Genomic DNA, 57,671 nt, shown 5'->3' on the forward strand with positions numbered 1-57,671 from the left:
CTTCGAGCCGGTCATGGCCGGGATCCGGATCCGTCGCCGCGGGCGTGGTCGGCCCCGCACCCGACCCGGAAGGGTCCTGTGCGACAAGGCCTACTCCAACCGGGCCATCCGGGCTCACCTGCGACGACGCCGCATCACCGCGACCATCCCGGAACCCTCCGATCAAGTGAAGAACCGGCTCCGCCGTGGCCGCAGCGGAGGCCGGCCGCCAGCTTTCGACGCCGAGAGCTACAAGCAGCGCAACGTCGTCGAGCGTGCGATCAACAAGCTCAAAGGCCACCGCGCCGTGGCCACTCGCTACGACAAGCGCGACTACATGTTCCGCGGAACCATCGACGTTGCATCGATCCGGATCTGGCTACGCGACCCTGTTCCATGATCCACGGGACAGGCTCTAATCGATTTGCTTAGTGAGCGCCAACTCATTATCTTCGGCGACCATGGCCACGAGGACGCGTCGAGCAGGCAGGATGGCGCCGGAGCAGCGTCGTGCGGCCATCATCGCGGCCAGCCTGCCACTGGTGCTCGAGCACGGCCTGGACGTCTCCACGCGCCAGCTCGCCGACGCCGCAGGCGTCGCCGAGGGCACCTTGTTCCGGGTCTTCCCTGACAAGGAGGCCCTGCTGTGGGCGGTGGTCGGCGCTGCCATGGATCCCGACGACACCCTGCGTGAACTCAAGTCCGTCGATCGCGGGCTGGTACTGCGGCAGCGGCTCGTGGCGTGCGTCGAGGTCATGCAGGGCCGGCTGTCCGGTGTGTTCAACCTGCTCGATGCCCTCCGGCTCAAGGGCCCGCCGCCCGAGCACGTCCGGTCGGCCCAGCACCGCAACAACGACGAGATCAACAGCGAGTTCCATGCCGCGATCGTCGACCTGATCGGACCCGACACCGACCAGCTGCGGGTGCCTGCCGCCCAGCTGGCCCACATCATGCGGCTCCTGGTCTTCTCCGCCACCCACCCGCACATCTCCGACGGGCACCCGCTCACGGCCACGGAGATCGTGTCGGTCCTGCTCGACGGACTGGCGAGCCACCCCGAACTGCCACCACCCGGCACGCGGCCCAACGGTCGGGCGCCCCACCCACCCACCGAGGACTGACCCATGCTCGTCCGCCTGCTGCGCACCTACCTGCAGCCGTTCACCCGCCCGTTGCTGATCGTCGTGGTGCTGCAGCTGATCGGCACCATGGCGTCGCTGTACCTGCCCAGCCTCAACGCCGACATCATCGACCAGGGCATCGCCAAGGGCGACACGGGCTACATCCTGGGTGCCGGCGGCTGGATGCTGCTGGTGACGCTGCTGCAGATCGCCTGCTCGATCGTCGCCGTCTACTTCGGCGCCCGCTCGTCGATGGGGTTCGGCCGCGACCTGCGCTCGGCGATCTTCCACCGCGTCGGCGAGTTCTCCGCGCGCGAGGTCAACAAGTTCGGCGCCCCGTCGCTGATCACCCGCACCACCAACGACGTGCAGCAGGTGCAGATCCTCGTGCTGACCTCGGCCACGATGCTCGTGGCCGCGCCGATCATGTGCGTCGGCGGCGTGATCATGGCGCTGCGCGAGGACGTGGGGCTGTCCTGGCTGATGGTCGTCGCGGTGCCGGTGTTGATCATCGCCATCGGCCTGGTGATCGTGCGCATGGTCCCGCAGTTCCGCAAGCTGCAGGTCCGCATCGACACGATCAACCGCGTGCTGCGCGAGCAGATCACGGGCATCCGGGTGGTGCGGGCGTTCGTCCGCGAACCGCAGGAGACGGCGCGGTTCGACGAGGCCAACGTCGCCGTCACCGCGGTCGCCACCAACGCGGGCCGGCTGCAGGCGCTGATCTTCCCGATCGTCATGCTCGTGCTCAACGTCTCCAGCGTCGCGGTCCTGTGGTTCGGCGCGCACCGCATCGACGCCGGCGAGATGCAGATCGGCGCGCTCACCGCGTTCCTGGCCTACCTGCTGCAGATCCTCATGGCGGTCATGATGGCCACCTTCATGGCGATCATGATCCCGCGCGCCGCGGTCTGCGCCGACCGGATCGCCGAGGTGCTCGACACCGAGTCGTCGGTGGACGTGCCGGCCGCCCCGGTCACGCCACTGCACCGCCAGGGCCTGCTCCAGTTCGACGACGTGACGTTCCAGTACCCCGGGGCGGCGGCACCGGTGCTGTGCAACATCGCCTTCACCGCGCGGCCCGGGCAGACCACGGCCATCATCGGCAGCACCGGGGCCGGGAAGACGACGCTGATGTCGATGGTGCCGCGCCTGTTCGACGCCACCAGCGGCACCGTCTCCGTCGACGGCGTCGACGTGCGTCGGCTCGACCCCGAGGACCTGTGGAGCCGCATCGGGCTGGTGCCGCAGAAGCCCTTCCTGTTCTCCGGCACCGTGGCCAGCAACCTGCGCTACGGCAACCCGGACGCCACCGACGAGCAGCTCTGGCACGCGCTGGAGATCGCGCAGGGCAAGGACTTCGTCCAGGCCATGGCCGAGGGGCTGGAGTCGCCGATCTCCCAGGGCGGCACCAACGTCTCCGGCGGGCAGCGCCAGCGGCTCGCCATCGCCAGGGCGCTGGTGCGCCAACCCGAGATATACCTGTTCGACGACTCGTTCTCCGCGCTCGACCTGGCCACCGACGCCCGGCTGCGCGCCGCGCTCAAGCCGGTCACCGCGAACGCGACCGTGGTGATCGTCGCCCAGCGCGTGTCCACCATCGCCGACGCCGACCAGATCATCGTGCTCGACGGCGGGCTCGTCGTCGGCATCGGCCGCCACGACGAGCTGCTGGCCGCGTGCCCGACCTACGTCGAGATCGTCGAGTCCCAGCTCAGTGCAGAGGAAGCAGCAGCATGACCGAGTCCGGACCCACGAGCGGATCCACCGCCGTCGTCCCCGGCGACAACGGCGGTGCCCCGAAGCAGGACAGCGAGACCGTCAAGGCGGCACGGGGGATGGCCGTCGCGCGCCGCAGCAGCGGGCAGGGCGGCCCCTGGGCCGGGATGGGACAGCCCGCGGAGAAGGCGTCCAACTTCGGCCCGTCGGCCAGGCGGCTGGTGCAGCGGCTGGCGCCCGAGCGGCTCGGCGTGATCGTCGTGGTCGTGCTGGGCGTCATCAGCGTGGCGCTGAACGTGCTGGGCCCGAAGATCCTCGGCGGGGCCACCGACCTGATCTTCTCGGGCGTCATCGGGCGGCAGCTCCCGCCCGGGGTCACGGCCGAGCAGGCGGCGGCGGGTGCCCGCGCCGCGGGCAACGACGCGATCGCCAACATCATCCTGGCCCAGCACGTGATCCCCGGGATGGGCATCGACTTCGCGGCCGTCGCCGGGGTGTTGCTGCTGGTCATCGGCGTCTACGTGGCGTCATCGGTGTTCGCTTGGCTGCAGAGCTACCTGCTCAACGGCATCGTCCAGCGCACGGTCTACCACCTGCGCCGCGACGTCGAGGACAAGATGAACCGGCTGCCGCTGCGCTACTTCGACGGCCAGCAGCGCGGTGAGGTGCTCTCCCGCGTCACCAACGACATCGACAACGTCTCGCAGAGCCTGCAGCAGACGATGAGCCAGCTGCTCACCTCGGTGCTGTCGGTGATCGGCGTGCTGCTGATGATGCTGCTGGTCTCGCCGCTGCTGTCGATCATCGCGATCGTGACGATCCCGGTGTCGCTGTGGATGACCAAGGCGATCGCGAAACGGTCGCAGAAGCAGTTCGTGGCCCAGTGGCGTCACACCGGCGCACTGAACGGCCAGATCGAGGAGGCGTTCACCGGGCACGAGCTGGTGCGCGTGTTCGGTCGCCGCGGCGAGGTCGAGAAGAGCTTCGAGGACAAGAACGAGGAGCTCTACCAGGCGAGCTTCCGGGCGCAGTTCGTGTCCGGCATCATCATGCCGTCGATGATGTTCATCGGGAACCTCAACTACGTGGCCGTGGCCGTGTTCGGCGGGCTGCGGGTGGCCTCGGGTGCGCTCAGCCTCGGTGACGTCCAGGCGTTCATCCAGTACTCGCGCCAGTTCACCCAGCCGCTGACGCAGGCGGCGTCGCTGGCCAACCTGCTGCAGTCGGGCATCGCCTCGGCGGAGCGGGTGTTCGAGCTGCTCGACGCGCCGGAGCAGAGCCCCGACCCGGAGGTCCCGGCGGTGCGCACCGACCGCCGCGGCCGCGTCCGCTTCGAGCACGTGGCGTTCCGGTACCTGCCCGAGACGCCGTTGATCAACGACCTGTCGCTGACCGCGGAGCCCGGGCAGACCGTCGCCATCGTCGGCCCGACCGGTGCCGGCAAGACCACGCTCGTGAACCTGATCCTGCGGTTCTACGAGCTCGACGGCGGCCGGATCACCCTCGACGGGGTCGACATCGCGAAGATGGACCGCGCCGACCTGCGCTCCGGGATCGGCATGGTGCTGCAGGACACGTGGCTGTTCGGCGGCACGATCCGCGACAACATCGCCTACGGCAACCCCGAAGCCACCTCGGAGCAGGTGCTCGCGGCGGCCAGGGCCACCTACGTCGACCGATTCGTGCGCAGCCTGCCCGACGGCTACGACACGGTGATCGACGAGGAGGGCAGCAACGTCAGCGCGGGGGAGAAGCAGCTCATCACGATCGCGCGCGCATTCCTCGCCGACCCGTCGCTGCTGATCCTCGACGAGGCCACCAGCTCGGTGGACACCCGCACCGAGGTGCTGGTGCAGCGGGCCATGGCGGCGCTGCGTTCGGATCGCACCAGCTTCGTGATCGCGCACCGGCTCTCCACGATCCGGGACGCCAACCTGATCCTCGTCATGGAGTCCGGCGACATCGTGGAACAGGGCACCCACGAGGAGCTCCTCGCCGCCCAGGGCGCCTACTACCGGCTCTACAACTCCCAGTTCGCCGCGGCCGGAGCGGGATCGGAGTAGCCGCCCATCCCGCTGTGAGCGCTTGCTGACAACGGCGCCCGTTCTGCTCCCCCGAGCACTACCGTCACCCGGAAGGGTGAAGGTGGGCTCGGGGGAGCGTGCACGTGACCGTTCTGGACGACCCGTCGTCGGCACCGCTGGTCGGCTTCGGCCTCGCCGACCCGCTGCTGCGGGAGCTGGACCTGGAGATCGAGCAGATCGACGGTGCACTGCCGCGGGAGCTCAGCGGCACGCTCTACCGGATCGGGCCGGGGAAGCTGCAGGTCGGCGCCACGATGCTGGACAACATCCTCGACGGCGACGGCATGGTCTCGCGGTTCACGCTCGACGGCGGCCGGGCGCACTTCCGCAACCGCTACGTGCGCACGCCGCAGTTCCGCCACGGGCAGCGCTCCAGCCGGATCGTCCACCGCGGGCTCGGCACGATGCGTCCCGGGGGCCGGCTGGCGAACCTGCTGCGGATGCCCACCAACGTCGCCAACACCGGTGTCGTGCGCCACGGTGGGGAGCTGCTGGCGCTGTGGGAGCTGGGCCGACCGCACCGCCTCGACCTCGACACCCTCGAGACGCTGGGAACGGAGGACTTCGGCGGCACGCTGAAGTGGATCGGCGCGTTCTCGGCGCACCCGAAGACCGACCCGCGCACCGGCGAGATGTTCAACTTCGGGCTGGACCTGCTCCCGCGCCCGCAGATCCGCTGCTACCGCACCGACCGGGCCGGACGGACGCGCCAGGTCGCGAGGGTGCCCCTGCTGGACCTGCCGTGGAACCACGACATGGCACTCACCGACACCCACCTGGTCTTCGTCCTCGACCCGATCCTGCCCGACATCCGCAAGCTGGTGCTGTCGAGCTGCTCCTACCTCGAGGCGCTGAGCTACCGGCCCCGCCGGGGCACCCGGTTCCTGCTGGTGCCCCGCGCCGGTGGCAGGCCCCGGATCGTGGAGCACGAGGCGCTGCTGCACTTCCACCTCGGCAACGCGTTCGACGACGGTGGCGACGTGGTCGTGGACCTGGTGCACTTCGGGCCCGACTGGCACCGGGTCACCCGGGCCCTCGGCCACATCCGCGAGCACGAGACGTTGCCCGACAGCAGGCTGATGCGCTACCGGATCACGCCCGGCGGCCGGGTCGTCGAGCAGGAGCTGCTGGCCGTCCCGTCGGAGTTCCCCCAGCTCGACCCGCGGCGCACCGGCCGCAGCAACCGCTTCGGCTACCTCGCCGGCCGGGTCGAGGGGCCGCACTACGACGCCATCATGAAGATCGACAACGGGTCCGGGCGCAGCACCGCGCACCGGATGCCGGGCCACAGCTTCGGCGAGGCGCTGTTCGTGCCGCGCTCGGGCGATACGGCCGAGGACGACGGCTGGCTGCTGGCGATGGCGATCGATCAGCGGGAACGGCGCACGAAGCTCGTGGTGCTCGACGCGCGCGACCTGGAGCGTGAGCCGATGGCGGTGCTGCACCTGCCCTTCACGGTGCCGCTGGGGTTCCACGGCCTGTTCACCCGCCGGGTGGCCGCGACTGCCGGGCGCGGTGCTGCAGCGAGCGTCAGCGAGGCCGGCGGGGGGTGAGCAGCACGGGGCAGGGCGCGTGCTGCATGGCGCTGAGCGCCACCAGCCCGAGCCGGCCTGCCGGTTCGGTGCGGGCGCCACCGACGACGAGCAGGTCGGCGTCGAGCAGCTCGTTGACCAGCTCGTGCGGGCGCACGCGCAGCAGCCGGGTGGAGATGCCGGTGGCCGTGGCTCCCGCAAGGCCTGCCAGGTACTCGCGTCCCGACTGCAGCAGCGCGAGCCCGCGGCCCACGGCGTCGTCGAGGCCGACGCTGCGCTCCCCGAACGAGAGCGGCACGCCGTGCACCAGCTCCAGTGACGCGCCCAGCGCGGTGGCGCACGCGACGGCCTCGGTCAGCACCGTCTCGTCGTCGGTGAGGTCGTTGATGGCGGCCACGACGCGCATACCGTGTCGCTCGTGCAGCGCCGTGCGGCGCAGCAGCACCGAGCTGCCGGCCGCGCTCAGCGCGCCAAGCTGCATCGCGACCTCGGGCCAGGCATCGCCGTGCGGGCCGCCGTCGAGCAGCGCGTCGGGGACCGCTGGCGTGCGCACGAGCTCGTAGCCGACGTCGCCGCACCACGCCGCGACCCAGCCCGGGTTCGGGGCCTCGGGGCGATCGACCAGCACGACGCGGCCGAGCCGTTCGAGGTGCTGCGGGTCGTCGCTGGTCGGACGAGCGAGCGCGGAGCTGCCGAAGCCCATGACTGTTTCCCTTTCGCGGGGATCCCCGGCCCGACAGCGTGCCCCGTCCGAAAGGCGAGGGCAAGGCTGTCGGAGGCTGTTCACCCGGACCCGGGGGATCGGACGCGTGACTGTTACACGCCGTCATCTCGCCGCTACACCGGGGGTGGGTTTCCCAGCTCAGGGTGGTGGGCTGGGGGCGAGCCCATCAGATGACGTGCAGTTCCGGACGCGTCGCCGCCGCGGCGAACCGCCCGGCATCGAGCGGGGTGATGTCGACGAACGGCTCGGCGCCCAGCACGAGGTCGCGCAGGACCTCGCCCACAGCGGGCCCCATCAGGAACCCGTGCCCGGAGAAGCCGGTGGCGTAGAGGAACCGGCTCACCGACGGTGCCTCACCGATCAGGGCGTTGTGATCGGGGGTCATCTCGTAGAGCCCGGCCCAGCGGCTCGCGACCCCGACGTCGAGCAGCCGCGGCGCCCGGCGCTCGATCATCGCGCCGAGCCGGGGGAACCAGGCGTCATCGAGCGCCACGTCGAACCCGGGTTGCTCATCGGGATCGGACAACCCGACGAGCAACCCGGCGCCCTCGCGGTGGAAGTAGAAGGTGCTGCTGAGGTCCAGCGTCATCGGCAGGTCGGCGGGCAGGTCCGGCACGGGCTCGGTGACGACGATCTGGCGGCGCAGCGGTGTGACGGGCAGCTCGACGCCGACCCAGCCGCCCACCTCACGGGCCCAGGCACCGCTGGTGCAGATCACGGTGTCGGTCGCGATCGGCCCGGCGTCGGTCTCGACGGCCACGATCTCGCCGCCCGTCACCCGGATGCCGGTGGCCGCGCGGCCGGTGTGCAGGTGGGCCCCGCGGCGCCGGGCGGCGCTCGCGTAGCCCAGCACCACGGCCTCCGGCGTGCAGTGCCCGTCGGTGGGCGAGTACGCGGCAGCCAGCAGCCCGGTGGGGTCGATCAGCGGCGAGAGCCGCTGCGCCTCGTCGGGCGCGAGCATGCGGCTGGGTACGCCCAGCCTGTTCTGCAGGACCACGGCATGCTCGAACGCCGCGACGCTCCCGGGGGTGTCGAGCAGGAACAGGTAGCCGACCCGGTGCAGGTCGATCTCCCCGCCGGGCCGGTGGCCGAACCGCCCGAACGCCTCCAGGCTGCGCTTGCCGAGCGCGATGTTGACGCTGTCGGAGAACTGGGCCCGCACCCCGCCTGCGGCCTTGCACGTGGAGCCCGAGCCCAGCGCGTCGCGCTCCAGCAGCACGACGTCGGGCACGCCGGCCTCGGCGAGGTGGAAGGCGGCGCTCACGCCCATGACACCGCCGCCGATGATGACCACGCCGGCCCGCTCGTCCCGCACTCCGATGCCCCCTCGGCGTCGCCTCCGGCCAGCGTGGCAGACGGCGGGTCATGATGGCGGCATGGTTTCGCGCAGGGTCTCCGATGTCACCACCCCCGATCTCGTCGAGCTCGACGCCACCGAGCTGTCCGGGCTGATCGAGCGACGCGAGGTGTCGTGCGTGGAGGTCAACACGGCGTTCCTCGACCGCATCGACGCGGTGAACCCGCAGGTGAACGCCATCGTCGGGCTGCGCGAACGCGACGATGTGCTCGCCGAGGCCCACACCAGCGACGCGCGGCTGGCGCGGGGCGAGCGGGCCGGCTGGCTGCACGGGCTGCCGGTCGCGGTGAAGGACCTCTCCGAGGCGGCCGGGCTGGTCTGGACGGCGGGCTCGCCGCTGCACCGCGACCGCATCGGTGTCACCGACGAGCTGCACGTGCGGCGGATGCGCGCGGCGGGCGCGATCATCATCGGCAAGACCACCACGCCCGAGTTCGGGTTCGGCTCCCAGACCTACAACCCGGTGTGGGGCACCACGGTCAACCCGTACGACCGCACGCGCACGGTCGGCGGGAGCAGCGGCGGGGCGGCTGCGGCGCTGGCGACCCGGATGCTGCCGGTGGCCGACGGCAGCGACTACATGGGGTCGCTGCGCAACCCCTCGGCGTTCTGCAACGTGCTGGGACTGCGGCCCTCGGTCGGCCGGGTGCCCGGCCCCGGCTTCGTCGCGCAGCTGGGTGAGGTCGGGCCGATGGGGCGCAGCGTCGACGACGTGGCGGCGCTGCTTGCCGTCCTGGCCGGACCCGATCCCGGCTCGCCGCTGGGGCGCACCGACGATCCGGCGCGGTTCGCCGGGCCCCTCGACGCCGACGTGCGCGGGCTGCGCGTCGCGTGGGTCGGTGACCTCGACGGCCATCTCGCCACCGAGCCGGGGGTGCTCGAGCTCGGGCGGGCGGCCGCGGGGGTGTTCGAGAGCCTCGGGGCCGTGGTCGAGGAGGCGGTGCCGGCCGTCGACTTCGCGCAGCTGTGGCAGACGATGCTGGTGTGGCGGTGGTGGAACGCGCTGGCGCTGGAACCGCTGCTCGCCGACCGGGCCGCGCTCAAGCCCGAGATCGTCTGGGAGATCGAGAACGGGCTGCGGCTGACCGGGCTCGACATCCACCGGGCGATGACCGCGCGCGAGGAGTGGTTCGTGCAGGTCCGGGCCTTCTTCGACCGGTTCGACGCCGTGCTCGCGCCGAGCACACAGGTGTTCCCGTTCACCGCCACGACGCCGTGGCCCGCCGAGGTGGGCGGGCGACCGATGGACAGCTACCACCGCTGGATGGAGACGGTGTCGCCGTGGTCGCTCGCCGGCACGCCCGCGCTCGGGATGCCGGCCGGGTTCGACCCGCGCGGGCTGCCCACCGGGGTGCAGCTGATCGGACGGCCGGGGGCCGATCTCGACGTCCTGCGGTGGGGCAAGGCGTACGAGACCGCGACGCGGTGGGTGCACCGGGTGCCGCCACCCCGTCCCGTCGATCCGCGATCCGACTCCGGTGAGTGATCATCCGGGAGCACCGGGTCGACACGTGACGGCACTCACGTGTGGCCCACGTCGGAGCCCCGATCGCGTGGTCTCGGGGCCGGGGACGATGGCGGCGTGAGCCGAGAACGGACGAGGGGCCAGAATCGGGGCGTGACAGGCGGTAAGCAACTCGGAAACGACAACGTGCAGAGCGCTGGACGTGGGGGTCGCGTGACGTTGGGAACCAGTTCGCTGACGCGGCCGTGGCGGGCCGTCCGGTCGAGGATCATCGCTCTGATCGCGCGCCGGGCGTTCAGTGGCGGGGGTGGCGGGGGGCTGTCGTCGGCGAAGCTGTCGCTGCTGCCCGACTCGGCGCTCATGCCGCTCAAGCGCGACGGGCTGGTGCCGGTGGCGGAGCTGGCCGAGCACCGCGAACGCGGCGGTGTGGAGCGGATCAAGCTGCCGCTTGGCGTCCGGGCCTGGCTGATCACCGGGTACGAGGAGGCCAAGGCCGTGCTGGGGGGCACCGCTGCCTTCAGCAACGACTTCCGTCAGCTCGCGGGCGTCGCCGGGTTCGACGCGGACCAGGACCCGGGTGGACTGGGGTTCAGCGACCCGCCGCAGCACACGCGGCTGCGTCGCGTGCTCACCCCGGAGTTCACCGGCAGGCGGCTCTCGCGGCTGGCGCCGCGGATCGAGGGGATCGTCACCGAGACGATCGACGCGCTCGTCACCGCCACCGAGCCGGTGGATCTGGTGGCCGCGTTCGCGCTACCGATCCCGTCACTGTCGATCTGCGAGCTGCTCGGCGTGCCCTACGCCGACCGTGAGGACTTCCAGCGGCTCTCGACCGCCCGTTTCGACATGCTGGAGGGTGCCGAGGCGTCACTGGCCGCGGTGAACGACTCGCTGCCCTACCTGCGCGGGATCGTCGAGGCGCAGCGCAGGGAACCGGGGGAGGGCCTGCTGGGCAGGCTCGTGCGCGACCACGGCGACGAGTTCACCGACCAGGAGCTCGCCGGCCTGGCCGACGGCCTGCTCACCGGCGGGCTGGAGACCACCACGAGCATGCTGGCACTGGGCACCGTGCTGCTCCTGCAGGACCCCGCGGCGATGGCACTGCTGCGCGACGAGGAGAGCGCCACCAACGGTGCCGTCGACAAGTTCGTGGAGGAGCTGCTGCGCTACCTGACCGTGGTGCAGGTGGCGTTCCCGCGCTTCGCGCGCGAGGACATCGAGATCGGCGGCACGCTCATCGAGCGGGGCGACGTCGTCGTCTGCTCGCTGACCGGCGCCAATCGCGACGCCCGGCTGGGCGCGGACATGGAGACCTTCGACCCGCACCGCGGCTCGGTGCACCACGTCGCCTTCGGCTTCGGGATCCACCGCTGCGTCGGCGCCGAGCTGGCGAAGATCGAGCTGCGCGCTGCCTTCCCGGCACTGGTGCGCCGCTTCCCGGACATGAAGCTCGCGGTCGCCCCCGAGGAGTTGAGCTACCGCAAGCGCTCCATCGTCCATGGGATCGACAGGCTCCCCATCGACCTGGGCGCACCCGCCGACCTGGGCTGAACAGCCCAGCGCTGTGACTCCGTTCGGTAGTCATGACCATGCCCCTATTGGCCCATTAGGGGACTCCATAGGGGGAATGAGGGCGGTTCCCGGCCCCGGCTTGATCGAATACGGCGACTTCCCCCTACGCCGAATGGCGGCACCGCTCTAGCTTTCGCTCACGGCCCCGGGCTCCCCAACCGGGTCGCTCCCCATGAGAGAAACCGGAGTTCCCCCTTGTCCGAGGATCTGCTCGCCTTCGTCCGCGAGCTGCAGAACAACAGCGAGCTGCACAACGTCTTCCTGCAGCAGCCGACCGCGATCCTGAACGAGTACGACCTGAGCCACGTCGACGCGCAGTACGTGCTGAACCTCGTCGGCGGCGGCGCGCCGATCAGCGTCGACGCCGGCCATCTCCAGCTGGCCGACGGCGACGGTGGCGTGCTGTCGGGGCTGGGCGCGGTCGCCCACGCCGGCCCGGTGTCGGCCGCGGCCGTGCTTCCCGACCACCTGGCGGGCGCACCGGACCTCACCGCCTTCGGCCTGGGCGACACGCTGTCGGGCCTCACCGGCTCGACCAGCTCGTTCGGCTCGGCCGACGGGCTGCTGCACGCCTCGCAGATCAGCACCGTCGAGCACAGCGTCAGCAGCCTGACCAGTGTCGGGCACGGGTTCGGTGACTCGTCGGCCACCGGGTGGCTCGACAGCTTCACCTCCCACGAGGAGACCACCACCCACCACCACCAGCAGTCCGGCGCGCACCACGCGGACGACACCGCCGCGGCTCCCGCACACGGCCTGCTCGACGGTGCACTGCTGCACCTCGCTCTCTGAGCGAACCCCGCACGAACGCTCCCCAGTGACGCGGCCCCGCACCGGACTCCGGTGCGGGGCCGCCGCGCATTCCGCGCCGCCTCGCTCACCCTGCTGACGTCCGGCGCGCGGTGCTCGACGGGGTCGCCGGTGACCACCAACGGTGATCGCCCGACCGCGTCATGTTACCAGTCGGTGGGCGCTGCGCCGCAGGTCACAGGGGGTGTCGAGGGAAGGCGACGCGCCGTGGAGGTGGCCCGGATCGCCGGATCGCCGGTGCTGGTCGCCGACCGCGGCGTCGAACGGACGCCTCGCTGCGACGGCCCGTTGCACCGTCCGGCGCAGGACACGCACCGCCCACCGTCCGTCGCATCCAGCCGCGTCCTGAGCGCAGCCCGGCCCACCCGCCGAAGAAGTTCGCCGCCGGCGGGTAGCGTGCCACGCCAGGACATGCGACCGCCGCCGCTCCCCAGCAGGCCAGTTCCCCCGCGCGGCATCCTGCCCGGGGGCAAGGGCGTGGTCGCATCGACTCGCTCGAGAGGACCTACTGGTGGCCGACAGGATGTTCGCGTCCGAGGATGATTCGGCGATCGCCGGCCGCCTCGAACCGAACGGTCGCAGGGACCCGGCTGCCCGGCAGTCGTCGGATGCCCTCGACGACGTGCAGGGCGGTGTCGCCCGCAGGCTGCAGGGCCGGCTCGACCGGCACCTCTGGCTGCTCGACCGCATGCAGTCCGATCCGCTGATCTCGGAGCCGCCCGGTCTGGCCGAGCTCCTCGAGATCGGGCGGCGGATGCGCCGCGACACCGAGAGCCTGCTGCTGCTCAGCGGCCAGGAACCGGGCGTCCGCAGCGGCCGATCGCGACGGTTGGCCGATGTGCTCGGTGATGCGGCTGCTGCCGCGGAGGAATCGCGCCGCGTCGACGTCCGCACCCCGGCCGGCGGTGGCATCTCCCCGGCGGCGGCCACCGAGCTCCTGCACGTCGTGGCCGAGCTCATCGACCACGTCACGGCCGTGTACCCCGGCGCCCGCGTCGATGTCTCCACCCGTGCCGAGGCGCCGTCGGGGATCGCGGTGGAGATCCGCGCCGAGGGTGCGGGCCGGTACGACCCCGAGGGCCTCGGCGGCAGGCGGGCACTCGAGGCCGCCCAACGGCTCGCCGGGCGGTCCCGCAGCGGGCTCGGCCTGCAGCTGCCCGACGTCACCACCGGGCTCGTCGCCAGCATCCACGTTCCCGGTGCGGTCGTCGTGCCGGACGAGCCGGAACGCAGCCTGCCATGGGCCGGCGGCGCGTCGGCCCAGGAGTCCGCTCGCGCGCTCGCCGGCAGCAACGGCGCCGGTACCAACGGTGCGCTGCACAGCAACGGCAGCAACGGCACCCCGGCCGCCGACAGCCCGGCCAGCAGCCAGGCCGGCAGCAGCCCGGCCACCGCCACCGCCAACGGCAGCTCGGCCAACGGTTTCCCGTTCAACGGCCAGAACAACGTCGGCGGGTTCGGCAGCGGCGGCCCCCAGCCCGGCGCGAACGGTGGTCGCTCACCGGCGCTGCCGTCGCGGCCGGCCGCGTACCAGCCCAGCACCCCACCTCCGCTGCAGCATTCGCAGCCGGTGCCGTTGCAGCACTCGCAGCCCACCCCGCTCCAGCATTCCCAGCCCACCCCGCTGCAGCACTCGCAGCCGGTGCCCCTGCAACATTCCCGGCCGGTGCCCCTGCAGCACTCCCAGCCGGTGCCGCTGCAGCACTCCCAGCCGCTGCCCCTGCCGTCGTTGCCCCAGTCGGTGCCACCACCGCTGCCCGCGCTGCGCCCGCGCCCGTCGACCCCGTCACCACGCACGGAGTCATCGGTGTCCGCGTCGCCGCTGGGTGACGCGCTGCTCGCCGAGAACCGTGGTACCGAGAACCGTCGCGCCGGGAGCCGTCGGTCCGCGGTGGACGCCCGCGGCGCCGGCCCGGCGTGGGCGGGCTCGTCGCGTGGCGAGCAGTCCCCGGTCGACGAGCTGTTCGGGCCGTTGCTGGACCTGGCCCACGACCCGTCCGAGGAGGTCGTGGCCACCCCGATCTTCGAGGCCATCGCGTCGGCGTGGTTCCGGGAGGACGCGGCACTGCCGCCGGCGCGGTCCGGGGGCGGCCGCGCGTCCGATCCGCTGGGGTCCGATCCGCTGGGGTCCGATCCGCTGGGGTCCGGCGCGATGGGTCCGCTGGACTGGGAGACCCCGAGCGACGTCGAGTGGCGGGAGGCGGCCGCGCGCGCCGCCCGTCCCGAGCCGACTCCGCAGACCGCGGGTGGTGGTCTCCCGCGTCGCCGACCGGGCACGCAGCTGGTGCCGCCGCCGCGAGCTCGCAGCTCGCAGCCCGAGGCCGGCCCGGCGGAGCGCGTTCCCGATCGCATCCGGGATCGGCTCAGCACCTACCAGCGCGGGTTGCGTGAGGGCCGCCACCGCGCGGAGCCGCCCAAGGAGCAGCCGCGACCGGAGCGCGACGCGTTCGACCCCGAAGCCTGGTGATTCCGGTCCCGGGGCGTGACAGGGTGGGAGCACCCACCACGTCACCGACCCGGGGAGATCAGTGATCTTCGACGTCGCATCCGTCCGCAAGCACTTTCCGGCGTTGCAGGCGGGTTTCGCCCACTTCGACGGCCCCGGCGGCTCACAGGTTCCCGACACGGTGGCCGAGGCCGTCGCCGCCACGCTGACGTCGCCGCTGGCCAACCGGGGCCGGGTCACCCGGTCCGAGCGCACCGCCGATGACATCGTGCTGGGTGCGCGGGCCGCGATGGCCGACCTGCTGAACGCCGATCCGCGCGGCATCGTCTTCGGCCGCAGCATGACGCAGTTGACGTTCGACATGGCCCGCACGCTGGCCGCGGGCTGGGGTCCCGGCGACGAGGTCGTCGTCACCCGGCTGGATCACGACGGCAACATCCGGCCGTGGGTGATCGCGGCGCAGAACGCGGGCGCCACGGTGCGGTGGGCCGACTTCGACCCAGCCACGGGTGAGCTCACCGAGGACCACATCGTGGCCGTGCTGTCGCCGCGTACCCGGCTGGTGGCGGTCACGGCCGCGTCCAACCTCATCGGTACCCGCCCGCCGGTGCGGGCGATCACCGATCTCGCCCATGCCGCGGGGGCCCTGACCTACGTCGACGGCGTGCACTACACCGCACACACCGCCGTCGACGTCGCCGCGCTGGGCGCCGACTTCTACGCCTGCTCGCCGTACAAGTTCCTGGGCCCGCACTGCGGTGTCGTCGCGGCGGCGCCGGAGCTGCTGGAGTCGCTGCACCCGCAGAAGCTGCTGCCCTCGTCCGACGTCGTGCCGGAGCGCTTCGAGCTGGGCACCCTGCCCTACGAGCTGCTGGCGGGCACCCGGGCGGCCGTCGACTTCCTGGCGGAGATGGTGCCCGGCACGCGCGACGGCGCGGCGAGCAGGCGGGAGCGGCTGCTCGCGTCGATGGCGGCGGTGGAGCAGCACGAGGATCGGTTGCGCGCCCGGATCGAGGCCGGGCTGGCCGAGCTGGCGGGGGTCACGGTGTACTCGCGGGCGGCGGTGCGCACGCCGACGCTGCTGGTCGGGCTGGGTGGGCGGGAGGCGGCGGCGTACGAGTTCCTCGCCGAGCGCGGCATCAACGCCCCCGCGGCGTCGTTCTACGCGCTCGAGGCATCGCGGCACCTTGGTCTCGGCGACGCCGGGGCGTTGCGGATCGGGCTCGCGCCCTACGTCGACGGCGCCGACGTCGACAGGTTGCTGGCCGCCCTGACCGACTTCGTGACGGGGGAGTCCACCGCGGGCTGACCCTCGCCCTGGCGGTCGTAGAACAAGGGCGGCAGGAAGTGCAGCATCAGTGCCGACCAGGTCAGGTGCGTGAGCAACGGCGCCTGGATGCCACCGCTGCGGCGGCGCTGCCATCCCCAGAGCGTGCCCATCCCGGCGGCCGCCGCCACGAGCGCCGGGTTGCCGGTGGCCGCGGTGACCAGCACGTAGGCGGCGGTCGACTGCTGCAGCTTCGTGCCGTCGGGCAGCGCGTCGTAGAGGGCCCCGCGGAAGAAGACCTCCTCGGCGGCGCCGCTGCCCAGCGTCACGGCCAGCACCAGCGGGCCGGAGCCGCCCGCGTAGCCGAGCACCGCCTTCAGCGCCCGGCGCAGGGGCGGGATCCGGCGGGCGACGAGCGCGCCGACGTAGAAAACGCCGAACGCGCCGGCACCGGTGAGGACGGGAGCGAGCAACTGCGTGCTGCCGCGCGGCACCGGGCCGGCCGCCCGTGCGCTCACCACCCAGGTGGCCGCGGTGGCGGTGGTGAGGCCGTAGAAGGCCCGCGAGTCGCGGGGCGCGGCCAGCGACGCCCCGAGCAGTGCGGTACCGGTCGTGGCGGCCGCGGCGAGGAGGTACCGGCGGCGCGTCATGCACGGCGTCCGGCGGACCGGGTGTGTTCGAAGATCAGGTTGGTTTCGGTGCCGGCGATCGCGGGCAGCCGGTTGAGGTGCTCACCGACGAAGTGCCGCAGCTCGTCGGTGCTGGCCGTGGCCACGTGCACGAGGAAGTCGTTGGCTCCCGCCACGAAGTACACCTCCAACACCTCCGGTCGCCTGCTCAACGCACTGACGAAATCGCCCATGGCGCCCCGCGCGTGCGGTTGCAGCCTGATGGCGATCATCGCCTGCAGGTCGTGGCCGAGCGCGCGCGGGTCGATGTCGGCGTGGTAACCGCGGATCACGCCACTCTCGCGCAGTGCCCTCACCCGGGCCAGGCAGGTGGACTGCGCGATGCCCACCTGCTCGGCCAGCTCCTTGTTGGAGATACGCGCGTCGGCGACCAGCCTGCGCAGGATCGCGTGGTCGATCTGATCAAGGTGAACTTCCTGCGGCAGGAGCGGCCGGGCAGGGCGGGTTCCCGAAGGTGGTAGCGGCATCTTGCCCCTCTGGCGAATCTTCTGCGGAGGAGTTGCATACTACCAGTAGGTTCTTCATTCTCAGGGCATGAGAATCGGTGTGCCCCGCGAGGTCAAGAACCACGAGTACCGCGTTGCGTTGACCCCCGCCGGGGCGCACGAGCTGACTCGGGCCGGACACCACGTCCTGGTCGAGAAGGGCGCGGGCCTGGGCAGCTCCATCACCGACGCCGACTACGAGGCCGCCGGTGCCCGCATCGTCAACACCGCCGACGAGGTGTGGTCGAGTGCTGATCTGCTGCTCAAGGTCAAGGAGCCGATCGAGCAGGAGTACCACCGCCTTCGCCGGGACCAGGTGCTGTTCACCTACCTGCACCTCGCCGCGTCGCTGCCCTGCACCCAGGCACTGCTCGACTCCGGCACCACCGCCATCGCGTACGAGACCGTCCGCCTCCCCGACGGCTCGCTCCCGCTGCTCGCCCCGATGAGTGAGGTCGCGGGCCGCCTCGCCCCGCAGGCCGGTGCCGGCGCGCTGATGCGCGCCGCCGGTGGCCGTGGCGTGCTGCTCGGCGGCGTCCCCGGCGTCCGCCCCGGGAAGGTCGTCGTCATCGGCGCCGGCGTGTCGGGCCAGAATGCCGTCGCGATGGCCGTGGGCCTCGGCGCCGACGTCACCGTGCTCGACCTCGACATCAACAAGCTGCGCGAGCTCGACGACCGCTACGCCGGTCGCGTCCGCACCGTGGTGTCCAACGCCCACGAGCTCGAGTCCGCCTGCCTGGAGGCCGACCTCGTCATCGGCGCCGTGCTGGTGCCCGGCGCCCGTGCCCCGCGCCTGGTCAGCAACGAGCTGGTCAGCCGCATGAAGCCGGGCTCGGTGCTCGTCGACATCGCGATCGACCAGGGCGGCTGCTTCGAGGACTCGCGCCCGACGACGCACGCCGACCCCACCTACACCGTGCACAACTCGGTGTTCTACTGCGTCGCCAACATGCCCGGCGCGGTGCCGCACACGTCCACCTACGCGCTCACCAACGCGACGCTGCCCTACGTCCTGAAGCTCGCCAACCTCGGCTGGGAGGCCGCGCTCGCCGCCGACCCGGCGCTGGCCGGCGGACTCTCCACCCACCACGGAGCGCTCACGAGCCTCGAGGTCGCCCACGACCTGGGCCTGCCGTACTCCGAGCCGGGCACCCTGACCACGGTCTGATCACTTTCGATTCCGACCGAGCCCACGGCGGTGCGGTCCGCGTTCTGCGGGCCGCGCCGCCGTCGTCGTTGATCACGCGCCGGGCGCGGTGGGCTCTCGTTGCAGGCCACCGTCGCGCGGCGATGGCAGGAAAGCCACTTTCCCGCAACGACGTTGCGGGAAGGTGGCTTTCCTGCAACGTCGGCGGCGCGTCCTACCTGCCGCCGACCGCCCATGTGGCTGTCGGGCAGGTGGCGCGAGCAGCCACGAGGTCCCCTGAGACCCCGTCGCCACCATCCGCTCCCTGAGGGCAGCCGCGCGACGGCAGCCACGCACGGCTGAGCCGCCTGGGCCCCTGCCGGTGCCCGCACATAGGGTTTCCGGGTGTCCGGCGAATGGTGGTGGGTGCTGCTGCTGGTCGCCGTGCTGCTGATCGCCGGGATCACCGTGTTGCTGCTGCGTGGCCGCAAGCCCGTCAGCCACCCCGGCGCGTTCGCGGCCGACCCCGAGGACCGGCCCATCCCGGCCGTCGTCGCCAACCCCGTCAAGGTGGAGTCCGACACCCGCGAGCGGATCACGGGCGTCTGCGCCGAGATGGGGTGGGCGCCGCCGCTGTGGCTGGAGACCACCCAGGAGGATCCCGGCACCGGGCAGGCCAGGGAGGCCGTCGAGAAGGGTGCCGACGTCGTGATCGTCTGCGGCGGCGACGGCACCGTGCGGGCGGCGGCGCAGTCGTTGGTCGGCACCCGGGTGGCCATGGGCCTGGTGCCGGTGGGCACCGGAAACCTCCTGGTCAAGACGCTCGGCACTCCCTTGGATGTCGTGGCGGCCACCCGGGTCGCACTGACCGGCGACGATCGGGCCATCGACGTGGGGATGGTGCGCGTCGACGGTGCGGAGGAGGAGCACGTGTTCCTCGTGATGGCCGGCACCGGCTTCGACGCCGCGATCATGGAGAACACGCCGGAGCGGCTCAAGGTCCGGGTCGGGCCGCTGGCGTACGTGATCTCGGGGCTGCGGGCGATGCGCGGCCGCCGCACCCGCGTCACGCTCTCGTTCGACGACGGGCCGCCCCTGCGGCGCCGCACCCGCACCGTGCTGGTCGGCAACAGCGGCACCCTGCTGGGCGGGCTGGTGCTCATGCCCGCCGCCACCCTCGACGACGGCGTGCTCGACATCGTCAACCTGGCCCCGAAGGGCGTCGCCGGCTGGGTCGCCGTGGCCCTGCGCGTGATCACCCGCAAGAGCCGCGGCCACGAACGGGTCGAGCACTGGCAGGCGAAGAAGATCGTGATCACCGCCGATGTGCCACAGCTCTCACAGATCGACGGTGACCCCATCGGCGAGGTCACCGAGCTGCAGTTGCGCGTCGATCCGGGCGCGCTGGTCGTCCGGATTCCGGACGCGGCGCCGACCTCGGGCCCGAACGGGAGCTAGCGCCGGATAACGTCCGCACCGTGCGCACGATCTACGTCATCGGCATCGGTGCGGGCGACCCCGAGCACCTGACGTTGCAGGCGATCGGGGCGATGAACCGCGTCGACGTCTGGTTCACCTTCGACAAGGGCGCGGCCACCGCTGACCTCGCCGGGCTGCGGTCGGACCTGCTGGCCCGCCACGTCACCCGCGAGCATCGGGTGGTCGCGGCCCCGGATCCCGATCGTGACCGCGACCCGGGTGGGGTGCCGGGCTACGAGACCGCCGTGGCCGACTGGCTGGGTACCCGTGAAGGGGTCATGGCGGGGCTGCTCACCACCGAACTGCCCGACGGCGGCACCGGTGGGCTGCTCGTGTGGGGTGATCCGGCGCTCTACGACAGCACGTTGCGCATCCTCGACGCGGTGGGCGCCGCGGTCGACATCGCGGTCGTGTCGGTCCCCGGCATCACCAGCATCCAGGCGCTGGCGGCGGCCCACCGGATCGTGCTCAACCGCATCGGTCGCCCGTTCCTGGTGACCACCGGACGGCGGCTGGTCACCGACGGCATCCCGGCGGGCATCGACGACGCCGTGGTGCTGCTGGACGGCCGCACGGCCTTCGCCGAGCTTCCCGACGCCGATCTCGACATCTTCTGGGGCGCCTACCTCGGCACCGCCGACGAGGTGCTCGTGTCCGGTGACCTGCAGGAACGCAAGGCCGAGATCTGCCGGATCCGGGCGGACCGGCGCGCGGCAAAGGGCTGGATCATGGACACCTACCTGCTGCGCAGGCGCCTGTCGTGAGGGGGGTGTTGCTGTGAACGTCGTCATCCTGGGCGGCACCCGCGAGGCCCGCCAGCTGGCCGAGGCGCTGGAGAGCAGCGGCTACACCGTGATCTCGACGCTCGCCACCCGCCCACCGATGGCGGAGCTCCCGGCAGGCGACGCGCGCATCGGCGGGTTCGGTGGCGTCGACGGGTTCACCGGCTGGCTGCGCGACGGGCGCATCGACGCCGTCGTCGATGCCACGCATCCCTTCGCGGAGCGGATGACGGCCAACGCCGTGGCCGCCACCACCGCGCTGGGCCTGCCGCTGCTGCTGCTCTATCGCGACGGCTGGGTCGAGAGCCAAGGGGACCGCTGGACGCGCGTGCCCGACCCGGCGGCCGCCGCCGCGGTGTTGCCGGAGCTGGGCAGGCGCGTCTTCCTCACCTCGGGGCGACGCGGCCTCGACGCCTTCGCGGTGCTCGACGACCTGTGGTTCCTCATGCGCTCGGCAGCGCCACTGGTCGGCCCGCTGCCGCAGAACCGGCTCGTCATGGTCCGCAGCGGCCCGTTCACGGCCGACGCCGAGCGGGCACTGATGCGGGAGCACCGCATCGACGTGCTGGTCAGCCGCGACAGCGGCGGCGAGATCACCGCCGCGAAGCTGGTGGCCGCTCGCGAGCTGGGCCTGCCGGTGGTGCTGGTGGAACGCCCGCCGCTGCCGCCGGGCGAGCGGGTCCGGACGGTGGGCGAGGCCCGGCGCTGGCTGGCGGCGCGGCGCGGCTGAGGCCCGCCCGACCGATCGACTCAGCGCCGGATCGACTCAGCGCTCGAACTCGGCCCGCACCCCGATGAGCCGGACCTCCCGGCCCGGGGTGAACTTCCCGAGCACCGCCACGGCCGCCTCGGCGATGCGCTCGGGGTCCGACGTCGGCTCGGGCAGCGTCGCGCTGCGGGTGCGGGTGGTGAACGGCGCGAACCGCAGCTTGACGCCCACCCGGGCGGCGGGCCGGCCCTCGGCGACCACGTCGTCGGTGACGCGGCGGGCCAGCGCGACGACCTCGCTGCGCACATCGTCCCAGTCGGCGAGGTTGGCCTGGAACGTGGTCTCGCGGCTGCGGGAGCGCACCACCCACGGCGTGCCGGACACGGTGGTGCGCCCGAGCCCGCGGCCCAGCTGCACGAAGTAGGGGCCCATGGCCGGCCCGAGGTCGGCGGCGAGCGCGGCGGGGTCGGCCGCCGCGAGCTCCGCGACGGTGTGCAGCCCGCGCTCGTCCAGCTTCTTCGCGGTCTTGGCGCCGATGCCCCACAGCGCCCGCGTCGGTCGGGGCCCCATCACCGGGAACCAGTTGTCGGCGGTCAGGCGGAACATGCCCGGCCCGGTTCCGGGCTTGCCGAACTCCGTGGCGATCTTGGCGCGCAGCAGGTTGTCGCCGATGCCGACGGTGCAGTGCAGCGCCGTCCGCTCCAGCACGGCGCCGCGGATCGCCGTGGCGAGCGACTCGGGGTCGTCGGTGTCGACGCCGACGAACGCCTCGTCCCAGCCCATCACCTCGACGGTGGCACCGTCGAAGGAGCGCAGCACCTCCATGACGCCCTCGGACGCCTCCTCGTAGGCGGGGTTGTCGGCCGGGAGGAACACGGCGTCGGGGATCCGCTTGAGCGCCGTGCGCAGCGGCATCCCGGAGCGCACCCCGTGCTCACGGGCGGCGTAGGACGCCGTGGCCACCACGCCGCGCAGGGTCGGGTCGCCGTGCCCGCCCACGACGACCGGCAGGCCGGCGAGCTCGGGACGGCGCAGCACCTCGACGGCGGCGATGAACTGGTCGAGGTCGACGTGCAGCACCCAGTACCCCACCGGGACAGTGTGCCGCGCCGCGCCCCGGGACGTCAGGAGGGCGTCCCTCCTGACATGTTGAGGGCGAGGTGGGCGGCGAGATGGGCGCCGCTACCGCGCCCGGCTCGGATCGATCAGCCGCACCACCGACGAGGCCATCCGCAGCGACCCCACCCCCGTCGGGTGGAACGGGAACGGGTCGGCGAGGCCCTGGATGTCGGGACCCAGCCCGTCGGGGCCGTGCCCGGAGCACAGCGGGCTCAGGCCGGGCCGGGCCACGGCGAAGCCGTACTTCTCCGCCCCGGCGCTGAGCACGGCGTTGAGCTGTTCGTTGCGGGAGTTCAGCAGCGCGATCTTGGCGGCGTCCAGTCCGGGGTGCCCGGGGGAGCGCGTGTCGGGGCAGTCGGCGTCGGGCCCGAACGGGGCGTAGGACGTCGTGATGATCACCTGGGGCCGGCCGGGCAGGTCGTTGAGGTCCACGAGCAGGTCGCCGAAGACGCGGTCGAACGCCGCGAGACGGTAGCCGAACTCGCCCTGCGTCAGCTGGTCGGAACAGTCGGCGACGCCGTAGCAGTACTGCAGGAAGTCCGACCAGCCCACGTCGTTGGGCCCGATCACGACCGCGACGTACCGCAGCCCCTGCACCTGCTTGAGCACGCCGACCTGCGCCGGCACGACCTGCCCGTTGCTGTCCTGCGGTCCGCGCAGCCCGCTGGTGATGGTGGCGAGCGGGCAGGCGAGGTTGAGCACCCTGCCGGCGGTCAGGTCGCCGATCTCGGCGGCGAGCGAGTCGCTGCTGCGCTGGCAGGCGTCGTCGTCGGCCCGGCCCGACGGCAGCGGTGGCCCTCCCACCCGCACGGCGCGCGAGTCGCCGATCACCGCGCCCGCGTAGCCGGAGACCGGTGGCCCGGCCGGGTCGGGGGACAGGTGGTAGGCGCCGACGAGCTGCGCCAGCGACGTGACGCCGCGCAGTCCCTGCACGGCGCCGGTGTAGGCCAGCACCCCGCACGCGGCCCAGGCCAACACGGACGTGGTGACCGCGAGCACCGTCATCCGGCCGGCGGCGCGGACGCAGGACGACCAGACCTCGGCCAGCGGGTGGGCGGGCGTGTCCGGCTCGCCCCGGCCGAGGCGGCGCAGCACCAGGAGCGTGCGGATGCCGGCCGCGGCGACGGACGCGACCAACGTGGCACCCAGCAGGCCGAGCCCGCCCCAGAGGTACCAGGCGGCGAACCCGCCCGTCACGGCGTCGACGGCGGCCGCGGCGGCCGCCGGTCCGGCCTTCGGGTCGAACACCGCGGCGGCGTCCGCGTTGCGCTGCACCGGGCCCATCGTGATCTGCGGACGCAGGGGCCCGTAGACGGTGAGCCGGTCCACGTCGATGGGGGTGTTGCCGAGCTGGACGAGCCGGGACGGGCCCGACACGGTCGGTGTCGGCGTGCGGGCGCCCACCGTGATGTGCTGCCCGAAGGCGACGATCTCCTGCGCCGGGGTCAGCGCGATCGTCGCCGGCAACGTGACGGCCAGGCAGAACAGCAGGAGCAGGAGCGTCGGCCCGTGCCGCAGCTCCCGAGCCACGCCGTGGCCGCGGGTCGTCTTCAGCGCTCTCGTTCCTTCCCTGGCTGCCGCTCCTGCATCGATCCCGATCGCTTCAGGATGGGCCCACAGCGGTTTTCGTGCTACCGGTGGTACTGGTGATCCGGGCCCGGATCAGCGCGTGGCCCGCACCGCGAGCAGGGCGATGTCGTCGCCCATCGGCTCGGCCGAGAACTGCTCGACGGCCTCCCGGACCGCCCCGACCACCTGCGCGGCGGTGCCGCCCGCGGCCGCGGCCGCGGCGGCGAGCAACCGGTCGGCGCCGAACTGGCCGCGTCCGCGGCGGCGCTCGGTGACCCCGTCGGTGTACACGAGCAGCGTGTCGCCGGGGTCGAGGTGGTGGTGGGTGCGCTGCAGCACGACGCTCGGGACGAGCCCGACCGCGGTGCCGAACGCGCCGATCAGCTCGGCCTTCCCCCCGGCGCGCACCACCACCGGTTGCAGGTGCCCGGCGAGCACGAGCTCCACGTCGAGGCCGGCGCCGGCGTCGGGGGCACCGCCGGACCCGGCGTCGGGGACGCTGCGCCGCAGGAGCGCGCCGGCGAGGGTGCAGAACTGCTGCGGGTCGGCCGCCTCCATCATCACCTCGTTGAGCATCTCGACGGCCGTGGTCAGCGGCCTGCCGTCGCGCACGAGCACCCGCAGCACGTCGCGGACGAGCCCGGTCCGTGCCGCCGCGGCGGCACCCTTGCCGCAGACGTCGCCGATCGAGACCAGCCACTGGTCGGGGTCGATCGTGAGCACGTCGTAGAAGTCGCCGCCGACGTCGCTGCCGTAGCTCGCGGGCAGGTAGGCCGACGCGAAGTCGAGGCCCGCCGCGGCGGGCAGCGCCCGGGGCAGCAGCGCCTGCTGCAGCGCCTGCGACACCCCGACGTGGGCGGCGGTGCTCTGCGCGTTGTGGATCGCGAGCGCTGCCCGGCGGGCGATGTCGCCTGCCAGCACCACGTCCTCGGGGGTGTGGGGCCGCCCGTCGGGACGTCCGATGGTGAGGGTGCCCAGCGCCCGGCCGCGGGCGCGCAGCGCCACCGCCAGCCCGTCGGCAGGCGCGGCGAACCGCACGGCCGACGCACCGTCGCGCATGACGGACGTGAGGTCGGCCCGCAGCTGCGCCGGCAGGCCCGGCTTCGCGTCCGGGTCCAGTACGGCGCGCAGCTCGGTCAGCTCGTTCTCGTCGGCGTGGGTGAAGGCCGCCAGGTACAGCCCGCCCGCGGCGTCGAGCAGGTGCACCGCGCACCAGCGGCCCAGGCGCGGCACGACGACCTGCGGGACGACGGCCACGGTGAGGTCGACGTCGAGGGACTGGCCCAGCAGCTCGCTGGTCTCGGCGAGGTAGGTCATCCAGGCCCGGCGGCGCTGGTCGACCTCGCGCAGCCACTCGGACTCGACGGCCATCGCGACGCGGTGGGCGATGAGCTCGGTCAGGTCGCGGGTGCGGTCGGCGGCGGGCTCCCGGCCGGTGCTCCCGGGGCCGTCGTGCACCACCCGCAGGCAGCCCCGCAGGGGCGGGGTGAGCGGCAGCGGCACCTCGACGACGGAGGCGGTGGCGGGGGTGGGGTCGGTGGCGCCGTCGCGCACCACCTCGCGCACGCCTGCCCCGTCACCGTCGTCGACCTCGACGACGATCGTCGTGGCGTCCAGCAGCTCGCGGAGCCTGCGCACCAGCTCGGCCACCAGCTCCGTCGGGTGCAGCTGGTTGGCAAGCGCCTGGGGTATGTGCAGCAGCCAGCGGGCCTGTTCGGCGTCGGTCCAGATGCGTTCGGGGTCGGGCTGCGGCGCGGGAACAGGCGCTGCCTCCGCATCGGCTCGTGACAGCGTGAACCAGGTGACGTGGCGCCCGTCGGACTCGTGCCGGGTGCCCCACCGGGTGGCGAGGCGCTGCATCAGCTCCAGGCCGCGACCATGGGTGGCGGCGCGGCCGTACCGGCGCCTGGGCTGGGCCAGGTGCATCTCGAGCGGTCCCGACCCGTGGTCGGTGACGGCGATCGTGAGGCCTTCGGTGTCGACCGTCAGCTCCACCTCGAACTCGGTGCCGGCGTGCAGCACCGCGTTCTCGGCGAGCTCGCTGGCCAGCAGGACGGCGGTGTCGGCGACATCGGGATCGACCGCGGCCGGCCCGGCGTCGGGCCCGAGGTCGGCCAGCGCGTCCTGCACCATCCGGCGGGCGCTGCGCGCGGACCGGGCGTCGGGCGGCAACCGGATCCGCCGCTCGAGCTGAACGGGCACGGGTGCAGTGTGCCCTGTCGGTCCGGTTGGTGCTCGCACAGAGGCCATCCAACCCCTCCCGTGTTCCCTTCGCTGTGTGCAGCAACCCCCGTCGGGCCGCCCGACCGCACTGGATCGACTAGGGTTCCTTCGGTCCGAACGGCACGGAAGGACGCGTTCATGACCACGACACGGCGTGCCCGCTCGGCGGCCGCGGCTGATCCGGAGGAGCCGGTGCGGGGAGCGGCACCGGAGCCGGCGTCGGGGTCGGGGTCGGGGTCGGGGTCGGGGTCGGGGTCCGACGCTGCCACGCACGAGCTGCTGCTGCACGAGCTGGCCGATGCGCTGCGCCAGGTGCGGCAGGGCCGCTTCGATGTGCGGCTGCCCCGCCGCGACGGCGCCGCGGGCGAGGTGGCCGACCAGTTCAACGGGGTCGTCTCGGTGGCGGAGCGCCGCAACCGCGACCTGAAGCGCATCAGCCGCGTCGTCGGCCGGGAGGGCCGCACGTCCGACCGTCTCGACGAGGAGTCCTACGACGGTGAGTGGGCGGTCGGGGTCCACGCCGTCAACGCCCTGATCGACGACCTCGCGGCGCCCACCGCGGAGATCGCGCGCGTGATCGAGGCCGTGGCCGAGGGCGACCTGTCCCAGCACATGGCGCTGGAGGTGGAGGGCCATCCGCTCCGCGGTGACTTCCGGCGGATCGGTCGCACGGTCAACACGATGGTCGACCAGCTCTCGTCGTTCGCGGTGGAGGTCACCCGCGTCGCCCGCGAGGTCGGCACCGACGGACGCCTCGGTGGCCAGGCCGACGTGCGCGGGGTGGCCGGTACCTGGCGGGCGCTCACCGACTCGGTGAACCTCATGGCGAGCAACCTCACCAACCAGGTGCGCTCGATCTCGACGGCGGCCACCGCCATCGCGCAGGGCGACCTGTCCCGCACGATCACGGTCAACGCGCGGGGCGAGGTGGCCGAGCTCGCCGACACGATCAACGCGCTGACCTCCACGCTGCGGCTGTTCGCCGACGAGGTGACGCGCGTGGCGCGCGAGGTCGGCACCGATGGCGATCTCGGTGGGCAGGCCGCGGTGCCCAACGTCGCCGGCACGTGGAAGGACCTCACCGACGCGGTGAACCTGATGGCGGCCAACCTCACCGACCAGGTGCGGGGCATCGCGCAGGTGGCCACCGCCGTCGCCACGGGTGATCTCTCGCAGAAGATCACGGTGGATGCGCGTGGCGAGATCCTGGAGCTGAAGTCCACGGTCAACACGATGGTGGATCAGCTGTCGAGCTTCGCCGACGAGGTCACCCGGGTGGCGCGTGAGGTGGGCATCGAGGGCAAGCTGGGCGGGCAGGCGGCCGTCCCCAACGTCTCGGGTACGTGGCGCGACCTCACCGAGAACGTCAACCAGCTCGCGTCCAACCTGACGGGTCAGGTGCGCAACATCGCGCAGGTCACCACGGCGGTGGCCCGCGGTGATCTCTCGCAGAAGATCACGGTGGACGCGAGCGGGGAGATCCTGGAGCTCAAGTCCACGGTCAACACGATGGTGGATCAGCTGTCGAGCTTCGCCGACGAGGTCACGCGCGTGGCGCGTGAGGTGGGCACCGAGGGCAAGCTCGGCGGGCAGGCCGAGGTCGAGGGCGTGGCCGGTACGTGGCGCGACCTCACCGACAACGTCAACTACATGGCGTCCAACCTGACGGGTCAGGTGCGCAACATCGCGCAGGTCACCACGGCGGTGGCCCGCGGTGATCTCTCGCAGAAGATCACGGTGGACGCGCGTGGGGAGATCCTGGAGCTCAAGTCCACGGTCAACACCATGGTGGATCAGCTCTCGAGCTTCGCCGACGAGGTCACGCGGGTCGCGCGCGAGGTGGGCATCGAGGGCAAGCTCGGCGGCCAGGCCGAGGTGAAGGGCGTCGCGGGCACGTGGCGCGACCTCACGGAGAACGTCAACGAGCTCGCGTCGAACCTGACGGGTCAGGTGCGCAACATCGCGCAGGTCACCACGGCGGTGGCGAAGGGCGATCTGAGCCAGAAGATCACGGTGGACGCGCGTGGGGAGATCCTGGAGCTCAAGTCCACGGTCAACACGATGGTGGATCAGCTCTCGTCGTTCGCGGCCGAGGTCACGCGGGTCGCGCGCGAGGTGGGCATCGAGGGCAAGCTGGGTGGGCAGGCGCAGGTGCAGGGCGTGGCCGGCACGTGGCGCGACCTCACGGAGAACGTCAACGAGCTCGCCGGCAACCTGACGGGTCAGGTGCGCAACATCGCACAGGTCACCACGGCGGTGGCGAAGGGCGATCTGAGCCAGAAGATCACGGTCGACGCGCGTGGGGAGATCCTGGAGCTCAAGTCCACGGTCAACACGATGGTGGATCAGCTCTCGTCGTTCGCGGCCGAGGTCACGCGGGTGGCGCGCGAGGTCGGCACGGAGGGCACACTCGGCGTGCTGGCGCAGGTCCGCGGCGTATCCGGTACCTGGCGCGACCTCACCGAGAGCGTCAACCAGCTCGCGTCCACGCTCACCACGCAGCTGCGTGCCATCTCGGCGGTCTCCACGGCCGTCGCGAGCGGTGACCTCACCCAGCAGATCTCCGTGGCGGCCAGCGGCGAGGTCGCCGACCTCAAGGACACGATCAACCAGATGATCGCGAACCTGCGGGAGACCACCCGGGAGAATGCGGAGCAGGGCTGGCTCGACTCCAACCTCGCCCGCATCGGCGGGCTGCTGCAGGGGCAGCGCGATCTCGCCGAGGTCTGTCGCATGATCATGAACGAGGTCGCACCGCTGGTGAACGCCCAGGTGGGGGCGTTCTTCCTCAACGGTGCCGACGCGTTCGCCCCGCCGCGCTGGGTACTGATCGGCGGCTACGCCACGAGCGTCGGTGACCGTCCGCTGTCCTTCGGGTCGGGGGAGGGGCTGGTCGGGCAGGCCGCGGCGAGCCGCCAGGTGGTGCTGGTCAACGACGTGCCGGCCGGGTACCTGCCGATCCGGTCCGGGGTGGGCGCCACGTCCCCGCGGGCGGTGGTCGTGCTGCCCGTGCAGTTCGAGGGCGAGAGCCTCGGCGTGATCGAGCTGGGCTCGGTGTCACCGTTCTCCGCGCTGCACCTGACCTTCCTCGAACGCCTCGTCGTCACGATCGGCGTCGCGATCATCACGATCCAGGCCAACCGCCGCACCGAGGAGCTGCTCGCGCAGTCCCAGGGGCTGGCCACCGAGCTGCAGGACCAGTCGGCCGAGCTGCAGCGCGCCAACGCCGAGCTGGAGGACAAGGCCGAGCAGCTCTCCGAGCAGAACCGCAACGTCGAGATCAAGAACATGGAGATCGACGCGGCCCGGCGCGGCGTGGAGGAGAAGGCGCAGCAGCTGGCGATCGCGAGCCAGTACAAGTCGGAGTTCCTGGCCAACATGAGCCACGAGCTGCGCACCCCGCTCAACTCGCTGCTGCTGCTGTCGCGCCTGCTCGCCGACAACCCCGACGAGAACCTCACCCCCAAGCAGATCGAGTTCGCCAGCACCATCCACGGGGCCGGTTCGGACCTGCTGCGGCTCATCGACGACATCCTCGACCTCACGAAGATCGAGGCCGGGCGCGTCGACGTCGACGCCGAACCGGTCGATCTGGCCCAGGTGTGCAGCGACATCGAGCAGGCGTTCGGGCCGCAGGCCGAGGACAAGGGACTGGAGCTGCGGGTCGAGGCCGCGTCCGACCTGCCGTCGATGATCACCACCGACGGGCAGCGCCTGCAGCAGATCCTGCGCAACCTGCTCGCCAACGCCGTCAAGTTCACCCATGCCGGCCACGTCACGCTCAGCATCCAGCGGATCGGACCGGGCACGGTCCACGGCGTGCCGGCGCTGGACGCGGCCCGGTCGGTCATCTCCTTCGCGGTGAGCGACTCCGGGATCGGCATCCCGGCAGGCAAGCTGGAGATGATCTTCGAGGCGTTCCAGCAGGCCGACGGCACCACCAGCCGCAAGTACGGCGGCACCGGCCTCGGGCTCAACATCTCCAAAGAGCTCGCACGCATGCTCGGCGGCAAGATCGAGGTGTCGTCCGAGCTCGGAGCCGGTTCGATCTTCACGCTGCTGCTGCCCGACGAGCTCTCACCCGTCACCGCCGCGGCGGCCAGGGTGATGCCACGCCGGCCCCCGGAGCCCGAGCTGGTGGAGCCGCGCGGCAGCCCGATCCTGCGGTCGGCACCCGGCGGTGCGGCATCCGCCCGGTCGGCGCCTGAGCTCGACGGTGCCACGGTGCTCATCGTCGACGACGACGTCCGCAACGTGTTCGCCCTGACCAGCGCGCTCGAGCTGCACGGGCTCACCGTGCTCTACGCCGACAACGGGGCCGACGGGATCCGCCTGCTCACCCAGCACAGCGAGGTGGACGTGGTCCTGATGGACGCGATGATGCCCGACCTCGACGGCAACGAGACGACCCGTCGCATCCGGCAGCTGCCGGGCGGGGCCGACCTGCCGGTCGTGTTCCTCACGGCGAAGGCGATGCCGGGCGATCGCGAGTCCAGCCTCGCAGCGGGCGCCACGGAGTACGTCACCAAGCCCGTCGATCTCGACCAGCTGCTGGCCATCATGGCGGCCAGGGTGGCGCCGAGGCGCAGCGGGTCGGGCCGCCCGTCGTCCCGGTCTGGGCGCGGCGGCGTGCGGGCCCGCGCATGAGGCGCACGGCCCGGGTACTGGCGGTCGACGACCGCAAGGAGAACCTGCTCGCGCTGCAGGCGATCCTGGAGGGTCTCCCGATCGAGATGGTGTCGGTCACCAGCGGCGAGGACGCGCTGAAGCGGCTGCTCGTCGAGGACTACGCGGTGATCCTGCTCGACGCCCACATGCCCGGCATGGACGGCTTCGAGACCGCCGGGCACGTCAAGCAGCGGGAACGCACCCGCCACATCCCGATCCTGTTCCTCACGGCCGTCGACTACGACCCGCACCTGGCCTTCCGCGGCTACCAGGCCGGTGCCGTCGACTACATCACCAAGCCGTTCGACCCGTGGGTGCTGCGGTCGAAGGTGGCCGTCTTCGTCGATCTGTGGACGATGCACACGCAGCTCGCCGACCGGGCCGCCGAGACCGAGGCGCTGCGCGTCGCCGTCGACGATGCGCTGGACCTGCTCGACGGCGCCGTCGCCGCCGACGACGACCTGATCGCGCAGGTCCGGGCCCGGCTGTCGAAGGTGCACGACTCCCGCACCTGAACCGGCCCGGTTCGCGCACACCGTCAGGGGTTCACGCACACCGTCAACGGTGTGCGTGGGCCCCTCGTGGTGTGCGTCAGCGTTCGGCGTGGCGGCCCGGGCGCAGCACGTACCCTCGGTAGCCGTAGTCGCCGCCGTGCTCACGCCGGACGGCGATCTCGCGCTCCATCTCGCCCAGCGCCGCGGCGTCCAGCCCCGGACGCCCGGCCAGCTCCGCGAGGCGCGCGGCGAACGGGTCGTAGTAGGCCGACCAGTCCGCGTCCGGCAACAGGTAGGACGCGACGACCGTCCAGCCGGCGTCGAGCGCGGCTCGGGTGTTGCCGTCGGTGGCACGCATCCGCGGGTACCCGGCGTCCCAGAAGGCGCGGGCGGGGGCGGCGGGGGTGCGGGTGGTCCACTCGGCCTCGGTGAGGATCAGGACCCCGCCCGGCGCGAGCAGTCGCCGCCAGCTCGCCAGCGCCGCGTCGAACCCCATCAGGTAGGCCGAGCCATCGGCCCACACCACGTCGGCGGTGCCGTCGGGCAGCGGCAGCGACTCCATGCGGGCCACCAGCGGCGTGACCCGATCCGCGAGCCCCGCCGCGGCGGCAGCGTCGCGCAACCGCTCGAGGAACGGGAGGTGGATGTCGACGGCCGCCACCCGCGCGCCGAACTCCACGGCGAGCTGCAGGGCAGCAGGTCCGGTGCCGCACCCGACGTCCACCGCTCGCGCTGCGGCCGGCAGCCCACCGGCGAGGGTGATCAACTGCCGGGTGGTCTCCGGTGAGCCCGGGGCCTGGCGGGGCAGGCCCTCATGGGCGAGCCAGAACGTCTCCGCCGGTGACAGTTCCGCTGGTGACAGTTCCGCTGGTGAATGGGGCATCGGGGCAGGATCGCAGTGAGACCGCCGCCGCGGCACGCGCTTTCCGGCGCCTGCCGCGCAGCCACCGCGCGATCCGTGTCCACGGACCGACGCGGGCCGGCACCGTCTCCGGTGCCGGCCGGTCGGCCACCACGGCGGCACCGGTTCGGGTGCCACCCGTTCCCACCCAGATCCGTGCCACGTGAGACCCCTCCCGGTGGCGCACCGCCCGTTCGAGCGGAAACCGGAGCGTGCCGACGCGTTCGGCGACCTGTCAGCAGCCCTTCCGTTGAGCGGAAGGGTTGTTGCGCGTCCGTTATCGACCTGAGTGCTCGGTCGCCGGGTTCGCGGAGTGCACACTGGGCGGGTGACAGCAACCCATACCCCGGCCCCCGCGGGTGCGGCCACCGAGGGCAGCACCGGCCAGCAGCTGTACATGGCCACCCCGCCCACGTTCGACTCACCGGCCGAGGAGCGCGCGCACCGCAAGGCGAAGCTCGCGGCGGCGTTCCGGATGTTCAGCAAGGCCGGCCTCGACGAGGGCGTGGCCGGCCACATCACGGTGCGCGACCCGGCGGCTCCCGACACGTTCTGGGTCAACCCGTTCGGCATGCACTTCTCGATGATCAAGAGCAGCGACCTCGTGCGGGTGAACGAGGACGGCCAGGTCGTCGAGGGTGACCGCGCCGTCAACGGGGCCGCCGTCGCGATCCACTGCGCCGTGCACGCTGCCCGCCCCGACGTGCTGGCCGCGGCCCACGCGCACGGCCCGGCCGGCAAGACGCTGTCGTCGCTCGAGGTCGGGATCGAGCCACTGACGCAGGACTCGTGCGCCTTCTACGAGGACGTCGGCCTCCACGACACCTTCACCGGCGTCGTGCTCGACCGCGAGGAGGGCCGGCGCATCGGCGTGGCGCTGGGTTCGCACAAGGCCGTGATCCTGCGCAACCACGGCATGCTGACGGTCGGTACGACCGTCGACAGTGCCGCCTGGTGGTTCCTCACGCTGGAACGCACCGCGCAGTGCCAGCTCACCGCCTACGCCGCGGCCGCGGGCATCGGGAAGCCGCCGCGGCGCATCTCCCACGAGGAGGCCGAGCTGACCCGCAGCCAGGTGGGCTACGAGTTCGCGGGCTGGTTCCAGTTCCAGCCGATCTGGGAGCGGATCAGCGCGGCCGAGCCGGAGCTGTTCGACTGACGGAAACTCGGTTCCAGCGGTTCCCGGCGATGTTGCAGACTCGGGCCATGACGGCAACGGCCCTGCAACGGGTGATCATCTCCGTGTCGGATCTGGAGCGTGCGCTGGCGTTCTACCGCGACGTGCTGGGCCTGGTCCCCGGCACTGGCGTGCCGGGCTTCGCGCGCATGCCGATTCCCGGCGGCGTGGAGCTGATGCTGCACGAGCGGCCCTCGACGCCGGGCCCGGCGGGGGTGGCGCCCAGCTTCGCCGTTCCCGACGTCGACGCCACCACCGCGGCGGCGCTCACCGCCGGCTGCACCGTGCTCGACGAGCCCGGCGACCAGCCGTGGGGGGAGCGGCAGTCGGTGCTCGCCGACCCCGACGGCCACGTCGTCTGCCTGGTGGGGCCGGTGTCCGCCGCCGGGTGACGGCAGGATCACACCCCGCCGGGCCCCGCGACTCTTGACAGTGCGTGGTGATCGCCGCGTACGTTCAGTGGAACCGGAGCGACCGGGCGATGGAGGCACCGTGCTGAGCACGAAGCGTAGGCACATCGATTTCTGCCGCACCAGCGCCGCACTGGATCGCTGACGCCAGTCCTCGCCCCACCCGGCAGACCGCCGGTGGTGACCAGTGGAACTGCGCCGGAGGATCCGTCATGGCCCGCACCAAGCCCGCTCCGCTTCCCCTTCCCGTGAAGGGCCGTCCCGTGTGGATGGCCGATGTGGTCGTCATCGGCGGCGGCGCCGTCGGCGGTGCTGTCGGTGCCGCCGCTGCCTGGCAGCTGGCCTCGCGCGGCGCCGAGGTCGTGTTCATCGATCCCGGCACCGCGCCAGCGTCCGGCGCCGGCCGAGGTGGCGCCCGGCTGCACCGCGCCGCTCACCTCGACCCCGCCGATGTCGCGCTCGCCGAGGAGTCCTTCGGGCTGTGGCGCGAGGTCGAGGCCGAGACCGGTGCCGACCTGCTCGACATCACCGGTTCCGTCGACCACGGTGACCCGGAGCGGCTCGCCGCGCTGGCAGCCGCCCTCACCCGTCACGGTGTCGCCCACGAATGGCTCGATGCCACCGCCGCGGCCGCGCGCTGGCCGGGCACGGCGTTCGCCGGCCGGGTGCTGCACCAGCCCGACCGCTCCGGTCGGCTGCACGCCGACCAGGCCGTGGCCGCGCTCACGGCGGCCGCCGTCGGGCAGGGCGCGCTGGTGCAGCACAACACCCGGATCGACAGCATCGCGCTGCGCGGACCCGCCCAGGTCGACGTCGTCACCGGTCGCGACATCGTGCGTGCCCGGCGCGTCGTGATCGTCGCGGGCACGGCCACAGCGGGCCTGCTAGAGGGAATGATCACGTTGCCGCCGCTGCGGGCGACCACCCGCCAGGTCGCCCAGTTCCCGCTGCGCGCCGCCCCGCCGTGTGGCGGCTGCCCGGCACCGTGGCCCTCGGTCGTGCACCACGGCACCGGGGCGGACGGCCACCCGATCACCGCCTACGGCGTCGCGAGCCCGGGGGAGGGGCTGCTCGCCGGGATCGACGGGCCGCTCGACGCGCTGCAGGCACACGTCAGGACCTGGTTCCCCGGCGCCGACGCCGATCGGCCCGAGGCCGTGACGAGGGTCGACACCTGCGCACCGGATTCGTCGTTCGTGCTGGAGAGCGCCGGCCCGGTCGTCGTCGGTGCCGGATTCGGGCCCTCCGCGTTCACCTTCGTGCCTGCGCTGGGCCGGGCGCTGGCCGACCGCGCCGTGGGCGTCGCCACCACCGCAGCAGCTTCCTGACCGGTGGCTTCCTGACCTGTGCCTTCCGGACCGGTGGCTGCCGGCCGGGCCGACCAGCGTGCGCAGACCCAGGAGCCCACGAGCACCAGCACCAGCCCGACCACCGAGCTGATCCCGACCGGCTCGCCCAGCACGAGTGCGCCGTATCCCACCGCGAACGGCGGGGACAGGAACGCGACGAGGCTGGCGAACTGGCCACCGACCGTCACGATCAGCTTGTTGTAGATCACGAACCCGGCCGCGGTGCAGACCACGGCGAGCACCACGAGCGTGCCGAGCGCCTCGGCGGTGGGTGCGGCCGCCGGCAGGTCGGCGAGTGCGAAGGGTGCGAGCTCGAGCGCGGCCGCGGCCACGTTGGCCGCGGTGAGCGCGATGGCGTCGACGCCCGGCATCAGCCTGCGCACCACGACCACACCGAGCGCGTAGCTGACGGCCGCGCCGACGACGAGCGCGACGCCGCCGAGCTGGGGCGTCGCACCGGGCGCGCCCAGCAGTACCGCGACGCCGCCCAGCCCGACGGCGATGCCCACCACCGAGAGCAGCCGTGGCCGCCCCGCACGGGTGCCGGCGATCAGGAGCACCAGCCACATCGGCTGGGTCGCGATGAGGATGCCGGCCAACCCGGAGTCGACGGTCTGCTCGCCGATGCTGATCAGCAGCAGCGGCAGTGCCATCTGGAACGCGGCCACCACCGGCACGAGGTGCCAGCGGCCGGCGAGCGCGGCGCGGCGTCGCCACAGCAGCGGGGCGAGCAGCAGCGCGGCGCCTCCCGTGCGGGCGAAGGCGACGAACGCCGGCCCCACCGAGTCGAGGGCGAGGCTGATGAACAGGTACGACGACCCCCAGATGGCGGACAGCAGCAGGAGCCAGAGGGAGGCACGCAGGGACATACCTGCACTGTGACCCCCGTTTTGGCGTTAGGCCAGCTACCAGTCTGGGACAGTGCCTTAAGCTCACCTTCATGCTCGACCTCAACCGGCTGCGCGTCCTGCAGGAGGTCGCCCTCCGGGGCAGCTTCTCGGCCGCGGCCCGCAGCCTGCACATCACCCCGTCGGCCGTGTCCCAGCAGATGGCGGCGCTGGAACGGTCGGTCGGGGTGCCCGTCGTGGAACGGGGTGCCCGCGGGGTGACGCTCACCGACCCCGGGCGGCTGCTCTCGCAGGTCGTCGACAACCTGACGGGCGACCTGTCGCACGTGGAGCGGCACCTGCTCGGCTACCACGACGGGCAGACCGGCCGCCTCGCCGTCGCCACGTTCCCCACGGCGGGCCAGGCCCTGCTGCCCGCCGCGCTGGCCCCGCTGACCGGGCGGCCCGACGTCGAGCTCACGGTGAGCGACGCCGAGACGGAGTTCGCCGTGCCGCAGGTGCGGGCGGGGGAGGTCGACCTCGCGCTCGTCTACCACTTCCACACGGCCGCACCCCCGCGGGAATGGGCACCGGACCTGCACTACACGCCGCTGCTGCACGAGGAGATGATCGTGGTCGTCCCGGCGCGGCACCCGCTCGCCGAGCGGGGCACGATCGACCTCGGCGAGCTCGCGGACGAGCTGTGGATCCACGGTCGCGGCGAGTGCGCGGCAGCGCTGGACCTGTTCTTCGCGGCCGCCGGGTTCCGGCCGCGCGTGGGCTGTCGCAGCACCGACACCACCTTCTCGCAGACGCTCGTCGCGGCGGGTGTGGGCGTCACCATGGTGCCGTCGGTGGCCTACGCACCCCACCTCGACGGCACCGCCCGGCTCCGGATCCGCGACGCACCCCGGCGCTACGTCGGGGCGGTGCACCGCCGCGACCGGTGGCGCCCACCGCTGGCCACCGAACTGCTGGACCTGCTGCGCGCGACGGTCGCCACCCTCACGACCCCCGGCCTGATCCCGGCCTGATCCCGGCGAGACGCGGGCACCCGGTGAAGCGGACCCGGGCGCGCCGTTGCGCACCGGGCCCGCTCCGGTCGGGGGTATCGGATCAACCGGCGCTGGGTCGATCCCCGCTGGGTCGATCCCCGTTGGGCTCGTTCTCCGGGAAGTGGCAGGCCACCTTGTGGCCGGGTGCGAGCTCCTCGGTGGGCGGCTCCACGGTCTTGCACTTCTCCTGCGCCTTCCAGCAGCGCGTGTGGAAGCGGCAGCCCGACGGCGGGTTGATCGGGCTGGGCACGTCGCCGGTGAGCAGGATGCGGTCGCGCTTGTTGCGCCGTTCCGGGTCGGCCACGGGCACCGCCGACATCAGCGCCACCGTGTAGGGGTGCATGGGCCGGTCGTAGACGTCGGCACGCTCCCCGATCTCCACGATCTTGCCCAGGTACATCACCGCGACCCGGTCGGAGACGTGGCGCACCACCGACAGGTCGTGGGCGATCATGACGTAGGTGAGGTTGAGCTCCTCCTGCAGGTCCTCCAGCAGGTTCACCACCTGCGCCTGGATCGACACGTCGAGCGCGGACACCGGCTCGTCGGCCACGATCAGCTTGGGTCGCAGCACCAGGGTGCGGGCGATCCCGATGCGCTGGCGCTGGCCGCCGGAGAACTCGTGCGGGTACCGGTTGTAGTGCTCCGGGTTGAGCCCGACCAGCGACAGGGTGTCCTGCACGGCCTTCTTGATGCCTCCGGGCGGCTGCACGCCCTGGATGCGGTAAGGCGCGCCGATGATCGTGCCGACCGTGTGGCGCGGGTTGAGCGAGGCGAACGGGTCCTGGAAGACCATCTGGATGTCGCGGCGCAGCGGCCGCATCTGCCCGGCGCTCAGGTTCGTGATGTCGCGCCCGTCCAACACGATCTTGCCGGCTGTCGGGTCGAGCAGCCGCGTGAGCAGCCGCCCCGTGGTGGTCTTGCCGCAGCCGGACTCGCCCACCAGTGACAGCGTCTCGCCGCGGAACACCTCGAAGTCGAGCCCGTCCACGGCCTGGACGGCCGCGACCTGGCGGCGCAGCAGCCCGGCCCGGATCGGGAAGTGCTTCTGCAGGCCGGTGGCCGAGAGCAGCACCTCACGGTTCGCGGTGGAGGGGCGGGCTGCGGTGGAGGGCTTGACCGTGCTGACGGCTGTGGTGGTGGTTTCGTCGGTCATCGTCGCCTCAGAGTTGTCTGTTCGCTTCGCAAGCTTCGCTCAGAGTTGTCTGTTCGCATCGCAAGCTTCGCTCAGAGCTTCGGTTTGATGTCGGTCTCCCAGATCTGCGCGCGGTCCTCCGCAGGCAGGTGGCAGGCGACGAAGTGCCCGGCGCCGACCGGCTGGAAGTCCGGGCGCACGGTGGTGCTGAGATCGCCGTTGCGGCCCGCGTAGTTGCACCGCGGGTTGAACGCGCAGCCCGACGGCACGTTGATCAGGCTCGGCGGGTTGCCCTTGATCGGCAGCAGCCGGTCGGTGCGGTCGCGGTCCCAACGGGGCAGCGAGCCGAGCAGGCCCCACGTGTAGGGGTGCTGCGGCGTGTAGAAGATGTCGCGGGTCGGCCCGTACTCGGCGGCGCGGCCCGCGTACATCACCATGATGTCGTCGGCGAGCTCGGCCACCACACCCAGGTCGTGGGTGATGATGATGACCGCGGAGTTGAACTCGGCCTGCAGGTCGCGGATGAGGTCCAGGATCTGGGCCTGCACCGTGACGTCGAGCGCCGTGGTCGGCTCGTCGGCGATGAGCAGTTCCGGGTTGCACGAGAGCGACATCGCGATCATCGCGCGCTGGCGCATGCCGCCGGAGAACTGGTGCGGGTAGTCGTCCACGCGCCGGTCGGGCTGGGGGATGCCCACGCGGTCGAGCAGGTCGATCGCCCGCTGCCGGGCCGCCTTCTTGGTGACGTCGTGGTGCAGCCGGTAGGCCTCCACGATCTGCGCGCCCACGGTGTAGTACGGGTGCAGCGCCGACAGCGGATCCTGGAAGATCATCGCCATGTCCTTGCCGCGGAGCTTGCGGACGCGCTCCGGGTCGGCGCCGATGAGCTCCTCGCCGTTGAGCTTCACCGAGCCGGTGATCGTGGCGTGGCGGTGCAGCCCCATGATCGCGAGGCTCGTGACGCTCTTGCCGGAGCCGGACTCGCCGACGATGCCCAGGCGCTTGCCGCGCTCGAGGGAGAACGTGAGCCCGTCGACGGACTTGACCACACCGTCGTCGGTGCCGAACTGCACCCGCAGATCCTTGACCTGCAGCAACGGCGGATCGCCCGGTGCGGGGTCCGGGATGCGTTCCGGGTTCTCGAGGTCGGCCGGAGCGGTGAAGATGTCGTCACCGTTCGTCGCCTGGCCCGTGGTCGCCCGGCTGGTTGACTCTGCCATGGCTCAGGTCCGCACTCTCGGGTCGACGACCGCGTAGAGCAGGTCGACGACCAGGTTGGCGATCACGATGAAGAAGGCCGCGATCAGGGTCACGCCGAGCACCTTGGGCAGGTCCTGGTTGTTGATGCCGTCGATGGCGTACTTGCCCAGCCCGTTGAGGGAGAACGTGCTCTCGGTGAGCACCGCGCCGCCGAGCAGCAGTCCGACGTCGAGCCCGAAGATCGTGACGATCGGCGTGAGCGCGCCGCGCAGGCCGTGCTTGATGACCACCGTGCGCTCGGGCAGTCCCTTCGCGCGCGCCGTGCGGATGTAGTCCTCGTTCATCGTCTCGAGCATGCCGGCCCGGGTGAGCCGGGCGTACTGGGCGGAGAACAGGAACGCGAGGGTGATCCACGGCAGCAGCAGCGAGTAGGCCCATCGGAACGGGTTGTCCTGGATCGGCGTGTAGGCGCCGCCGGGGGCCGTCCAGCCCAGCGCGTAGCTGAAGATCGTGAGCGACACGATGCCGGTGAAGAAGATCGGGAGCGAGACACCGGCGAGCGCGACGCTCATCGCGGCGCGGTCGAACACGGTGCCCTTGCGCAGCGCCGAGAGCACGCCGGTGGCCACACCGAACAGCAGCCAGATGATGGCCGCCCCGGCCGCCAGCGACATCGTGACGGGCGCGCGGTCGAGCAGGTCGGGCCACACCGGCTGGCCGGTGATGAACGAGTAGCCCAGGCACGGTGCCGGGCACTGCTCGATGCCGGTGCCGATGTCGTAGGTGGAACCGACGAAGACACCCTTGAGCCAGTTCCAGTACTGCACGTAGATCGGGTCGAGGAAACCGAGCTTCACCGCGATGGCGTGCACGGTCTCGGGGGTGGCCGCGCGCCCGACGTAGCGGGACGCGAGCGTGTCCGGGTTGCCGCCTGCCACGATCTGCGGCACGACGAAGAAGATCGCGAACGTGATGGCGCTGACGATCAGCAGCAGCACCGCTGCCGCGAAGAGGCGCCTGATGAAATATGTGACCACGTTAACCGGCACGGACGACCGGCCGGGGGCTTGTGGCCCCCGGCCGGCCGGCTGCGGCCTTCACCTACCTCACACTGGGATGGAACGGACGACGACGGTTACTGCGTGACGCCCAGCGCCGTGTAGTCGTACATCCCGAACTGCTCGTTGATGAAGACGTTCGTCAGCCTCTTGCCACGGGCGAACACGGCTCGCGCGTAGGTGCCGGGCAGGATCACCGCGTTGTCCATGATCGTCTTGTCGATCTGGCCGGCGATCTTGTCCTTGGTGGCCTTGTCGGCGGGCAGCATCTGGTCGAGCAGTGCGTCGACGTTGGGCATGCGCACACTGACGTTGGACGAGCCGCCGGTCTCCTTGATGACCCGGCTGTCGGTGATCTGCGACAGGAACGCGAACGAGTCGTTCCAGTCGGCCTGCCAGCCGTTGACGGCCAGACCCAGGTTCTCCTGCTTGTTGAACGCCGGGCGACCGACGAACTGGGAGAAGTAGTCCTTCTGCGCGTACGGCTTGATGGTCAGCTTGATGCCGACGCGGGCCAGCGACTGCTGCAGCGCCTCGGCCACGGCCTTCTCGCTGCCACGTTCCTGCCGGTAGGCGATGCCGGTCTCGAAGCCGTCGGGCTTGCCACAGGCCGTGAGCGCTTCCTTGGCCTTCGCGACGTCACCGTGGTTGTCGGCACCGGCGGGGTAGTCGTCGAACTTCTGGTAACCGGGCACCAGCGGCGGCAGCAGCGTGGTGGCGATGGAACCACCGGCGAGCTCGCCACCCATCGCGGTCTGGTACGCGACCTTGTCGGTGGCGTACTCGACTGCCTTGCGGCAGTCGAGGTTGTCCAGCGGCGCGATCTGCGGGTTGATCGAGGTGTACCAGAGGCGCGGGGTGGCGGGGTTGTCGGAGCTGGCCTTCAGCGCCGGGTCGGACAGGACGCGGCCCAGCGCGGCCGACTGGACACCCGTGCCGACCACGTCGGCGTCGAGGTCACCGGAGAGGATCCGGTTGTCGATGTCATCGGCGTTGACGTTGAGCGACACCTGGATGGTGTCGGGCAGCGCCTTGCGGTTGGGGTCGGTGGCCGGGTCCCAGTTCGGGTTGCGCTTGAGCGTGAACTGCTTGCCGGCGTCGTTGGTGTCGAACATGTACGGACCCGAGGAGATGACGTGGTCCTTGTACTTGGCGCCCGTGTCCTTGGCCTCGGGCACCGGAACCGTGTTCGGCAGCTGCGCGAACGAGTCGAAGTCGCCGACCGGGCCCTTCAGGTGGAACACGACGGTGTAGTCGTCCGGCGTGGTGATGGCCGAGTCGACGTTGACGCCCTTGGACTTGTACGGGCCCTTGTAGTCCGCCGGCCAGTTCAGCAGCTGGCTGAAGTACTCGGGGCCGTTCGGGAACGTCTCCTTGTCGATCGACCGCATCACGCCGTACTTGACGTCGGCGGCCTTGATCTCGGTGCCGTCCTCGTACTTGAGGCCCTTCTTCAGGGTGTAGGTCCAGGTCTTGCCGCCGTCGCTGGACACGCCCTTGCCGGTGGCGAGGTCACCGACGACCTCGTTGCTGGCGGCACCCGGCTCGCTCTTGAACATCGTGAGCGCGCGGGTGTAGGTGCGGATGAAGTCCCAGCTGTAGCCGTAGTACGTGTCGGCGGGGTCCAGGGAGTCCCAGTCGCCCTTGTTGGCGAGCTTGAGGGTGCCGCCCTTCTTGTCCGACGGGTTGTAGACCTTCCCGCTCGCGGCGTTGAAGGTCGGCGTCGCAGCACTGCCGCCGCTCCCACCACCGGTGGTGCCGGTGGAGCTGGCCCCGCCACAGCCGGCGAGGCCCAACGCGACGACCGCACCTACGGCGGTCGCCAGCATCGCGCGTTTGTTCATGTGGCTGATTCACCTCTTCTTGTGTACTGCCGGCTGAAATAACAGACGGACGCGAATATCAGCGACCGCGGGGATCCAGGGCGTCCCGCAGGCCGTCACCGAACAGATTGAAGGCGAGCACCGTGATGAAGATCGCCAGCCCGGGCCACAGCATGAAATGGGGAAGCGTGTAGAACTTCACCGCATCGGCGAGCATTCCGCCCCAGGTTGCGGTGGGCGGCCGAATTCCCACTCCGAGGAACGACAGCGCCGCCTCGAACAGGATGTTGGTGGGGATCAGCAGCGTGGCGTAGACCAGGATCGGCGCGGCCAGGTTGGGCAGCAGCTCCCGCATGAGGACCCAGGAGCTGCGGGCACCGAGGCTGCGTGCGGCGTCGACGAACTCGCGCTCGCGCAGCGAGATCGTCTGGCCGCGCACGATCCGGCCGATGTAGGGCCAGTTGAAGAACCCGATGATGAAGATCAGCAGCGCGATGCGCAGCGTGTCGCCCGACAGCCCGAAGGCGGTGTCGGGGATGACGCCGGCCAGCGCGATCGCGAAGACCAGCAGCGGGAACGCCAGGAAGATGTCCATCAGCCGGGCGATGAGGGCGTCGATCCAACCGCCGAAGTAGCCGGCGATGATGCCCAGCGTGGTGCCGATGAGCACCGACAGCAGCGTGGCCCCGGAGGCGACGAGCAGTGAGATCCACGAGCCCGCGTAGACCCGGACCAGCAGGTCGCGGCCGTTGACCGGCTCGACGCCGAGCGGGTGCTCGCCGCTCATACCGCCGAAGAAGCCCTTCGGGGCCAGCGTCTCGGTGTCGATCAGCTCCTGGTGGAACGCGTTGGGGTTGAGCACCCCGAACACGCGGTCGAGCAGCAGAGCGCTGATGGCGATGAGGATGAGCAGCACGATGATCGCACCACCGGCGAGCGCGACCTTGTCGCGCTTGAGCCGGATCCAGGCGATCTGGCGCAGCGAGCGCCCCTGGATGGCCTTGGCCTCGATGCCCGCGACGATCGCTTCGGGCTGCGCGTCGATGCCGCCGGGGACCTGTGGGGGTGCGGTCATGCTGCGATCAGCTGCCCGGCCGTCGACGCGCTCGGCACCTGTCGAAGTGGCGTCGAGAGCGGGACGACGGGCCGTCGGGATCGATCCGACCGCGGGTAGGGCATTGGTTCTCTCCAGGTGATGTGCGGTGGAGTCGCCGGGTCTTCGGGTCCCGCCGCGTGAGGCTGGACACTAACGTTGTGAAGGTGCGATTCGTAAAGCTGAGAGCCGTAACGATCCGGTCTCTGTACCGATTCGACACTGACACCGTGTCACCACTTGTCGACAGAGCGTATGGATCGCGGTAGAGCAAGCTCCAGGTGGGTGGTTTTTCGGATGAATCTTGTGTCCTGGCGGGCGCGGGGTGCCGGCGTCCCGCTGCACCGACACCACCTCGCGTGTCCGGAACGGTCGACAGAAATCCGCATTGTGTGCACGCCCTATTACCGGCCGCCCGATTCGGGCGATTACCGGAAAGCAAAGAGGCCGGCCCACCCGTGGGGTGTGCCGGCCTCCTCGCATGGCGACTAACCGCCGAGGATCACTTGCGCCGCCAGGCCGTGAACCCGGCGGCCTCCGCGTCGGCACCGGTGCGGAACCAGGCCTCCGCCTTGGTGCGGGCGTAGTACGGCGACGTGGGGCCGTGGTAGAGCATCGAGCCCGCATTGCCCTTGATCGTGAAGTCCGCGGTGGGCGCGGTGCCGTCCGCACCCGGCCTGGCCGAGAGCGGATAGGGTCCCGCCTCGAACGCCGGTGCCGCGGCGGAGGCGCTCGCTACCGCGAGCGCGGAGGTCTCGCCCGCTGCCTTCGCCCGCTTGTTCCAGGCGGTGAACCCGGCCGCCTCGGCGTCGGCGGCGGTGCGGAACCAGGCCTCGGCCTTGGTGCGCACGTAGTACGGCGACTCGGTGGAGTGGAACAGCATCGAGTCGGCGTTGCCCTTCACCGTGAACTCGGCCGTCGGGGCCGAGCCGTCGGCCGCCGGCAGGGCCGACCCCGGATGCGGGCCGGGCGTGAACGCCGGTGCGGCAGCGATTCCCTCTGCAGCGGTGCCTTGTGCTGGGGCGGTGCGGCGCTTGTTCCAGGCGGTGAAGCCGGCGGTCTCGGCGTCGGCCGCGGTGCGGAACCAGGCCTCTGCGCGGGTCCGGACGTAGTAGGGCGACTCCGTCGTGTGGAACAGCATGGAGCCGGCGTTGCCCTTCACCGTGTACTCGGCACCAGGAGCCGACCCGTCGGCGAGCGGGAGCGCCGACCCGGGTCCGTACGGTCCGTCGGTGGCCGCGGTGGCGTCCTCTGGGCCGTCGGTGGAGCGGTCGGTGGAGCCGTTCCCTCCGACAGCCGCGAGCCCGGCGAGGCCGAGTGCTGCGGCACCGGCGGCGGGGACCGCCGCGGTGTCGGGGGTGCCGGCTGGGTCGGGCCTGCCGGCTGGGTCGGGCGGGCCTGCTGCGTCGGTGCCGGCAGGACCTGCTGCCGTGTCCGTGCTGTGCTCGCCGGCAGTGTCGGTCGCCGGTGTGGCGATATCGGCGCTGTCGGTGGCGGCGGCACCCGTGGCCGGCGTGGTTGCGGCCAGCGCGGACGTGCCGAGGACTCCGGTGCCGGTGGTCGAGGCGGCCGCCTCGGCGGCATCGGTGCCCGTCGCTGCGGTGGTGTCCGGTGTGTCGCCGGCCTCGTCTGCGCTGCTCTCGTCTGCGCTGCTCTCGTCTGCACTGCTCTCGTCGGCACTGCTCTCGTCGGCGTCGAGGCTGTGGCGACCGCCTGCGACGGCTGCGAGTCCGAGGGCTCCGGCGCCGACGAGGCCCGCACCGGCAGCGGTGCCGGCCTCGACCGGCGCGTCGGCTGCATCGGTGTCGGACGCGCCGGCATCCACGGCAGTGGTGGCGGGGGTGATCATCGGGATCTCGGTGGTGGGCTCACCCGCATCGAGCAACCCGGATCCGACGGGGCCGCCGGTGACCTGCGCACCAGCCGCCCCCCGGGCGTCGAGTGTGGACAGCGCGGAGTCGACGGCCGGGAACTGCTCGGTCCGTGCCTCGTCGACCGGAAGCGCCATCGCCGTGGTGACCTCGGAGGCGTTCTCCGGCTCCACCGCACCCAGGTCGGCCTTCGACAGGGTGACGGTGGCGTCGTCGGCGTGGTCGTGGCCACCGGCCGCGACCGCTGTTGCCACGGCAGCACCCCCGAGCCCGGCCGCCGCAGCGACCGCGGGGGCCGCCGCCGTTGTTGTGCCGGTGCCGGTGCCGGCCGGGGCCGCGGTCCGCGCTTGCAGCGCCCGGAGCCTGCGCTGCTGCGGCAGCACGAACAGCAGCCACGCGAGCAGCACGCCGACGACGAACGCGATCAGGTACCAGAGCCAGGTCTGGCCGTAGAGCCACGACACGGGGAACGTCCTCCAGGATGGCGAAGCGGAAGGGGTGGGTGGAGCCGGTCAGCTCGTGCTGGCGGGAGCGGTGCCTGCTGCGGCCTCGAGCGCGTCGGCCTGCCGGCGCACCGGGCGGGCCCAGAACAGCCAGCCGGCGAGCACGCCGAGCAGCAGCGCCACGACGATCCAGACCCAGACCTGGGTGAACAACCAGAACATGTCGAAACTCCTCAGGCGACGGTGATCACGACGCGGCGCCCGAGCGCCCGGTCGGTGGGGGTGGTGCCTTCGCCGAGCCCGCGTGCCACCACGTGATCGGCCGCGACGCCACCGGCGACGAGCGCGTCGCGCACCGTGGCGGCGCGCTGGTCCGACAGCTGCTGGGCGGTGAGCCTGCCGTTGCCGGGGCCGGTGGCGACGTAGCCGTCGATCTGCAGCCGGACGCCGGTCGCCGCGCGCACCAGGTCCATCACCTTCGCGACGGTGTCGCGGCCCTGCGCGGTGAGCTGCGGGCTGTCGGGTCCGAACGTGATCGGCGACGCGGCGAGCAGCTGGTCGATCCCGGCCTGCAGCTTCGCCTTGGCGGCAGCGTCGAGATCACCGGCCGGGGCCGCCGCCGGGGCGACGGTGAGCTGGTTGTCCACCGGGATACCGCCGAGCGCGGCCCGCAGCGCCTGCCCGGCAGCGGCCTTGGCGGCGTCGCTGGCGGCCGCACCGGTGAGCGTGACCTTGTCGGCGGCGATCGAGACGGCCAGGTCGCCGGATGCTGCGGCGAGCGCGGTCGTGGCCGCACCGATCGACGTCGCGTCGACACCTGCCGGCAGCGTCGAGCCGGGCGCCACGGTCAGCTTGTCGACCACCTCGTGGCCGCCCGCCGTGGCCTTGGCCGCAGCGAGGAGCCGGGCCCGTTCGTCCTCGGAACCGACCGCCCCGGTCAGGACGACCGTGTCGCCGCTGCGCGCGATCCCGAACGGCTGGGCGGGTTGGCCGGGCGGTGCCGGCGCGGGTGCCGGTGCGGGCGGGGGTCCGGCGGGTCCGTTGCCGGTGCCGGTGCCACCACCGGATCCGGGGACCGGGAAGGCGGCGACCCGAACGCCCGCAACGCCCTGGACAGCGTCGATGGCGGCCTGCCGGTCGGCCTCGGGGATCCCGCTGAGGGTGGCGTCGCGGCCGTTGAAGCGCAGACCGGCCTGGGAGAAGCCGGCCCCGGCGAGCGCGGTGCGCGCAGACTGGGTGAGCTGGTCCTCGATCTGCTGGCGTGGCCACAGCAGCGTCAGCCCGGCCAGCGCGGTCGGCACGACGAGCGCCGCGGCCACCAGTGGCAACCAGGCGGGACGGGTCGTCTTCGTGGCAGTGTCGCCCACAGCACTGTCGCCCACAGGGCCCTCGCATTTCCGGGAGTCGGTGAGGAGCTCGCGCCGGAAGCGCTGCCGCCCCCGACGTCCCGTCACAGATGATCACTGCCTGTGACCGCACGAACAGTTGACCATTCAGATAACGGATCGGTGACAGATCGGACACGGATCGTGGCGGGGGACTTCCGGGTCGATCAATGGTCGACTACGCCGGGTGACCGGTCGGTGATTGCTCTGAACGGGTGATGATCGACAGTCGGTCAGGGCCCGTGGGATCGCTGACGTCACACCCCGCGCCGGGGGTCCGGAGTGCGAGGATCGGTCGGAAACCGCGACAGCGGAGTGCGGCGGACCATGAGGGAGACGTGCAGATGACGGAGAACGCGGCCGGGAACGTGCAGCGGGTGGCGATCGTGACGGGGGCGGCCCGCGGGATCGGCGCCGCCACGGCACTGCGCCTGGCGAGCGACGGGCTGGCCGTGGCCGTCATCGACCTGGAGGAGGGCGCGGCGAAGGCCACCGTCGAGGCCGTCGAGGCGGCCGGTGGTCGCGCCCTCGCGGTCGGTGCCGACGTCGCCGATGCCGATCAGGTCGAGGCCGCCGTCGCGCGGGTCGCTGAGGAGCTCGGCGCGCCCACCGTCCTGATCAACAACGCCGGTGTCACGCGCGACAACCTGTTGTTCAAGATGAGCGAGCTCGACTGGGACACGGTCATGGGCGTGCACCTGCGCGGCTCCTTCCTGATGGCGCGCGCGGTGCAGAAGCACATGGTGGCCGCCAAGTGGGGCCGCATCGTCAACCTGTCGAGCACGTCGGCGCTGGGCAACCGCGGCCAGGCCAACTACTCCACCGCGAAGGCCGGGCTGCAGGGCTTCACCAAGACGCTCGCGATCGAGCTGGGCAAGTTCGGCGTCACCGCCAACTGCATCGCGCCCGGCTTCATCGTCAGCGACATGACCAAGGCCACCGCGGAGCGCATCGGCGAGGACTGGGAGACCTACGTGTCCGCCCGCGCCGCGCAGATCCCCGTGGCTCGCGCCGGTGTGGTCGACGACATCGCCCACACCGTGTCGTTCTTCGTCAGCGAGGGCGCCGGCTTCGTGTCCGGTCAGGTCATCTACGTGGCCGGTGGTCCGAAGGCGTGATGGTGCGGGCGGCAGACTGTCGCCATGCGCTTCATCTTCCGACCGCCCGCGGGACACGCCACCGGGTTGCTGTCGCTGCCGTGGGAGACGCCGCTGGAGACGTGGGTCGACGACCGCATCCTGGAGGTGGCGCACCGCGGCATCTCGCGGCACGTGGTGCGGTTCGTCGAGGTCGACGGGCACGTCTACGCGCTCAAGGAGATCGACGAGCGGCTGGCCCGGCGGGAGTACCGGCTGCTGGGTGAGCTCGAGTCGATGGGAATGCCGGCGGTGTCGGTGCTCGGCGTCTGCGTGGAGCGCGCCGACGGCCAGGACGCGGTGCTCGTCACCCGCTTCCTCGACTACTCCATGTCCTACCGCTACGTCTTCTCGCAGAAGGTCCGCTCCTACAGCACCGACCAGCTGATCGACGCGATCGTGGAGCTGCTGGCGCGGCTGCACCTCGCCGGTCTCTACTGGGGTGACTGCTCGCTGTCGAACACCCTGTTCCGCCCGGACGCGGGCCGCATCGGCGCGTATCTCGTCGACGCCGAGACGGCCGAGATGCACGCTTCGCTCTCGGCGGGGCAGCGCGGTTTCGACATCGACTACGCCGCGGAACGCGTCGGCGGGGAGATGTTCGACCTGCAGGCCGGTGGCCTGCTGCCCGACGACGTCGACCCGCTGGAGGTCGCGGCCGAGCTACCCCGTCGCTACCGCGCGTTGTGGGACGAGCTGACGCGCGAGGAGGTGTTCCGCCCCGACGAGCAGCGCTACCGCGTGGCGGAGCGGGTGGACCGGCTCAACGAGCTCGGTTTCGACGTCGACGAGATCGAGCTGATCACCACCGACGAGGGCACCCGGCTGCGCGTGCACACCCAGGTCGCGGAGACCGGGCGGCACCGCAACCAGCTCTTCGCGCTCACCGGCCTGCAGGTCACGGAGAACCAGGCCCGGCGGCTGCTCAACGACGTGCGCAGCTACCGGGGCCACCTCGAGCAGAAGGAGGGCCGGGCGATCCGCGAGATCCTCGCGGCGCACCGGTGGCGCTCGGAGGTCTACGACCGTGCGCTGGCCCGCATTCCGGAGGAGCTCTCCAACCGGTTGGAGCCCGCCGAGGTGTTCCACGAGATCCTCGAGCACCGCTGGTTCCTGTCGGAGCTGGCGGGCAAGGACGTGGGTACCACCGCGGCCGCGAAGTCCTACATCGACAAGATCCTCCCGAGGACGCCCAGCACCCTCACCGTCCTGCCGGAGGCCACGGCCGCGGAGGGGTGACCTGGGGAGATCGGGCTGGGCTAGCCGAGCGTGCGCTTGAGCAACTGGATGGCCACGTCGGTGTGGTCGCCGATCGACTGCTGCTGCCCGGTGGCCTGGATCTCCACGAGCACGACCTTGCCGCCGCCCACGGCGATGGCGGCGCTCTTCGACGCCGACGACCAGGCGCTGCCGTTGGTGCCCACCGGGATCGGGTGCGGGCTGGCGCCTGCGGTGGTGCCCTCGTTGGCGAAGTCCTTGAGCTGGTCGTCGGCGATGAGGTCGGGAGCGGTGACGATGTTGACGTCCAGCCCGGACGTCTGGTCGGCCGCGAGGTAGATGCACCCGGTCGCCCCGACGAGTGAGCCGCCGAGCGGCTCCCGCACCGTCGAACCCACCGCGGAGGAGATCTCGGCGGCGGCCGGGCACGAGGTGGTGGCGCTGCCGACGATCCCGCCCTGCGCGATGTCGCCGATCTTGTTGGCGGCCTGGACGACGAAGTAGATCGCGATCCCCGCCCCCGCGAGTACCAGCACCACGACGACGATCACGGCGATGATGCAGCCGCGGTTCTTACCGCGCGGTGCCGGCGCGACGGCCTGCTGGGGCGGCGGGCCCCAGCCGCCGGGCTGCTGCTGCATGGGTTGCTGCATCGGCTGGGGCGGGTACCAGCGACCGTCGGCGGCCTGCCACCAGCCGGGCGGCGGTGGTCCCGGCGGCTGCTGGGGGTTCATGGAGCCTCCGGGAGATCGAGCACTGCACGTCGGTGGGGGAGGAGTATCTGCCCAGGCGAGTGCGCCACGTCAACCGGATCGGAAAGGTGCTCGGCGGGGCAGGTCGGGCGGACCGCTCAGCGTGCCTCTGCCGCGCGGGCCTCGAGCTGGGTGGTCGTGGAGCTGCTCCGCCAACCCGAGCTCCCGATCGGCGGCGGGGGTCAAGGTCAACAATGCGGCGATCTCCGACGACGCCCACGCGTACGAGGTCGCCGGACTCGTGCGCCGACCGGCCTGGCCGGACCCATGTCCGGGGCTGACTTCGGCGATCCGGCACGCCGTCGAGCACCACCGCCGTGCCGGAATCGCGAAATCACCGTGACGGAATGGCGAAATCGTCCGCGCCGGGAACGCACGAGCCCAACTCGCGGGTCTATCCGTCGCAACTCGCGGGCCCATCCGTCCCGACTCGCTATCACGCGACCGCCCAGGCGAGCGGTTCCAGCGCGTCGTCGATGACGAGCTGCATCCGCGCGGCGGCGTCCTCGCCGATCTGCTCGGCCGTGGCGGCGCGGTCGCGGGCCTGGCGCTCGGCCTGCATGGGCAGCGCGACGGCGAGGACGGTCAGCAGCGCGCCCGCGGTGGCAGTGCCGGCGAACATCCAGCCGGACATGTTGTTGACCAGCGCGCTGAGCACCCACACTGCCGTTGCCGCGACGACGGCGACGGGCCGGACGAGCTTCGCCGACCGCTGCGACAGTGCCCCCATGATCAGCCGAGGGTAGCGATCCTCAGGGCGCGGCGGTGCGGGAGATGCCCCATGCCGGGAACGCGGCGCCGCCGGCCCCGACGGTCACGGCCTGCCCGGTCAGGTTCACCACCAGCATCCCGTCGGGTGCGCGGAACGCCACCAGCGGCACGCTGGGCGAGCGTCCGATCTCGACGGAGCCGGCCGCCAGTCGCGGAACGAGCCACTGCCATGCCGACGTCAGCGGGGTCGGCTGCCCGCCACCGGCGTCGGTCGAGTCCGTCCACAGTGCCGCGTAGGGCACGTCGGAGCTGCCCTGCGGTCCCCACAGCAGCGCACCCGAGACCCCGGACTGCGCGAACGCGGCGATGGCGGCCAGCGTCGACGCCGCGCTCGCCTGGCTGCTGGGGCCGCCGGTGGTTCCCGACGGCACGTCGGGGTAGAACTCCGACCACCAGATCGGTAGCGGGGAGCGGGCCCGGATCCACGCGGTGAGGTCGGCGAACTTCTGGGCGGCCTTGTCGGCGGGAACGGGCACGGTGCCGTCGCTGGCCGACGCCCCGCTGCGTTCGGCCGTGCCGCCGTCGACGGCGATGAAGTCGGCGCCGACGTTGTGGGCCAGCCAGTAGGTGATGATGTCGAGCGAGCGTTGGTCCGCGACTCCCCACGGCCCGCTCAGGTCGGACGCGTCGGCGGCGTCGGAGCCGGGTTGCAGGCTCGAGAGCACCGCGTAGGGGCCACCGACGAGCACGTCGGGCCGGACCGCCTTCACCGCCGTGTAGACCGCGTTGTAGAGGTTGGTGTAGTCCTCGTAGTCCCAGCGGTTCTGGTCCTGGTCGTAGAACCCCTTCAGCTCGTTCCACACCACCACCCGCTTGACCTGCGGGTAGCGCGCCACGGCCTTCGCGGCGAGGTCGGCGTAGTCCGCGTAGTGGTCGGGGGTGGGCGCGTACTCCAGGTGTGACCAGTCGGTGGTGCCGGGCTTGCCGCCCTTCATCCAGTCCGGCGCGCAGCACAGCGTCAGTACCGTCTGCCCGCCGCTGTCCTTGATCAGCTGCATCCGCTGGTCGAGGCTGGCCCACTGGTAGTCGCCGGGGGAGGGCTCCGGGTTGAGCGTGCCGAAGCCCATGAGGTGCTGGTTCTGCCAGCCGGCGCCGTTGCCGCGCAGGATCGCGAGCCCCCGCTGGGCGGCGGCGGTGGGCTCGTCGGGGTTGAGGCTGTCCTGCGTGTGCGTGACGCCGAGTGCGAGGGGGGCGGCCTGCTCGGTCCACGCCCAGTCGTGCACCTGCGCCGCCGCGGCCGCCACGGCGTCGGTGGGTACGGGTGCGGCAGCGCAGGCGGCCAGCGCGGCGGCGAGCAGGAGCGTGAGAACGGCGGGGACCAGGCGGCGAGCGTGCACTACGACCTCATCGATCGGCGGCTCCGGCCGCATGCGTCAGTTGATCGCCACCGTGGCACAGCCTGCTGTGACCGAGCTGTGTGTCCGGTCCGGTGGCGCGAGGGTCACCACCGCGTCGAGCCGATCCAGGCCCGCCCGATCGTGGGTGATGAGGATCAGGGAGCGGCCGGTCGTCGCGGCGAGGAGGTCGTCGAGAACCGCGTCGCGGGTCTCGGGGTCCAGGTGCGCGGTGGGCTCGTCGAGTACCAGCACCTGGGGGTCCACGAGCAGGGCACGGGCGAGTGCGAGCCGCTGGCGCATCCCGCCCGACAGCCGGGTGCCGTGGGTGCCGACGTCGGTGTCGAGGTCCGTGTCGGCCATCCGGACGCGCTCCAGGACCGCCCGCAGCTCGACGTCGGTGGCCTGTGGGCGGGCGAGCAGCAGGTTGGCGCGCACGGTGCCGGTGAACAGGTGGGGGTCCTGCGGCATGCCGCTGATCCGGGCGCGAACGTCGTCGGGCTCGCAGGTGGTGAGGTCGACGCCGTCGAGCCGGACGGTGCCGGCGTCGGGGTCCCGGAACCGGAACAGGACATCGGCCAGGGTGCTCTTGCCCACCCCGCTGGGCCCGACGACGGCGATCCGGCGCCCCGGCGGGAGGTCGAGGTCGAGGCCGTCCAGCACCCAGGGCTCGGCAGGCCCGTAGCGCACCCGCAGCCCGCGGATCTGCAGGCCCCGACCGGATGCCGACCCCGTGGTGGGCGCCCCCGCCGGACGGACCCGGACGGCCGCCGGGGTGTCGAGCACGTCGAACAGCCGGGCCCCCGCGACGCGCAGGCCACCGAGCCGGGCGGCGACCGCGGGCAGCGGCGCCACGATCTCGAACGCGGCGAGCGCGGTCAGCACCAGCACCGCGAGCGGCACGGTGTCGAGGGTGCCGGCCGCCACGGCCCCCACGCCCAGCAGCAGCGTCCCCCACAGGGTCAGGCCCGCGACGAGGGCCGAGGCGCCGGCGCCGATCCCCAGCAGCCCGGCATCGCGCCGGGCCACCCTGGTCAGCTCGGTGTCGGCCGCGGTGAGCCCGGCGAGCGCGCCGGGCATGGCGCCGTAGGCGATGAGGTCGGGCGCACCGTGCAGCGTGTCCACGAGCGCCGTCGAGAGCTGGGCGGTGGCGGCCGACCGGCGGCGGCCGGGTCCTCGACCGGCCGCCGCGGCCGCCAGCGGGATCGCGATCCCGCCGAGCAGGAGCCCTGCCGCCAGCAGCAGCCCCGCGGGCGCCAGCAGGGCGGTGGAAACGGTGATCACCCCGGCCCCGGCCACGAGCGCCGCGAGCGGGGGCGTGAGCCCGCGGATGAGCAGGTCCTGGGTGGCGTCGGTGTCGCCGACCAGCCGGGTGACGAGGTCACCGGAGCGGAACCGGTGGATCGGCTCGGTGCGCGCCAGCCGTGCATAGACGCGGACGCGGACGTCGGCGAGCGTGTGGAGCGCGGCGTCGTGGGTGATGAGCCGCTCGAGGTAGCGCGCGATCCCGCGGGTGATCCCGAGCGTCCGGGTGGCGACGATCGCGACCGACAGCGCCGTGAGCGGCGGGTGCTGGGCCGCGGTGGCGATGAGCCACGCCGCCACGGCCAGCAGTGCCACCGCCGATGCGGTGGCGACCGCGCCGGCCAGCACCCCGAGCGCGAACCGGGTACCGCGGGGGCGGGCCAGCGCGATCATGCGCAGCAGCGGCGACGTCATGCCGACACCAGCTCCCGGTGGACGTCGCCGAGCGTGACGACGTGGTCGGCGAGCTCGCTCCAGCCCTCGTCGTGGGCCACGACCACCCCGGTGCGCCCCCGCAGCAGCCGACCGGCGGCGGTGCGCACCAGCGCGGCGTTGTCCGGGTCGAGGTGGGCGGTCGGCTCGTCGAGCAGCACGATCGTCGTCCCGCCCCCGGCCTCGACGCGCAGGAACGCCCTGGCCAGCGCTATCCGCTGGCGCTGCCCGGCCGAGAGCCGGGTGCCGCGCTCGCCGAGGTGGGTCGCGTACCCGTCGGGGAGGGCCGCGATCACGTCGTGGACCTCGGCGAGCGCGGCGGCGCGGCGCACGGCCGTGTCGGACGCGGTGCGGTCGCCGAGGCGGATGTTGTCGGCCACCGAGGCGTCGAAGAGGTAGGGGTGCTGGGGGACCCAGGCGATGTGGCGGCGCCACGCGTCGGCGTCGAGGCCGGCGAGGTGCTCACCGTTGACGGTGATGCGACCTTCCGTCGGCTCGACGAAACGCAGCAGCAGGCTCAACACGCTGGTCTTGCCCGCTCCGCTGCGGCCGGTGATCAGCAGGGTCGCGCCGGTGCGCAGCTCGAGGTCCAGGCCCTCGAGTGCGGTGGTGCCGCCGGGGTAGGTGAGCGTGACGCCCTCGAACCGCACGCGGTCGGGGCGGGCGACGGGCCCGGTGGCGGGAGCGGCGGGACCGTCCCCGGCGGGATCCTCGTCGAGGATCTCCAGCACCCGCTCGACGACCGCCACCCCCTCCTGGCTGGCGTGGAACCGGGCGCCGACCTCGCGCAGCGGCAGGTAGGCCTCGGGCGCGAGGATCAGCACGAGCAGTGCGGTCTCCAGGTCGAGGTCGCCGTGCAGCAGCCGCAGCCCGACCTCGACCGCGACGACCGCCACGGCGAGGGTCGCGACGAGCTCCAGCACGAACGCGGAGAGGAAGGCGACCTTCAACGTGCCCATCGTCGCGACCCGGTGCTCGTCGGTGGCGGCGCGGATCAGGGCGGCCTCGGCCTTGGCCCGGCGGAAGACGGCCAGCGTCGGGAGCCCCTCGACGACGTCGAGGAAGTGCCCGCCGAGCCGCTCCAGCAGCTGCCACTGTCGCTGCGTCCGGGCCTGGGTGTGCCAGCCGACCAGCGCCATGAACACCGGGATCAGCGGCAGCGTCAGGCCGATGACCAGCGCGGACAGCAGATCGGCCCGCGCCACCACGATCAGCACGGTCACCGGCACGAGCACCGCGAGCACCAGCTGGGGCAGGTACCGCGCGATGTAGTCGTCGAGGGCGTCGAGACCGCGGGTGGCCAGCGTGGTGAGAGCCCCGGCGTCGGTGGCCGTCGGGTCCGCTGCCGGGCGCGTGACGTGCGTGACGAGCCGGCGCCGCAGCTGGGACTTCACCGACGCCGCGCTGCGCAGCGCGGCGGTCTCGGCGCCGTAGGACAGCGCGGCGCGGGCCAGCGCGATGGCGGCCACGGTGGCGATCGCGGCGGCGACGCCGGCGGTGCCGTCCGTCGCGCCCGCCACGATGCGGGCGATGAGGAACGCCTGCACGACGATCGCGGCGGTGGTGGCGACGCCGCAGGCCACCGTGATGACCAGATGCGACCGGACCGAGCCGACGGTGCGCACCAGGCGTGGGTCGAGGGGGGCCATCAGGCACCCACGTGGGCGCGGGTGACCCGGCGGCGGAAGACCCAGTAGCTCCAGGACTGGTAGCCGATGACGAGCGGCAGGAACACCGCACCGACCACGCTCATGACCCCCAGCGCGTAGGGCCCTGACGCCGCACTGGTCACGGTGAGGTCGAACGCCGCGCCTGCGGTGGAGGGCAGCAGCGTCGGGAACAGCGACCCGAAGACGGCCACGCCGAACGTCGCGATGGCCACGGCCGTCGCCGCGAACGCCCAGCCCTCCCGGCGCCTGCCGGCGAACACGGCGGCGGCGAGCAGTGCCGTCACGGCGAGCCCGACGGCGATCGCGACCCAGGAGAGGCCGCGCTCGGCCTGCGTCCAGACCAGGAACGCGAACACCGCCGCGGTGGCCACGGGCGCGACGCGCCGCGCCGTCCGCAGCGCGCGGCGCCGCACCGGCCCGTCGGTCTTGAGCCCGAGGAAGAACGCTCCGTGCAGGGTGAACAGCGCGAGCGTCGTGAGGCCGCCGAGCAGGGCGTAGGGGTTGAGCAGGTCCAGCAGACTCGACCGCACCACACCGTCGGCGCCCAGCTCGACGCCGCGCAGGATGTTGGCGAACACCAGCCCCCAGAGGAACGCCGGAACCGCGCTGCCGACGACGATGGCGGCGTCCCACCGGGCCTTCCAGGTCGCGCCGTCGCCCTTGCCGCGGTACTCGAACGCGACACCGCGCCCGATCAGCGCGAGCACGATCAGCAGCACCGGGACGTAGAACCCGCTCAGCGTGGCGCCGTACCAGGCGGGGAAGGCGGCGAACATCGCGCTGACCGCGGTGATCAGCCACACCTCGTTGCCGTCCCACACCGGGCCGATGGCGTTGATCATGACGCGGCGGTCGGTGTCGTCGCGGCCGAGTACGGGCAGCAGGATCCCGACGCCGAAGTCGAAGCCCTCCAGCACGAAGTAGCCGGTCCACAGGACCGCGATGGCGACGAACCAGATGGTGGGCAGGTCCATGATCGTCTCCTCGGTATCGATTCTCAGTAGACGAACGCGGGGACGCGCGTGGCGGCCGGGTCGGGGGTGACCGCGGCAGGGCCCGCCTTGACGTAGCGCAGCAGCAGCCGCGACTCGACGACGGCGAGCACGCCGTAGAGCAGGGTGAACGCCGAGAGCGAGAACGCGACCTCGCCGAGGCTGACACCGGGGGAGACGCTGGCGGCGGTGAGGAGCTCACCCACGACCGTCCAGGGCTGGCGGCCCATCTCGGTCAGCACCCAGCCGAAGATGTTGGCGGCCAGCGCGGCCGGCAGGCCGAGCATCGCGAGGCGGTAGAGCCAGCGCTGCTGGGGCAGGCGACCCCTGCGGGTGAGCCACAGCCCGACCACGCCGACGCCGATCGCGGCGAAGCCCAGTCCCATCATCAGCCGGAACGACCAGTACAGGACCGGGATGTTCGGCAGGTAGTCGCCCGGACCGAACTGCGCCTCGAACTTCTGCTGCAGGTCGTTGATGCCCTGGACCTCGCCGTTGATCGTGCCCGTGGCCAGGAAGCTCAGCACGTAGGGCACCTCGACGTCGACGACGTTGCGGCCGGTCGCGAGGTCGCCCACGGCAAACAGCGAGAAACCGGCGGGGGCCTGGGTGTCCCACTGCGCCTCGGCCGCGGCGAGCTTCATCGGCTCGTACTCGGCGGTGAGCTTGGCCTGGTTGTCGCCCGAGAACACGACGAGCGCACCCGCGATCGTCGTGGCGGCGAGGCCGGCGCGCAGGGTGCGGCGGAACGTCGGCCTCTCCTCGGGGTGGTGCAGGAGGCGGTAGGCGCTGACGGCCACGACGAACAGCCCGGCGACCACGAACGCGGCGCTCACGACGTGCAGGTAGGTCGAGAGCGCCTGCGGGTTGACCAGCACCGCGCCGATGTCGGTGAGGTGGGCCCGCGCCGGTCCG

General features: G+C 72.2%; 45 protein-coding genes and 1 pseudogene (1 of these 46 running past the window's edge). 22 read left to right on the forward strand and 24 right to left on the reverse strand.

Features of this window, described 5'->3' with window-relative positions; translation table 11 throughout:
- Positions 1–13 precede the first annotated feature (13 nt).
- From ACFPFQ_RS29105 to ACFPFQ_RS29125, 5 genes are all read left to right on the forward strand, one after another.
- Positions 14–379 carry a transposase gene (locus tag ACFPFQ_RS29105; protein WP_417715044.1) on the forward strand — a complete coding sequence of 122 codons (366 nt, stop codon included), beginning with the start codon at positions 14–16 and terminating at the stop codon, positions 377–379.
- A gap of 91 nt (positions 380–470) precedes the next feature.
- A complete protein-coding gene (locus tag ACFPFQ_RS29110; RefSeq protein ID WP_379624475.1) occupies positions 471–1,100 on the forward strand; it encodes a TetR/AcrR family transcriptional regulator in 630 nt (209 codons plus the stop codon).
- A gap of 3 nt (positions 1,101–1,103) precedes the next feature.
- Entirely contained in the window at positions 1,104–2,840 is a 1,737-nt protein-coding gene (locus ACFPFQ_RS29115) for an ABC transporter ATP-binding protein (RefSeq protein WP_379624477.1), read from the forward strand.
- A 98-nt stretch (positions 2,841–2,938) separates the two neighbouring features.
- A complete protein-coding gene (locus tag ACFPFQ_RS29120) occupies positions 2,939–4,882 on the forward strand; it encodes an ABC transporter ATP-binding protein (protein WP_379625465.1) in 1,944 nt (647 codons plus the stop codon).
- Between the two features lie 104 nt (positions 4,883–4,986).
- Complete coding sequence (locus ACFPFQ_RS29125) at positions 4,987–6,456, forward strand: carotenoid oxygenase family protein (RefSeq protein WP_379624479.1); 1,470 nt, start codon at positions 4,987–4,989, stop codon at positions 6,454–6,456.
- On the opposite strand, the gene ACFPFQ_RS29130 is transcribed toward ACFPFQ_RS29125, so the two are convergent.
- Positions 6,434–7,138 carry a universal stress protein gene (locus ACFPFQ_RS29130; protein ID WP_379624481.1) on the reverse strand — a complete coding sequence of 235 codons (705 nt, stop codon included), beginning with the start codon at positions 7,136–7,138 and terminating at the stop codon, positions 6,434–6,436. The genes ACFPFQ_RS29125 and ACFPFQ_RS29130 overlap by 23 nt on opposite strands.
- Before the next feature lie 187 nt (positions 7,139–7,325).
- Positions 7,326–8,474 (reverse strand): NAD(P)/FAD-dependent oxidoreductase, encoded by a 1,149-nt coding sequence (locus ACFPFQ_RS29135; protein ID WP_379624483.1) that lies wholly within the window; start codon positions 8,472–8,474, stop codon positions 7,326–7,328.
- A 61-nt stretch (positions 8,475–8,535) separates the two neighbouring features.
- Between ACFPFQ_RS29135 and ACFPFQ_RS29140 the strand changes: the two genes are divergently transcribed.
- The 5 genes from ACFPFQ_RS29140 (at position 8,536) to ACFPFQ_RS29160 (ending at position 16,118) form a co-directional block, all read left to right on the forward strand.
- Entirely contained in the window at positions 8,536–10,002 is a 1,467-nt protein-coding gene (locus ACFPFQ_RS29140) for an amidase (RefSeq protein WP_379624485.1), read from the forward strand.
- A 246-nt stretch (positions 10,003–10,248) separates the two neighbouring features.
- Complete coding sequence (locus ACFPFQ_RS29145; protein WP_379625467.1) at positions 10,249–11,532, forward strand: cytochrome P450; 1,284 nt, start codon at positions 10,249–10,251, stop codon at positions 11,530–11,532.
- 216 nt (positions 11,533–11,748) lie between these two features.
- Positions 11,749–12,345, forward strand: coding sequence for a hypothetical protein (locus ACFPFQ_RS29150; RefSeq protein ID WP_379624487.1), 597 nt, complete (start codon positions 11,749–11,751; stop codon positions 12,343–12,345).
- Between the two features lie 529 nt (positions 12,346–12,874).
- A complete protein-coding gene (locus ACFPFQ_RS29155) occupies positions 12,875–14,830 on the forward strand; it encodes a hypothetical protein (protein WP_379624489.1) in 1,956 nt (651 codons plus the stop codon).
- Positions 14,831–14,891: 61 nt separating this feature from the next.
- Entirely contained in the window at positions 14,892–16,118 is a 1,227-nt protein-coding gene (locus tag ACFPFQ_RS29160; protein ID WP_379624491.1) for a cysteine desulfurase-like protein, read from the forward strand.
- Here the strand turns inward: ACFPFQ_RS29160 and ACFPFQ_RS29165 are convergent.
- Both ACFPFQ_RS29165 and ACFPFQ_RS29170 read right to left on the reverse strand, forming a co-directional pair.
- Positions 16,040–16,726, reverse strand: a complete 687-nt coding sequence (locus tag ACFPFQ_RS29165; RefSeq protein WP_379624493.1) for a CPBP family intramembrane glutamic endopeptidase — start codon at positions 16,724–16,726, stop codon at positions 16,040–16,042. The two genes, ACFPFQ_RS29160 and ACFPFQ_RS29165, sit on opposite strands and share 79 nt — an antisense overlap.
- The gene (locus ACFPFQ_RS29170) at positions 16,723–17,232 is read right to left on the reverse strand and encodes an Lrp/AsnC family transcriptional regulator (RefSeq protein WP_379624495.1); all 510 of its coding nucleotides are present in this window, start codon (positions 17,230–17,232) and stop codon (positions 16,723–16,725) included. The genes ACFPFQ_RS29165 and ACFPFQ_RS29170 overlap by 4 nt, the downstream gene beginning before the upstream one ends.
- A 67-nt stretch (positions 17,233–17,299) precedes the next feature.
- On the opposite strand from ACFPFQ_RS29170, the gene ald reads away from it, so the two are divergent.
- The 4 genes from ald (at position 17,300) to ACFPFQ_RS29190 (ending at position 21,367) form a co-directional block, all read left to right on the forward strand.
- Entirely contained in the window at positions 17,300–18,418 is a 1,119-nt protein-coding gene (gene ald, locus ACFPFQ_RS29175) for an alanine dehydrogenase (RefSeq protein ID WP_379624497.1), read from the forward strand.
- 363 nt (positions 18,419–18,781) lie between these two features.
- Complete coding sequence (locus ACFPFQ_RS29180) at positions 18,782–19,834, forward strand: diacylglycerol/lipid kinase family protein (RefSeq protein WP_379624499.1); 1,053 nt, start codon at positions 18,782–18,784, stop codon at positions 19,832–19,834.
- A 20-nt stretch (positions 19,835–19,854) separates the two neighbouring features.
- The gene (gene cobF, locus ACFPFQ_RS29185) at positions 19,855–20,619 is read left to right on the forward strand and encodes a precorrin-6A synthase (deacetylating) (RefSeq protein ID WP_379624501.1); all 765 of its coding nucleotides are present in this window, start codon (positions 19,855–19,857) and stop codon (positions 20,617–20,619) included.
- 13 nt (positions 20,620–20,632) lie between these two features.
- Entirely contained in the window at positions 20,633–21,367 is a 735-nt protein-coding gene (locus ACFPFQ_RS29190; RefSeq protein ID WP_379624503.1) for a cobalt-precorrin-6A reductase, read from the forward strand.
- Positions 21,368–21,403: 36 nt separating this feature from the next.
- Here ACFPFQ_RS29190 and ACFPFQ_RS29195 read toward each other — a convergent pair whose 3' ends face one another.
- The 3 genes from ACFPFQ_RS29195 to ACFPFQ_RS29205 form a co-directional block, all read right to left on the reverse strand.
- A complete protein-coding gene (locus tag ACFPFQ_RS29195) occupies positions 21,404–22,438 on the reverse strand; it encodes a DNA polymerase IV (RefSeq protein WP_379624505.1) in 1,035 nt (344 codons plus the stop codon).
- Positions 22,439–22,528: 90 nt separating this feature from the next.
- Entirely contained in the window at positions 22,529–23,995 is a 1,467-nt protein-coding gene (locus ACFPFQ_RS29200) for a hypothetical protein (protein WP_379624507.1), read from the reverse strand.
- A 132-nt stretch (positions 23,996–24,127) separates the two neighbouring features.
- The gene (locus ACFPFQ_RS29205; protein WP_379624509.1) at positions 24,128–26,236 is read right to left on the reverse strand and encodes a SpoIIE family protein phosphatase; all 2,109 of its coding nucleotides are present in this window, start codon (positions 26,234–26,236) and stop codon (positions 24,128–24,130) included.
- Between the two features lie 159 nt (positions 26,237–26,395).
- Here ACFPFQ_RS29205 and ACFPFQ_RS29210 point away from each other — a divergent pair, with 159 nt between their 5' ends.
- Together ACFPFQ_RS29210 and ACFPFQ_RS29215 are read left to right on the forward strand one after the other, a co-directional pair.
- Entirely contained in the window at positions 26,396–30,904 is a 4,509-nt protein-coding gene (locus tag ACFPFQ_RS29210; protein ID WP_379624511.1) for a HAMP domain-containing protein, read from the forward strand.
- Positions 30,901–31,440, forward strand: a complete 540-nt coding sequence (locus ACFPFQ_RS29215) for a response regulator (RefSeq protein ID WP_379624513.1) — start codon at positions 30,901–30,903, stop codon at positions 31,438–31,440. Before ACFPFQ_RS29210 ends, ACFPFQ_RS29215 begins: the two co-directional genes overlap by 4 nt.
- A gap of 76 nt (positions 31,441–31,516) precedes the next feature.
- Here the strand turns inward: ACFPFQ_RS29215 and ACFPFQ_RS29220 are convergent, their stop codons facing one another.
- Positions 31,517–32,302, reverse strand: coding sequence for a class I SAM-dependent methyltransferase (locus ACFPFQ_RS29220; RefSeq protein WP_379624515.1), 786 nt, complete (start codon positions 32,300–32,302; stop codon positions 31,517–31,519).
- A 346-nt stretch (positions 32,303–32,648) separates the two neighbouring features.
- Here ACFPFQ_RS29220 and ACFPFQ_RS29225 point away from each other — a divergent pair, with 346 nt between their 5' ends.
- The 3 genes from ACFPFQ_RS29225 (at position 32,649) to ACFPFQ_RS29235 (ending at position 35,235) form a co-directional block, all read left to right on the forward strand.
- Complete coding sequence (locus ACFPFQ_RS29225; RefSeq protein WP_379624517.1) at positions 32,649–33,479, forward strand: class II aldolase/adducin family protein; 831 nt, start codon at positions 32,649–32,651, stop codon at positions 33,477–33,479.
- 47 nt (positions 33,480–33,526) lie between these two features.
- Positions 33,527–33,889, forward strand: a complete 363-nt coding sequence (locus ACFPFQ_RS29230; RefSeq protein WP_379624519.1) for a VOC family protein — start codon at positions 33,527–33,529, stop codon at positions 33,887–33,889.
- Between the two features lie 230 nt (positions 33,890–34,119).
- A complete protein-coding gene (locus tag ACFPFQ_RS29235; RefSeq protein WP_379624521.1) occupies positions 34,120–35,235 on the forward strand; it encodes an NAD(P)/FAD-dependent oxidoreductase in 1,116 nt (371 codons plus the stop codon).
- Between the two features lie 77 nt (positions 35,236–35,312).
- Here the strand turns inward: ACFPFQ_RS29235 and ACFPFQ_RS29240 are convergent.
- Positions 35,313–36,125 (reverse strand): annotated as a pseudogene (locus ACFPFQ_RS29240) (DMT family transporter); the annotation flags it as partial.
- Positions 36,126–36,196: 71 nt separating this feature from the next.
- Between ACFPFQ_RS29240 and ACFPFQ_RS29245 the strand changes: the two are divergent.
- Positions 36,197–37,117, forward strand: a complete 921-nt coding sequence (locus ACFPFQ_RS29245) for a LysR family transcriptional regulator (RefSeq protein ID WP_379624523.1) — start codon at positions 36,197–36,199, stop codon at positions 37,115–37,117.
- An 82-nt stretch (positions 37,118–37,199) separates the two neighbouring features.
- Here ACFPFQ_RS29245 and ACFPFQ_RS29250 read toward each other — a convergent pair whose 3' ends face one another.
- The 8 genes from ACFPFQ_RS29250 to ACFPFQ_RS29285 form a co-directional block, all read right to left on the reverse strand.
- Entirely contained in the window at positions 37,200–38,294 is a 1,095-nt protein-coding gene (locus ACFPFQ_RS29250) for an ABC transporter ATP-binding protein (protein ID WP_379624525.1), read from the reverse strand.
- A gap of 71 nt (positions 38,295–38,365) precedes the next feature.
- A complete protein-coding gene (locus ACFPFQ_RS29255; RefSeq protein WP_379624527.1) occupies positions 38,366–39,493 on the reverse strand; it encodes an ABC transporter ATP-binding protein in 1,128 nt (375 codons plus the stop codon).
- Between the two features lie 3 nt (positions 39,494–39,496).
- Positions 39,497–40,522, reverse strand: coding sequence for an ABC transporter permease (locus ACFPFQ_RS29260; protein WP_379624529.1), 1,026 nt, complete (start codon positions 40,520–40,522; stop codon positions 39,497–39,499).
- A gap of 86 nt (positions 40,523–40,608) precedes the next feature.
- Positions 40,609–42,375 carry an ABC transporter substrate-binding protein gene (locus ACFPFQ_RS29265; protein WP_379624531.1) on the reverse strand — a complete coding sequence of 589 codons (1,767 nt, stop codon included), beginning with the start codon at positions 42,373–42,375 and terminating at the stop codon, positions 40,609–40,611.
- Positions 42,376–42,433: 58 nt separating this feature from the next.
- A complete protein-coding gene (locus ACFPFQ_RS29270; RefSeq protein WP_379624532.1) occupies positions 42,434–43,429 on the reverse strand; it encodes an ABC transporter permease in 996 nt (331 codons plus the stop codon).
- A 520-nt stretch (positions 43,430–43,949) separates the two neighbouring features.
- A complete protein-coding gene (locus ACFPFQ_RS29275; protein ID WP_379624534.1) occupies positions 43,950–45,782 on the reverse strand; it encodes a hypothetical protein in 1,833 nt (610 codons plus the stop codon).
- 48 nt (positions 45,783–45,830) lie between these two features.
- Complete coding sequence (locus tag ACFPFQ_RS29280; RefSeq protein WP_379624536.1) at positions 45,831–45,983, reverse strand: hypothetical protein; 153 nt, start codon at positions 45,981–45,983, stop codon at positions 45,831–45,833.
- Between the two features lie 11 nt (positions 45,984–45,994).
- Positions 45,995–47,128, reverse strand: a complete 1,134-nt coding sequence (locus ACFPFQ_RS29285; RefSeq protein ID WP_379624538.1) for an OmpA family protein — start codon at positions 47,126–47,128, stop codon at positions 45,995–45,997.
- A gap of 362 nt (positions 47,129–47,490) precedes the next feature.
- Between ACFPFQ_RS29285 and ACFPFQ_RS29290 the strand changes: the two genes are divergently transcribed.
- Together ACFPFQ_RS29290 and ACFPFQ_RS29295 are read left to right on the forward strand one after the other, a co-directional pair.
- The gene (locus ACFPFQ_RS29290; protein WP_379624540.1) at positions 47,491–48,264 is read left to right on the forward strand and encodes an SDR family oxidoreductase; all 774 of its coding nucleotides are present in this window, start codon (positions 47,491–47,493) and stop codon (positions 48,262–48,264) included.
- 24 nt (positions 48,265–48,288) lie between these two features.
- Positions 48,289–49,521, forward strand: coding sequence for a DUF4032 domain-containing protein (locus ACFPFQ_RS29295; RefSeq protein WP_379624542.1), 1,233 nt, complete (start codon positions 48,289–48,291; stop codon positions 49,519–49,521).
- A gap of 20 nt (positions 49,522–49,541) precedes the next feature.
- Here ACFPFQ_RS29295 and ACFPFQ_RS29300 read toward each other — a convergent pair whose 3' ends face one another.
- From ACFPFQ_RS29300 to ACFPFQ_RS29330, 7 genes are all read right to left on the reverse strand, one after another.
- A complete protein-coding gene (locus tag ACFPFQ_RS29300; RefSeq protein ID WP_379624544.1) occupies positions 49,542–50,234 on the reverse strand; it encodes a hypothetical protein in 693 nt (230 codons plus the stop codon).
- Positions 50,235–50,688: 454 nt separating this feature from the next.
- Positions 50,689–50,982: a hypothetical protein gene (locus ACFPFQ_RS29305; RefSeq protein WP_379624546.1), complete on the reverse strand. Its 294-nt coding sequence runs from the start codon at positions 50,980–50,982 to the stop codon at positions 50,689–50,691.
- 22 nt (positions 50,983–51,004) lie between these two features.
- Positions 51,005–52,360, reverse strand: a complete 1,356-nt coding sequence (locus ACFPFQ_RS29310) for a hypothetical protein (RefSeq protein WP_379624548.1) — start codon at positions 52,358–52,360, stop codon at positions 51,005–51,007.
- Positions 52,361–52,396: 36 nt separating this feature from the next.
- Positions 52,397–54,076 carry a thiol reductant ABC exporter subunit CydC gene (gene cydC / locus ACFPFQ_RS29315; RefSeq protein ID WP_379624550.1) on the reverse strand — a complete coding sequence of 560 codons (1,680 nt, stop codon included), beginning with the start codon at positions 54,074–54,076 and terminating at the stop codon, positions 52,397–52,399.
- Positions 54,073–55,743 carry a thiol reductant ABC exporter subunit CydD gene (cydD, locus tag ACFPFQ_RS29320; RefSeq protein WP_379624552.1) on the reverse strand — a complete coding sequence of 557 codons (1,671 nt, stop codon included), beginning with the start codon at positions 55,741–55,743 and terminating at the stop codon, positions 54,073–54,075. Before cydD ends, cydC begins: the two co-directional genes overlap by 4 nt.
- Positions 55,743–56,738: a cytochrome d ubiquinol oxidase subunit II gene (gene cydB, locus ACFPFQ_RS29325; protein ID WP_379624554.1), complete on the reverse strand. Its 996-nt coding sequence runs from the start codon at positions 56,736–56,738 to the stop codon at positions 55,743–55,745. The genes cydD and cydB overlap by 1 nt, the downstream gene beginning before the upstream one ends.
- Positions 56,739–56,761: 23 nt before the next feature.
- Positions 56,762–57,671, reverse strand: partial view of a cytochrome ubiquinol oxidase subunit I gene (locus ACFPFQ_RS29330; protein WP_379624555.1) — the 3' portion only. It continues 491 nt past the right edge of the window; only the last 910 of its 1,401 coding nucleotides appear in the window; the start codon falls outside the window, past its right edge — the gene reads right to left on this strand; its stop codon occupies positions 56,762–56,764.

The sequence above is a fragment of the Pseudonocardia sp. GCM10023141 genome, assembly GCF_042653605.1.

Bases quoted from the DNA above. Each gene is read 5' to 3' on its own strand.
- ACFPFQ_RS29105 (WP_417715044.1), top strand. From the start codon at position 14: ATGGCCGGGATCCGGATCCGTCGCCGCGGGCGTGGTCGGCCCCGCACC.
- ACFPFQ_RS29110 (WP_379624475.1), top strand. From the start codon at position 471: ATGGCGCCGGAGCAGCGTCGTGCGGCCATCATCGCGGCCAGCCTGCCA.
- ACFPFQ_RS29115 (WP_379624477.1), top strand. From the start codon at position 1,104: ATGCTCGTCCGCCTGCTGCGCACCTACCTGCAGCCGTTCACCCGCCCG.
- ACFPFQ_RS29120 (WP_379625465.1), top strand. From the start codon at position 2,939: ATGGCCGTCGCGCGCCGCAGCAGCGGGCAGGGCGGCCCCTGGGCCGGG.
- ACFPFQ_RS29130 (WP_379624481.1), bottom strand. From the start codon at position 7,138: ATGGGCTTCGGCAGCTCCGCGCTCGCTCGTCCGACCAGCGACGACCCG.
- ACFPFQ_RS29140 (WP_379624485.1), top strand. From the start codon at position 8,536: ATGGTTTCGCGCAGGGTCTCCGATGTCACCACCCCCGATCTCGTCGAG.
- ACFPFQ_RS29165 (WP_379624493.1), bottom strand. From the start codon at position 16,726: ATGACGCGCCGCCGGTACCTCCTCGCCGCGGCCGCCACGACCGGTACC.
- ACFPFQ_RS29170 (WP_379624495.1), bottom strand. From the start codon at position 17,232: ATGCCGCTACCACCTTCGGGAACCCGCCCTGCCCGGCCGCTCCTGCCG.
- ald (WP_379624497.1), top strand. From the start codon at position 17,300: ATGAGAATCGGTGTGCCCCGCGAGGTCAAGAACCACGAGTACCGCGTT.
- ACFPFQ_RS29210 (WP_379624511.1), top strand. From the start codon at position 26,396: ATGACCACGACACGGCGTGCCCGCTCGGCGGCCGCGGCTGATCCGGAG.
- ACFPFQ_RS29215 (WP_379624513.1), top strand. From the start codon at position 30,901: ATGAGGCGCACGGCCCGGGTACTGGCGGTCGACGACCGCAAGGAGAAC.
- ACFPFQ_RS29220 (WP_379624515.1), bottom strand. From the start codon at position 32,302: ATGCCCCATTCACCAGCGGAACTGTCACCAGCGGAACTGTCACCGGCG.
- ACFPFQ_RS29230 (WP_379624519.1), top strand. From the start codon at position 33,527: ATGACGGCAACGGCCCTGCAACGGGTGATCATCTCCGTGTCGGATCTG.
- ACFPFQ_RS29235 (WP_379624521.1), top strand. From the start codon at position 34,120: ATGGCCCGCACCAAGCCCGCTCCGCTTCCCCTTCCCGTGAAGGGCCGT.
- ACFPFQ_RS29245 (WP_379624523.1), top strand. From the start codon at position 36,197: ATGCTCGACCTCAACCGGCTGCGCGTCCTGCAGGAGGTCGCCCTCCGG.
- ACFPFQ_RS29250 (WP_379624525.1), bottom strand. From the start codon at position 38,294: ATGACCGACGAAACCACCACCACAGCCGTCAGCACGGTCAAGCCCTCC.
- ACFPFQ_RS29255 (WP_379624527.1), bottom strand. From the start codon at position 39,493: ATGGCAGAGTCAACCAGCCGGGCGACCACGGGCCAGGCGACGAACGGT.
- ACFPFQ_RS29265 (WP_379624531.1), bottom strand. From the start codon at position 42,375: ATGAACAAACGCGCGATGCTGGCGACCGCCGTAGGTGCGGTCGTCGCG.
- ACFPFQ_RS29270 (WP_379624532.1), bottom strand. From the start codon at position 43,429: ATGACCGCACCCCCACAGGTCCCCGGCGGCATCGACGCGCAGCCCGAA.
- ACFPFQ_RS29280 (WP_379624536.1), bottom strand. From the start codon at position 45,983: ATGTTCTGGTTGTTCACCCAGGTCTGGGTCTGGATCGTCGTGGCGCTG.
- ACFPFQ_RS29290 (WP_379624540.1), top strand. From the start codon at position 47,491: ATGACGGAGAACGCGGCCGGGAACGTGCAGCGGGTGGCGATCGTGACG.
- ACFPFQ_RS29295 (WP_379624542.1), top strand. From the start codon at position 48,289: ATGCGCTTCATCTTCCGACCGCCCGCGGGACACGCCACCGGGTTGCTG.
- ACFPFQ_RS29300 (WP_379624544.1), bottom strand. From the start codon at position 50,234: ATGAACCCCCAGCAGCCGCCGGGACCACCGCCGCCCGGCTGGTGGCAG.
- ACFPFQ_RS29305 (WP_379624546.1), bottom strand. From the start codon at position 50,982: ATGGGGGCACTGTCGCAGCGGTCGGCGAAGCTCGTCCGGCCCGTCGCC.
- cydC (WP_379624550.1), bottom strand. From the start codon at position 54,076: ATGACGTCGCCGCTGCTGCGCATGATCGCGCTGGCCCGCCCCCGCGGT.
- cydD (WP_379624552.1), bottom strand. From the start codon at position 55,743: ATGGCCCCCCTCGACCCACGCCTGGTGCGCACCGTCGGCTCGGTCCGG.
- cydB (WP_379624554.1), bottom strand. From the start codon at position 56,738: ATGGACCTGCCCACCATCTGGTTCGTCGCCATCGCGGTCCTGTGGACC.